We start from the raw sequence: 56,467 nt of genomic DNA, 5'->3' as shown, positions 1-56,467 counted from the left end.
TTCGGCGTACCGCAGGCTCGCCGCAGCAGCGTCCTGGTAGCCATGAAACCTGATGACCTCGGGCGATTTCACTGGCCCGAGACGCAAGGCCCAGCGTTGACCGTTGCCGTCGCGCTTCGGGAGTCGATGGGAAGCCGCGGATGGGCAGGTGTTGCAGAGTGGAGCCAGGTCGCGGATCAGGTGGCGCCGGCCATCGTTGGTGGATCTTCCACACACGGTGGGGGAGATTTGGGTCCTACGCGGACGAAGGCAGCGTGGGCCAGGTTAGGAGTCAACGGTCACAGCCTGGGAAACGATGTCCCTGGCCCGGACTTCGTCATGGAGTTCGGCCTTGGCAAGCACGGCAGGGATGGCCTCCCCAAACTGACGATTCCGCAGGTCGCCATACTCCAAGGCTTCCCGGAGGAGTGGCACTTCGCGGGCGGTAAGACCGCGCGCTATCGGCAGGTCGCCCAGGCGTTTCCCCCACCTCTGGCCGAAGCTGTCGGCAGGCAGATCGCGGCAGTCCTGAACGATCCCATATCGGTTCCCGTCAGTGGTGTGAAGATCGAATAGGAGCAACGGTAGTCTTGCCACTCATGACCGCCCGCAACACCAGTCCCATCAATGTGATTGACCTCTTCGCGGGCTGTGGTGGCTTCACCGAGGGGTTTCGCTCCTTTCGTACCGGTGCGGAGGCATCCTCCCCGTATCGGTCTGTTGCGGCAGTAGAGTTCGATCTTGCGGCAGCCTCTACCTACGCCGCTAACTTTGGAGAGTGGTCAGGTGGAGCGGATCATGTCTTCCCGGGTGACATCGAGGACTGGGATCCGAGGAACGTTGGGCACAACGTCGATGTGATTCTGGGTGGCCCCCCTTGTCAAGGATTCTCCGGCCTGGGGAAAGAGGACGCTGGTGATCCTCGGAATAAGTTATGGCGTCAGTACATGCGCGTCGTCAAAGCGGTCAATCCCAAGGTCTTCATCATTGAAAATGTGGACCGATTTTTTCGGTCCACAGAATATGAAGCGCTTTACGCTGCTACCGAAAAACCTGATGGTGAGTTGCGTGAATATCGCCTGGAGTCCATGACTCTCAACTCCGCCGATTATGGAGTTCCACAAAGCCGGCGCCGAGCTATCGTGATGGCCTCTCATCGGGACCTTCCTCCTTTGCGTCATCCGGAGCCCACACACAGAAAGAGGCAGAAGGGGGTCGATTTCATCACAGGAGTCGACGACCTCCCGGAGTGGGTCGCGGTGGGGACCGTCTTCAAGAGGACCTCAGAGGCAACTGCCACGACAGAGCTCCCCGAACGTGACTGCGTTCAACTCAAGGATCACCGGCTGCCTGGAACATTCCGTTCTCGTGAACTTCATATTGGACGCAAGCCAACCGGAAGGTCATTGAAACGATACCAGGCTATTCCGCCGGGAGGAAATCGTCATGATCTGCCCGTCCATCTTTCCACCGCCAGTTGGATAAAGCACCGCACTGGTTCGGGTGACGTCATGGGTAGGCTGGTGTGGGACAAGCCATCGGTCACTATTCGCACTGAGTTCTTCAAGCCGGAAAAGGGGCGTTATCTTCACCCCTTCGCCGACCGTCCACTCACGCACTATGAGGCTGCGTTGATTCAGGGCTTCCCCGATGATTTCCTCTGGTGTGGAAGTAAGACACAGATCGCCCGACAGATCGGCAACGCCGTACCAGTTGGGCTGGCGAAGGCCATCGCCGGGCAGGTTTACCGGCACTCTCGCGAGTGGTGACGCCTGCTTAACTAATGATTTGTACGGCCTCGCACGGGTGCTTCGGAGAAGAGCTTTTCGAAGAGTGGCAGCAGTGCGTTCACCGCCTGCCCAGATATCGTGCCGTCGTCGGGGCCGTCCGGTAGCCGATCGTATGAGATCACTGCGGTCTCCCCGTCGTCCATCCAGGCTCGGCGAGCCTCGCTGTCCAACTGGTCGTCCGGGGCCAGGACCTCGAAGAGCAGCGTGCTCGCGGTGGCGTTCACGGCGGCGGCCGCTGCGTTCACCTCGCGTCCGCCCTTGATAGTCCCCTGTCCCATGAGCTGGATCAGTGCTTGCGCGGTCGGTCGATGATGGATGATCTCCATCCGTAGGACCGTGTTGAACACGTCCTGATTTCCGCAGGCCAGTTCTACCGGACTGTAGTCGTCGCCGTCGCGGAAAAGCTCAGCTGCCCACCACAATCGAGCGAACGCCTGAGTGTGGAATGGGCCGCAGAACCGGTGCGAATTGACTGTCTGGGGATCGCCGCTTTTTTTCGCACGTCCGATGTGTCGCCAGAAGACGTAATCCGGTGCCAGTCTCATACTCAGGAAGTTCCAGAGGCCGGCGTCGGCAGCCTCTCTGCGGGTGATCCGTAGGATGGCGTGTAGGCGAGGAGCCAGCCAGGCGTCCGCAGCGGTGGACGGACCATCACCGAACCGCCGCATTGCCTCATCGATGAAATCTCGAAGGAGCCTCGTCTCCCATCGGGGAGAGTCGTCCAAAGGCTGGCATGCCTTGCTCATGAGGGCCTGGGGGAGCTGCTCCTTCCCGTCGAGGACGCCACTGGTCAGGAACCTGAGGGTCTCCGAGTCTGGAAGAAGGGCGATGCGTTGGGGGAAAGTCACCGGTTCCCCTCCTCGCCGGCAGCGGCCGTAGTGCGGTGAATTGTTCGGAACATGCTTCCGAGGGATCGAGGGAACTTGGATTGTTTCGAAGCCGCATGCAACACACGCATCTGAAGATCCCCGCCCCCATCCCCTCGTCGGCGGATTTCCATGAGCTCAAACAGGCCGTCGTCAGGGGAGCGATCCGGATATATGTCTGGCAGCATGCGTCGAAGCACCGAGTCGTACCACCCTCCAGGCCACTCCGGCTGGCCGCTTTCGAGCCGGACGGCATAAGCCGCCGCGTTGAAGAGAGTTATCCACATTTCCACGGCCAGCTGGGCGCGCATCAGATCCCGTAACTGCGGATCGACTCCCGAGGTTTTGCCGAGGAGCAGGCCTAGGCCTTCAAAGCTTGAGTTGAGATAAACGACGGGCTCATCGCCGACAGCATCCACGGCCCAGGGATCGGACTTGTAAGCGTTCAGATGAGGGTTGTCCTCGTCGGAGAAGTCGACCCACCTCTGTTTAATACTCTTCTGCGTGGTGGGAACACGACTCTGCAAGTCCACTGTCCAAGACGGGATCGTGGAACCGATCACCCTGCCGGGGATGCCGTCAACGGTAGCCACCACATGACCGGTCAGCATCGCGGTGTTGAGATGATCGTCGTGATGGAGCTCGATATTCCCCCCCCAGACTCCGTCGACCTCGTGTCGAAGCGGTGTGACCACCCGGGTGTTGGTCTTCTTCTCGTTGAGCACGGCTACGCAACTCACCTCCGACCATGGACCTGAGGTGAGCTCCTGCAGAGGCACTCGCATTCGAAGGGAAAGCCGGGCGTGTTCCCAGTTCTCCCTTTCGACCTGATGCAGCGCGATGACACGTTCTCCGGTGGAGATCAGTGTCAGTGACAGCGGCACGCTGTCCAGATGGGCCTCCCGGATCTCCAAGGACACCTCGCCCGCAAGCGTTGGGTAGGGGATCAGCCTTGTCACGTCGCGTTCTCCTTTGCCCTGGTCAGGCTGATCTCCACGGCGGACATCTGAGCGGCCACCGGGTGACTCGTTACGTCACTGACACCGTGAAACACTGCGGATCGAGCACCCGTCTTGAATGCCAGATTTCCTGCCGAGGTCACCTCGCAGTTGAGCTCAGCGGTTAGTTTCTGCCAGTCCGCGCTGGGATGTGGGCCTGATCTGGTCACAAATCTGAGTATGGGCGTCATGAGCCAGGGATCGACGCGGACGGGAAGCCTGACCTCGACGCGCACCTGCCATGCCCCATCCGCAGTGAGGGAGCCTTGAACATGCTTAACCGTGGGAAATCCAGGGTTGCGCGGCAGAGCTGGAGGATCAACCCGTAGTAGGTCGTCAAGCGGATCCGGACCGTTGTCGTCGCCCTCGGGTCGACGCACGATTCGGCGGATCTCCTCGTGCGTGTCTCTGCGGAACTCGGCGAGACGACTGGCTGCCCCGCGGGTGTAGGTGGCGATGAGGTCGTCGGTCGTCTTCCACGCGTCATGTTCCGGGGGCTCGGAGGCGCGAAGGAACTCCTCTGCGGCCAGGGCGTCCGGAAGATCTGAACCGGTGGCCTTCCCCGCCAGGAGCACCGCTTGAAACGGAAACGAACCGAGGGGAACGTCCGCGACGGTTCGCCTCGTCACCACCATCCGGTTTCCTCGCATGCAGACCAGTTGATTGAGCTTCTCGTCGTTGTCGTCCGTCTGGGTCACCAAGAGCACCGCGTTGTGCTCGGCGAACTGCTTCTCACCTTTCCGGGCGTTCTCCTTCAACGGTGGTACACCCAGGACCACGGAACTCTGCACCACGTGGTCGGTCCGGGTGGGCTGGGAGACGGTAGTCCCCTCCAGGAAGGCGCGTACGGCACGCGAACGTGCCGGTTCATGGACGTGAGGATCCACCCGCTCCTCTTCGATGACGACGACACCGTTACGCATCGAGGTGACTGATGCCTCCAGCAAGGGCTGGCTGTCCGTGGTCGAGATCATGGCGGCCCAGAAGTTTCGAGCTAGGTGCGTAACGAGCTTGCTGTGCATTCCGTCGAGATCGGTCGCGTCCCCGGTCGCGTCGTGGGCACCGACAATAAGGAATGACGTGCCGGGGTCAGGGCTCTCCCGCGTCAGGTAGAGGTCTTCGACGGTTTTCGGATCGGCCCACCAGGACCGCGCGACTCCATCACGTTGCGGATCTACCTCACCAAACCAGGCGGGTCCGGCGTAGTCGACGCCGTCCAGGTGGTGCCAGGGGAGATCGAGTCTTCCGATCATCCGGGACTCTCTGCGACCTTCGTGTGGTTCGGAGAGCGCACTATTGATCATCACCAACCCCAGTTGGCTGGATGCCCAGAGCGTGGCCTTGCCGAGTCCGTAGGATCCGCCAGCCGTACCAGCCTTGTGGCTGTCGAGCAGGCGCCGGACGACGGCCGCGAAACGGCCATCGTCGTAGTCCGGGCCGGTGAGGCCGTTGGCGTTGTAGTCGTCTACCCGCAGAAGTAGCAGCGTGTCGTTCTCCCGCATCTCATGGATACCGTTGGCCAGCACGCGACCGACCTTCTGGCGCTGCGAGGGGTCAGCCGCGGCCTCGAAGTGAGGCTCTAGCTCGTTCCAATGCAGTGCGTCGAGAAAGCGCCGACGGCGTTCGCCGGAGATCTCATGCAGGAGATAGCGAACTCGGACGGGTTGGTTCGGGTCATGTTGTTCGTCGAGGCTGTTCTGCGTGGCCTCGCGTGCGAGAACCGAAAGGTCTGCATCGAAGGCGAAGGTGGCGGCGTTACCGAGCTCTCGACCACCGTCGACATGGGCGGGACGGTGATACCAAGCCAGGCTCCCGGCTGAACTGGGGGAGTCTTCCCGGTTCATCACGGCGCCGGGATCGACACCGAGCACTTCGGCGATGGCCTCGATCTTGTCCATGCGGGGTTCGGCTCGTCCCGTTACCCAGGCGGACACCGCTGCACGGGTGACGTCGAGTCTTATGGCCAGGTCGGCTTGGCTCATGTTCTGTCGCCGCAACTGCCTGCTCAGCCACTCCCCGAAGGTGTATCTGTCCTCAACCACTTGGCCTCCTGGCTCGACTGCTGAGTTAGTCAGCCTACGAGGCCGTCTTTGACGAGACAAGGTACGTCAAATCAATTTGTCTCCGAGGCATGACCGGCGTCTTTGGGTCAGCGGTGGATTCTCTGCAAGACATACTCCTCGCGTTGGGTACGTGCCTGCCGAGAGCTCGAGGGGATTACGGGTGGTCCAAATTATCGATTTCGGCCATGCACTCCTGTTCGTCGAGTCTGGGCTGATAAGTGAAATGCTTTCACATTATGAAGTCTCCAAAAATCCGCCTTTGGTGGGGCTTGTAGAATCCGTCCGGATCGAGATAACCTGAATCTAGGTGTCGCGCCGAACGATGATTCCGGCCCGTCGTTTGATAACCGCATATTTGTCTACTCCTTTGGAGCTGGCTCCTCTCGGTTGTTGCTCAGGTGGAGCCTCATGCGGGGGCATGGGCTTTTTCGCGGTTTTGCACGCCGTATCTATCTATCCATGAGAGTGGATTAACTATGCCCTCGGAGGGGTTCATAGTATGGAAAGCTGTACGGGTCCTTCGGCTTCGCGACGGTTCACGTCTTTTTGTAAGGCGGTGATCGTCCTGGAGTATGTACTCGCCTCCCCGGAGGAGCGAGCTGAAATCCGTTATCAGGAGAGCCTTAGTTCGTCTGCGATTAGTCAGTGGCGCGAGGACCTCATCAAGATCCTTACTCGAGGCCGCGGGCCGAGTTCGAGTCGCGCATCGTCGAGGTCCGTACACCCTACCCGCGCTGGCCAGGCGTATCGGGGGCCGCGTCACGCCAAGCAGTCCGGACGGCGTCGGTTCACACCTTTTTGTAAGGCGATGATTGTCCTGGAGTATGTACTCGCCTCCCCGGAGAGGCGAGCTGAAATCCGTTATCAGGAGAGCCTTAGTTCGTCTGCCATCAGTCGGTGGCGTAAGGATCTCATCAAGATCCTTAGTCAGGGTAATGGGCCGAGTTCGAGTTGCGCGTCGTCGAGATCTGTACGTTACACTCGCGCCGCACTGGCGCATCGAGGACAACGTCGCGCCAAGCTCCACCAGCATGACGAGGCGCAGCTTTTCATTACGGTCCACGCAAGTTTCCGGTGGGGCCGACGTCGATTCGACTGATCTTCTATAGGTGAGCGGGAGCTAGCTTCCGCAGCCACGCGTTGCAGGTGGGGGCAGGCAGTGTATTGAAACGTGCCTTTTTTCTGGGCAACCGTTATGCTGCCTGCCTCCGTCTCTTTCTCCGATCTGGATGGTCAATTCCATCATCGAGCCTCGCCGGCGGGACTATGCCGGCTATCCCTGAGTCAAGCTATCCCTCGCGTCCGCACAGGAGCTGATCCAGCCGTGAGCTTTGAGGCATCTGATTCCCCCGTCCTGCAAGTCGTACTCGATCAATCCCGTCGTGTTCTGGAGACTTACAGAGTCGACCCTGGCCTTATCCAGGAGCATGCCAATAGTGAGCGTCGGATTACTCAGGGTGGCTACGGTGAGCGTCAACTCTACGAACTGGTGCAGAACGGTGCGGACGAGCTGCGCGATGATCCCGGCGGCGACATCCAGGTCGTGCTGACCGACACTCACCTGTACTGCGCGAACATGGGCAACCCGGTTACCCCTGCCGGCGCGGAGACAATTCTCCGCATGAGTGTCTCCCGCAAGCGCGGTGGACAGATCGGCCGTTTCGGTGTGGGGGTGAAGTCTGTCCTCAGCGTGTCGGACACACCTCAGTTCTTCAGCGTCAGCGGCAGTTTTGGCTTTGATAAGGAATGGTCTGCCGAGCAGATAAGAGTAGTTCATCCAGACGCTCTTGAAACTCCTGTACTTCGTACAGCCAAACCGCTCGACCTCAAGCAGACGGTCGCTGTTGATCCGGTGCTGGCTGAACTGATGAAGTGGGCGTCAACAGTGGTCCGCCTGCCGCTCAAGCCTGAAGCCGTTAATCGGCTTGGGGAAGACATCAAGAACTTCCCGAAGGAGTTCGGTCTGTTCTCCGCTCACGTCGGTGCGGTAATTTTAGAAGACCGTCGTACCGGTCGGCGGGTTCAGCGAAAGATTTTCCATAGTTTCTCAGGAAAAAAATGCACGGTCCAGGAGGAGAACGCCAACGGAAAGGATGTCACCGAAAAGTGGCGGGTGTTCACCAGGACACATGCCCCTAGCTCCACTGCCCTGGGGGCGGCTGGCGAGCTGCACGATCGTCCTGAGATAGACATCTCCTGGGCAGTCCCTGATCAGAGACGTGCGGAGCGCGGAACCTTCTGGGCTTACTTCCCGACGAACTACGACACCACATTGAGGGGCATCCTCAATGCGCCATGGAAAACGAGTGAGGACCGGCAGAACCTCTTCGATCACAATGCGTTCAACGACGAACTTCTCACAGCCGCGGCCGACCTTGTGGTCGACTCCATTCCCGAGCTGTCCTCCTCTGATGACCCCGGTTCTTACCTTGATTTTCTACCCGCGCGAGGTCGAGAGGCATCTCAGTGGGCTGATCGTCGACTAACGGCTGCGGTATGGGGCGCAACGGCAACCAAGCCGTCTCTCCCTGATCAGCGAGGAGAGTTTCGCACCCCTAAGGAGATCAGACTTCATCCTGAGGGATTGCGGGAGGAATGGCTTCAGCTGTGGGCGGAGCACCGGGGAGCTCCTAAAAACTGGTGTCACCGCTCTGTCGAGCAAAGAGATCGCCGGGCACGGGTCGGATACATTCTTGCTGCAGCGAACGTGTCGGTCGCGTCGCTTCGCGAGTGGCTTGAGGCGCTGGTCGAGGATGGCAGTGCGGAGGCATCCATCCGAGCGATTCGGATCGTCGCGGGGATCAAGCGGGATGAGCCGAAACTCGCTGAGGAGGCACTCAGGGCCAAGATCGTCCTCACCGAGTCGCACGGGTTGGTCGCGCCCGTCGAAGGTCGGGTGTTCCGTCGGAGCACAACCGATGCCCTTCACGATGACCTGGTCTATGTGGCGGAGCAGGTGACGCGGGACACTCATGCTCTTCAGGCGCTTGGATCGCTGGGGATTCACGAGGCCGACGGTGCCGGCCGGTTCGCGGCCATTGTGTCCCAGGGGTTTCATGGTTATGGCGAATCCCAGTGGGCCGACTTCTGGCAGTCGGCTCGCCGGGTGGACCCGACCAGGGCCGTCACCATTCTGAAGGAGAAGGTGGCAGACCCAGCCCGAACGCTACATGTCCGTACGATGAGCGGTCACTTCCGACTGATCCATGACTGCCTGCTTCCGGGAGCGGTCGTTTCCGGCGACGGGAGCCGGGATCAGGAGATCGCGGTCGACATGCGTTTCCATGCCGATGACCGCGTGGTGTTTCCAGATCTCGGGCTGACAGAGACGCCACTGATCAACCAGGATCCGCGAGGAGACTCCTGGTACGACGAGTACGCGGAGTCTGCGTGGAAAACCTACTGTGGGACTCTTCCGCCCAATGCCTCTCGACCACGCCAGACCACGATGAAACTGGAGGGCGCGAATCCCGCAGGTCCTCTTCACCTGTTGACGAAGCTCTCCGAGGAAGGGCGCGCGGCCTTCCTGCAGAATCTGCCCGATCGTGGAGTGGTCAGGAGTTGGACCATCCAGGTCGGAGCACACCAGTCGACACGCATAACCATCAACTCTCCGTTGGTGTGGATGCTCCGTAAATACGGACGGATGAAGACCTCCCGGGGAATCATGCCCGTGCACGCATCCGTGGGGCCGGAGTTGAGCTCCTACCAGGGACTTCTGCCCGTGGCGCGTCTATCCACCTCTCTGACGGCGGCATTGAATCTGCCGGTGGTCTTGGGTGATGTGTCGTCTCGGATCTGGGAGCGGCTTGCCTGGGAGGCAGCCAGGAGTGAGGACGACGAGTTCCCCGGCCAGGTCTATGCGCTAGTTCTTGAAGCGGCGATCGAATGGCCCGAAGGAGTGCCCACGCGCTGTCGGATCGGTGACAAGTGGACAACGCAGCCGGATGCGGAGATCGCTGTGACGGCGATCCGATCGGAGTACGAAGACCTCAAGCGCGAACTTGTCCCCGCTCTGCTGGCGCCCAACGCTCAGGCTGTCGAGTTGTTGGTCGAGATCTGGGGCATGCGCAGAGTGGCTGACGTCATCGCGAAGGAGATCAGGTACGTTCCCCAGTCGGATCCCACGCTGTTGACGGATGAGTTTCCGCACCTCAAGCTCAATTACCGGCAAAAGGTTATGGGCTGGTCGATGGTGCGGTGTAGCGAACTTGAGGAAATCACTCGAACACCTCACGGCATGCGGGCCGAGACCGTACCGGGGGCTGCTCAGGATCGTTCCGTTCTGATCCTGAACCCGGAAGACGACCTGGCCGCGCTCGTTCAGGTGGACCGGATTCTCAAACTCGGGTTGGGAGCGGCCGGATGTGCGTCGATTCTGGCCCGGCGTCAACAGCAGCGCGATCACGAGCGCGTTCAGCGAGCACGCAAGGCTGCGAGTCCGGTGGAGAAGATCCTGGAGCTGGTCGGCGAGGAACGGCTGAAGCGGGGCCTTCCCGAAGGACTCCTGGAGAGCGAGCAAACGGAGACCGGGAGTGTGATCGACGCTCAGCGCGTCGCTCAGCTGGCGATCAACGCTCACGGGGCTGGCATTCTCCGTCATCACAGCAAGGACTTGGCAGCGCGTATTCCGGAGGCACCCAGTAGCTTCCGAGGGGACATCGTCTCCCGGCGGTTTATTAGCGAACTTGGGCTTCCCGACGCATACGCGGGTGCGAAGACGGTCAGCAGACCCCCGGAGGAGGAAGTTGACGGGCCGACCAGTTTCCCGAGGTTGCACGCCTACCAAGAACAGTTGGCCGACAACATGTTCCAACTCCTGACACGGCCGACGCCGGGCCGAGCAATGCTCAGCCTCCCAACCGGGGCCGGCAAGACGCGCGTAGCGGCGGAGGGCGTGATCCGGGTCATCAAGGAGCGCGGGCTCACCGGACCCGTTCTCTGGATCGCACCCACAGAAGAGCTTTGTGAGCAGGCGGTGCAAAGCTGGCGGTTTGTCTGGTCGAAGGTGGGTCCCGACAAAAAGCTCACCATCAGCAGACTCTGGTCACACAACTCAGCGTCCGCTGTGCAGGACAACGCCCACCTGGTGGTGGCCACGGATGCCAAGTTGGCCCAATGCCTGGAAGGTGAGGAGTACGCATGGTTGCGGAAGGCCGCAGCCGTGATCGTCGACGAAGCACACACCTCGACGTCCCCGCGTTACACACAGATTCTGCGCCTGCTGGGGCTCACCTTCAGCCGAACGGAACGCCCGCTCATCGGACTGACCGCTACTCCGTACCGAAGCAACAACGAGGAGGAGACCAAGCGGCTTGTTGACCGCTTCGGCCGAGCACGCCTGGACGACGGGGTATTCCCGGGAGACCCTTACACCGCTCTACAAGAGTTCGAGATGTTGGCTCGTGTCGATCATCGTGAGCTGGCCGGCGCGACGATCAGCCTGGACGCGAACGAGCTGCGGATTGCGGACTTCCGCGGCCTTCCCGCTTCGGCGGAGCAGCGACTCGCGGGGAACGAGGAGCGGACCCGCATGCTGATTGACGAGATCATCAAGCTGCCCAAGGACTGGCCGATTCTGGTATTCGCCACATCGGTAAACCACGCCAAGGTGCTGGCAGCCAAACTGAACGGCCGGGGCATCACCGCCGCGGCCATCGACGCGGCCACGCCGATCTCAGAACGTCGCAGTAGGATCGACGATTTCCGTTCCGGCCGCATCCGTGTGCTTACCAACTTCGGAGTCCTTCACCAAGGGTTCGATGCCCCGGCAACGCGCGCCGTGGTCGTCGCGCGACCGACGTACAGTCCCAACGTCTACCAACAGATGATCGGACGTGGTTTGCGGGGGCCGAAGAACGGTGGAAAGGAACGCTGCTTGATCCTTGACGTTCGCGACAACATCGTGAACTTCGACGAGAGCCTGGCCTTCACTCAGTTCGAGCACCTGTGGAGCAACGGTGAGTGAGCCCTACCAGGGCGGTCATCTCCTGACCGCCGAGCAGGAGGCGGTGGTCCGTCAGCCGGCAGACGCCCTTCTGCTGGTCACCGCGGGAGCGGGATCGGGTAAGACGCACACGCTGGTTCGGCGACTGGACGTACTGGTCGCTCAGGAGGAACTGGGGGCGGGCGAAATCCTGGTGCTCAGTTTCTCCCGAGCTGCGGTACGGGAACTGCGGACCAGGCTGGCTCGCCACGGCGAGGCCGCCCGACATGTTCGGGCGCAGACCTTCGATTCCTGGGCACTCGATGTGCTCGTACAGGTCGCAGCGGATGAGGAGTGGCGAAGCAGGAGTTTCGAGGACCGGATCGTTGGAGCCACTGACGCGATCGCGGATGGCCGCGCGGATCACCTGTACGAAGAACTGCGTAACGTGGTGATCGACGAGGTGCAGGACCTCGTGGGTAGCCGGCGGGAACTGGTTGAGACGCTGTTGGAACGGTATGACTGCGGATTTACCGTGGTTGGCGATCCCGCTCAGGCGATCTACGGCTTTCAGGTTGAGGATCCCGAGGAACGAGCGGGAGAGACCAACCGGTTCTTCGACTGGCTTCGCATCACCTTTGGTGATGATCTTTTAGAGCTACGTCTTACGGAGAATTTCCGCGCTCGAACGGAGGAGTCGCGTACCGCGCTTCCCATTGGACCCGTTCTCCGGGCCGGCGCCGAGGCGCGGGATGCGCCACATCTCGGCCCGAAGACATTCAACGAGCTGCGAACCGCTCTGCTCGGAACCCTGAACATCGGGGAGCTGGATGACGAGTTCGTGCTCGCCGCACTTCGCGATCCGGTTGGGAGCACCGCGATCCTGAGCCGGACCAACGGACAGGCGTTGTTGGTCTCCGGACAGTTACACGCTGGCCAGGTCCCTCATCGGTTGCAGAGAGCTGCTCAAGACCGAGCTGTCCCCTCGTGGGTGGCGACGCTGTTCCGTTCCTCCATCGGTTCGGTGCTGACGAGGGACCGCTTCGACGAACTCATTCCAGATCTTCGTCTTTCACCCGGAGACGACCCGGACGCGCTGTGGGGGCTGCTGCTGCGGTCAACTACCCGTCGAGGTAACCGTCACTCGATCGACCTCGTCGACTTGCGATCGGCGCTTGCCGCAGGTCGTCTCCCCGATGAGATCACCGCACAACCGTCGTCGCCGCTCGTCGTCTCCTCTTTCCACCGTGCCAAAGGGCTGGAGTTCGACCGGGTGATCGTTGTCGATCCCGGACCGTTGCTCGACGGCCGGGAGAGCGATCCAGACGAGGAGGCTCGCATGCTCTATGTGGCGATGACCCGTCCGCGTGATGAGCTGATGTGGCTCAACACGCCGGACACCCGTCTTGTTCGTAAGGGCCGTGCCGCTCGTTGGGGTCGTTATGGATGGCAGCGTTGGCAGCGGATGGGATTGGAGTTTCTCGGTGAGGACGTCCACCGGGATGAGCCCGCAGGGGCGAGCGTTCTCTCTGGGAACCCTGTGGAAATCCAGGACTACCTGCGTACGGAGATCTCCGTCGGGGATGATCTTGTCCTGGAGCGGCTGTACGAGGTCTCCCTCGAAGAGGGGCAGAGCCCGCCCTATCTCGTACGGCACGCAGATCGTCCGATTGGGACGACCTCTCGATCCTTCCACCGTGATCTCCACGGTTTTCTGCGGTTGAGCCGTGACTACGTGCCGCGGAACTATCCCCGGGTGATTACCGGGGTCCACCTGGACACCGTCGAGACAGTCGCGGGAAGCGAGGCCGCGGGTTCGGTGGCCGGCCTCGGAGCTCACGGAGTGTGGTTGGTCCCACGTCTGACGGGACTGAGTTGGTTCGGCTACGACGCCAAGGATGAGGGCCAGGAGGCTACGGATGACTAACTCGGAAGCGCACTACCGATTTCGCCGAGAGCTGGCTGACCGGCTGCAGAAAGACATCCTCGGCCCGGTTGGAGGCGACGAGGAAATACTGATCGACGCTCCGGCGACGGCGTACATCGCCGGTGTGCTCTATCCGCGAGACGCAGATGAGGAGCGCTCCACCGCTGAGACCACCGAACAGGAACTTGACCTGGCTCCGACGGTGATGGCCGTGGATGAAAAACCCGATGCTGGGGCGGCCTTGGCAAACCGGCAGATGCCCTCCGCGATGGGGCTCACCTTCGCTGTGGACACGACCCAATGTTCGACGATCAACTTGGCGGTGAGCGTCGCCGTCTACGACGCGATCAACGAGGAGGGTCGCGTCGTCAAGGCTCAGCGCGCCGAGCGTCGAGCCACTCAGGATGACAAAATCCGGTGGCGGCGGCGTCCACTGGCCATCGAACCGGTCCAGGTGAAGGTCACGGAATCGGGCAACCCCGAGTACGAGCTCGTGCAAGGACTTCAGGTTCGACTGCGCGTACGTGAGATCGACGATCGAGGTGTCGTGGCTGTCACCGCCACGCTCATCAATCTGAACAGGGTTGGTCCAGTCGACATCAAGGACGCTCACTGTTTCTTTCAGCCGGTGTTGAAGGTGACCGCTGAGGGGGGGCGAGCAGCGTTCGTCGAGCGCCAGGTGATGAGTGGGAGTGGTGACGAGGAGGTGCTGGTGAGCCGGCTACTCCACCGGCACGCACCCATGTTCGCGACGGGGCATGGATGCGCCGCCGACTGGGAGTGGGAGCCGCCTTCTCCGCGTGGGCCGAGACCTCTCACGCCCGCCGCCACCGAGGCCGTCTGGACGGCAGTCGCTCCCATGGCCGAGGTACTACTCACAAGCTCCAACCCCGACATCGAAGAACTCGGGATGCAGTGGCTGGCGAATGCCGATGGCGACGAGGTATTCCAAAGCCTGCGACGTCTGACAGACGGGTACCTCTCCTGGATCAACGCCCGAGCCGAGGAAGCCGAGTGGCTGGGAGAGACCGACCTTGGTGAGACCGCTCAGCGGCAAATCGAGGCGTGTAAGGCTGTCTGCGCCCGTATTGAACGCGGAATCGAACTGCTGGAACGGGATCCTAATGCGTTGCGAGCGTTCCAGCTTGCGAATCAGGCGATGGCGAGGCAACGCGCTCGGACCGCCTGGATCAAAGGAGGCAGGGCAGGGAAGCCCAATCCAGAGATCGGCCGCTGGTATCCCTTCCAGATCGGTTTCGTACTGCTCTGTTTGGAAGGGATCGCCAACCCCAAACATAAAGATCGCCGAATCGCAGACCTGCTGTGGTTCCCGACCGGTGGTGGTAAGACCGAGGCATACCTTGGGCTCATCGCCTTCACCGTCTTTCTGCGGCGGATCCGCGGTGGCGCGCAGGGCGGTGGGGTAACCGTCCTGATGCGTTACACGCTGAGGTTGCTCACCTTGCAGCAGTTCGAGCGGGCGGCGACTCTCATGTGTGCCATGGAATTGATGCGAGAGAAAGATCGAACTCGCCTGGGCGAGGAGACGATCTCCCTAGGGATGTGGGTTGGAAAGGCTGCCACCCCGAACACACTGAAGGATGCCGAAGAGAGCATTGAAAAGCTACGCGGCGGCAAAAAGCTATCGGAAATGAACCCGGTGCAGCTGAGGTCTTGTCCGTGGTGCGGAACGGTGATGGATGCCTTCGACTATCACGCTTATCCCGACTCCGGAACAATGTCGATTCAGTGCCGAAACGCGGATTGCGACTTCCGGAATGGGCTTCCCGTACACGTGGTGGATCAGGCTATCTACAAGGCCCGACCGACGCTCATCATCGCGACGGCGGATAAGTTTGCCCAGATTACCTGGCGATCGGACGTCGCCAAGTTGTTCAACCGAGATGACGCGCCAGAGGGGACTCCTCCGCCAGAGCTCATCATCCAGGACGAGCTGCATCTGATCTCTGGACCGCTGGGCACTCTTGCCGGGCTTTACGAGACGGCGATTGACATCGCGTCAGATTTTCCCAAGGTGATCGCCTCGACCGCGACCATCCGCCGCGCGAAGGAACAGGGTGCGCGGTTGTTCGACCGGGATGTCAGTCAGTTCCCACCGGCTGGACTAGACGCCCGCGACTCATGGTTCGCGGTTGAGGCACCGCCGGATCGGAAGGCATCTCGGATGTACATCGGGTTGCTCACCGCCAGCACCAGCCAGGCGACCCTGTTGATTCGCGCGTACGCAGCGTTGTTGCACTATGCCGCGTTCATCAAGGGTGACGAAGCCCGAGACGCCTATTGGACCTTGGTGGGTTATTTCAATAGCCTGAGGTTGCTGGCCGCCGCCGAGCTGCAGATCCATGCCGATGTGGACGAGCGGCTCAAGCAGCTCGCGAACAGGGACGAAACGGCCGGGCGCATGGTCAAGGTGCTTGGAGAGCTGACCAGCCGCGTTGACTCCAGCGAAATCCCGAAAAACCTTGAAGATCTCTCCATCGCTTGGCCGGAGGAGGGAGTGACTGATGCGGTGCTCGCCACGAACATGATCTCCGTCGGTGTGGACGTGAACCGCCTTGGGCTCATGGCCGTCACCGGCCAACCGCAGACCACCGCGGAGTACATTCAGGCGACCAGCCGGGTCGGTCGGCAACACCCCGGCCTTGTGGTGGCACTGTTGAATTCGGCGCGATCTCGTGACCGTTCCCATTACGAGAACTTCACGACCTACCATTCGGCGCTCTACCGGCAGGTCGAGTCCACCAGTGTGACCCCCTTTGCGGCTCGTGCACGAGACCGAGCCTTACACGCGGTGCTTGTTGGGCTGGCACGCATGTGCGTGCCTGCGGCACGGATGAACGCCGACGCGAGTCAAATCGGAACCTTCCTGGATGAGGTCCTGAAACTCAAAAACGACATTTTGCAGCGGGTTAGGAAGATCTCCGAGGAGGAGTACGACAGCACCGCTGAGGAACTCGACGACTTCATCGAACACTGGCAGCAGTTGGCTGAGGACAACCCAGGCCTGCTCTATGAGGCTCCCCGAAGGGTATGGGCAGGTCAGATCCGGCATGGAGATACCGCGCTACTCAGTTCCTACGGATCAGACGAAGATCTGTTAGACGCCATCGAGACGATGTGGAGTCTGCGGGACGTCGACGTGGAATCCGATCTCTACCTGGAGAAGTGACATGGGACTGCGTGCTGGTAACAGTCGTAAGAAAAAGAGCCCTGAGCGGGAGGTGAAACGTACCCCTCTCGGTGCTGTTCGTCGGTCGCAACTGATTACCACATACGGAGTCGGTTCGCTGGTGGCTTTTGAGGACCAGTCGTTCATTGTGAGTGGACTGGACAGTTGGAAGGTTCCCGATCAGCCGGACCTGTTCGAGTTCCGCCTTGAACAGTGGTTAGGCGTAAACGGTTTCCATCTGCCCCCCGCATCGGACCCCCCGGCCGGGGATGGCGTGCGAATCAGGCGTTTCCCGGATATGTATGCCTGCCCTGGATGCACTCATGGCCCCTCTCCGGACAAGAGCAAGTGTGGCCCATGTTGTGAGGAAAACATTCGTCCCTTCCGGCACTTCAACTCGCCGCGGGGGAAAAGCGAGTGCGCCGCATGCGGAGGTGACCTCACACCGTCAAGGTTCGTTGTCGCCTGCGAGAACGGTCATCTGGATGACTTCCCCTACTGGGCGTGGGTTCACAACAGGACCGCATCGACGGAGCCGTCCACCAGTGGTGGGCATCAGCTGAGCTTGCGGACCACCGGGCGGACGGCGTCGTTGAGTTCCATCATCATCAGCTGCACCTGTGGCAAGCCGCCGGTATCCATGGAAGGTGCCTTCGGCCGGTGGGCCATGAAAGAGATCGGAGTCAGCTGTGCAGGCGCACGGCCATGGCTGGGGCGCGATGCTCGCGAACAGGGGTGCGGTCTGTTCCCCCGAGCGCTTCAGCGCGGTTCCTCGGCCGCATGGTTCCCTGTGGTGAGGTCCGCCCTGTCCATCCCACCTTTCTCGCAGGAACTGCACAAGCAGGTCCGCAAGCACTACGAGATATTGCGTGATGAGAGTGACGAAACGATCATGCGGCTGGCTGGCAAGACGGAACTGAAGGATCGTTACGATCCGGCAGACGTGGTGCAGGCCGTACGAGATTACGAAGCCTATGCGGCAGGCGAGCGGCCGGACCCGTCGACGATCACAGGTTTTGAGGCCTCTGACGTCCTCCGGGTCGAGGAGTACAGACAGCTCATTCGTCCTTCCCGCACTGAGGATTTTGAGAGTGAACGTCCTGTTCCCGATCCACAAGCACCTGTTCCACCAGGGATCGCGGAGACGATGTTGATCAAACGGCTTCGGGAGGTCCGGGTGTTGCAGACCTTCACCCGAGTCGAGGCACCGATGGAGGGCGACCAGAAAGATCGATACGCCGACCTGAGCGTGGGGGAGGTCAAATGGCTGCCGGCGGTCGAGGTGGTTGGCGAGGGGGTCTTCCTGCATCTGGACCAGGACAGACTCAAGGCATGGGAGTCTGCTGAACACCCAGCCGAACAGGCACAACGGGCACAGCAGATTCGAGAGCACCATGACGCCGTGCTGGAACGTCGGGCTGGCAACCGCTTACCGATTCCGAAGTCGAAGGTCACCGCGCGATTCGTACTGATTCATACTCTGGCTCATGCGCTGATCAACGAGTGGAGCCTCGACGCCGGGTACCCAGCATCTTCCCTGCGGGAGCGGTTGTACGTGTCAGGTGACATGGCGGGGATTCTCGTCTACACCGCGACCAGCGACTCGGCGGGCAGTCTTGGCGGACTGGTTGGTCAAGGTGAACCGCGTTACTTCAAGAAGACCCTGGAATCGGCCCTGGAACGCATCTCGTGGTGTTCGGCCGATCCGCTGTGCATGGAGGCGGAGGCGAACGGCGCGGACAGCCTCAACATGGCAGCCTGTCACGCCTGCATGCTGATCCCGGAGACGAGTTGCGAGACGAACAACAGCTTCTTGGATCGGGCCATGCTGATCGGAACACCTGACGGCCGAACCAAAGGATTTTTCCGAAACGAACGTTGAGTGCTTCGATGGTTGTCATGAGCGGGAGATCTGAGACGTGGGCGTCCAGCGACGCGGTTCGGGCAAGTATGCGGGCCAACAAGGGCCGTGACACCAAGCCAGAACTCGCTCTCCGTCGCGCTGCGCACGCGCTCGGGCTGCGCTATCGCGTCTCATACCGTCCGCTCAAGGCGGTTCGTCGGACCGCAGACCTCGTGTTCACCAAGGCAAAGGTCGCGGTCTTCATGGACGGCTGCTTCTGGCACGGCTGCCCGCAACATCACACCGTGGCGGCGACCAACGCAAGCTTTTGGGCGGAGAAGGTTCGACGAACGAAGGAGCGTGACGCGGAGACCGACCGTCTCCTGGAGGAGGCAGGTTGGTCGGTAGTCCGGGTTTGGGAGCACGAGGATCCAGTCGAGGGCGCTGTACGCGTTGCTGAAGCAGTAGCCGCCGGCCGCGAACATCCTGGTTGTTGACACCAAGTGATTTTCAATCACATGGAGTTTGATAAATGACGTAGTTGGCCACCCTGGAAGCGGTATCTGCAGGTCTGGCTGAATCAAGTAGCCCTTGTCTGAAATCTGACAGATGCAAACATGTCATTGCGTGTAAATGACCTCGAATGGTCTGCTACGTTTGCGAGCTTGGCTATCGTCTGCTTTTCATTTCATGATCTTCATGGGAGGTAACGACATCTTTGCCTTTGGCCAGCTCACCCGGGCAAACGGAATCGACCCTCGTGGTTTCACCTACGCCGTGATCGATCTGGAGACGACAGGGCTTAACCCCGCGCGAGGCTCGCGGATCTGCGAGGTAGGCATCGTTCGGATGCGCGGGGACGGCGTAGTCCTCGACGAATACTCCACACTCGTCGATCCCGGGATGCGAATCACCAACGACGAATATCACGGCATCACGAACGCCGACGTCAAAGGCGCCCCGACCTTCGAGCAGATCGCCGGCGACATACTTGCCTACATCGGCGGGGCGATCGTCGTCGGTCACAACCTAGAATTCGAAGACAAGTTCCTCACAGCCGAGTTCGGTCGCCTCGGGGTCAACCTTCCTGCGGTCCCCGGGTTGTGCACGCTGGTGATGTCTCGGATGCACCTCGACCGATACGGCTACCGCCTCGACGAGATTGCCAACCTGGTCACCGGTGAGTGGCCCCGCGCCGCACACTCCGCGCTCGGTGACGCCCGAACACTGGCGTTGACTCTGTCGAAGTTCATCTCTGAGGCACCGCAGCGTCTCGCCTGGGCCGGTGGGCCGCCGGTTCTCCTGCCGCCGTATCCTCGAACCGGATTTATCGCCCCTCGCGCCGCAGGACTACGAAAGGGCACCGATGGCTGGCTGGCCACGCTGACCGCTCGTCTGCCTCTCATGGCGCAGCCACCCATGCCTCGCACGCAGGGGGTAGCCGAGTACCAGGCCATGCTTGGTCACGCGCTCGCCGACGGCCGCATCGTGGGAGAAGAGGCCGGACAGCTTGCGGTGCTCGCGGCACGGGCGGGCCTGACCCAGACAACCGCACGTCAGGTACATGAACACTTCCTCGCCACCGTACGCGCCCGAGCCGAGGCAGACGGGATAGTGACCCCCGTTGAACTCAAGGAACTTCAGCGCGCGGCGAAGGAACTCGCAGCCTCTCACTTGATCAGTGACCTGGAGGAGGTCGCCAGAGCCGACCGGGCGAAGAAGAACGGACCTCTCAAGGGGTGGCGCCTTCTGCCGGTGGGGGATGCCTCCGGCGAGGTTATGGACTTCGCAGTCACCAACGGAGCCACGGCCGCGGTCAACGTGACCAAGACCGTTCGTTTGGTGATCGTTGCCGACGCGGCCGACGATCCGCGTGTGGTGAAGGCGCTGGCCGAGGGAATCCGGGTGGTCACCCCAGAACAGGCGCTGGAGATTCTGCAGGCTGAGATCAGTGCCAAGCACGGAGGGCTGTTCGCCAACTCCGAGGGACAGATGCTGTCGGAGCAGTTGGCAGCCGAACGTGAGCAGCAGGCCCGAGCAGGACGTCCGGAGTGGCATGAGGCTTGGCGTCGACGGGAGCTTAGCCCTGCCGAATACAGGAAGGAGTTCGTCGATCGCTACACCGCGTGGGACAGAACTCCGAGGAACGAGCATGTCGTTCATGTGTCTGTACAGCCACAGCCCTCCCCCCGCGCTCAGCGCGCGAGCGGGACGGCAGCTAAGCAGAGCGGCTGCGCAAGCGTCTTGCTTGTTGTTGGAGGAGTTGGTGCTGTGCTTGCCGAAGTCCTACATCAGATCATCGCCTAAACGAGGTGGCCCCTAGCCAGAGGCTGTGACGAGGGCCGAGCTCGATCGGGACGGCGAGTGGCTGGTCACCCAGCGCGGCCCGCTGCGACTCTGGGACGCCGTCGAGGATGCCCTGCTGGCCTGGTACGACACGGATTGCCCGGACCGGTCCGGGTACGGGCTCACCGTCACGGAGGGCCGTCAGTACATCTGGCTGGGCGCCCCTGGCGGACCGAGCCGGGACCCACTGGCGTAAAGCCCCCGGGGCGCATGCGCTAGTCCGGCCTGGTCTTCGTCCAGCAACCGGTCAGGGCGGTACTGGATGCCGGGCGTCGAGGAGGTCACATGGTCAGTCTTCGCTGGGCAGGCTGATGGTGAATGCCAGGCCGTCGTCGTAGTCGAGGTTCAGCTGCAGGCGGGTCTTCAATGCTTCGAGGTCGGTGCCATCGATGTCATCACGGCTATAGCGGAACAGTGAGAACGTCACAGGCCTGTCATACCGTGCGTCGCCGGCGACGCTGCGGGCCATGGCGAGCACGGCCAACAGGCGGCCGTCCTCATCCTGCGGGATGCCGGTGCGAGCGGTGTCCTCGTCGGTCCACGCCACGGTGTCGGCCCACGCGGCGGCGGTGAACGTGACGGGTAGGAAGCCGATCTCGGCGCGGAGCACCTGGGGGATTTCGATGAGGGTGCCGTCGGCGATGGCGTCGGCGCGGTTTCGGCGGCCGATGAGCCGCGGGTCATCTTGCGCAGGGGTGATGCACTCGATGCGGACGCCGGTCAAGACGACGTTCTGTGCGGCGTCCCGAGCGCGGCCGATGTTCCGGACGATCGTGTATGACGTCCCCCAAGAGCCCTGGACGGTGCTGCGGACAGTCCATCCGGGGCCACGGTGCCGAGTTTCCATGCCGTGGTAAGTGACGGTGCTGCCGGTCGGCGCGTACGCCTCATGGGCGGCAACCGAGACGACGATAGCGCTGCTGAAAGCAGCGCTGAGCAGCTCGCCTTCGGCACACATGCCGTCCTGACCGATGCGGCAGGAGTGGCAGACGCGAATGTGGTAATTCAGGTTGGACTGGGCGGCGTCTGCGGCGGTCCGGGCGGTGATGACTGCGGCGCGCGGGTCGGTTGTCGCGGGCCCCTCTGGGGTGGCCTGGATCTCGTTGTTGGTCACACAGCTCCCCCCTAACATCGTCTGGCTATACAGACGATGTTAGGGGGGAGGTAAGACTTTGTCTGAGGGAACGGGCCAAGAAAAAGGGTCTCGCTCAAAGACGAGGCCCAGCGACTACCTTTTCGGCTTCGGACCCCCGCCTGCCCCCCGCCCTGGCCGGCCTGCATTCCATGCGCGCCACTCCGCTTCCCGCTCCGGTAACCAGCCCTTCACCGCCGACCTACCCTCCTCGATCTCCGCGTCCGGCTTCGGATACGGATGCGTCTCCGCGTACCGGTCCAGCCACTTCGTTACCGTGCCCGGCGACACCTCGAACCACGCGGCGACACCGGCCACACCCACATAGCGGACCACCGCCGACCCCTCACTCCGTTGTCCACCCATGCGGACAAAGTAACCCAAGAGCGGCCCCCATCAACCGCCCCGCTTGGCGCTGGTGGGCGACACACCGGAACGAGGCGCATCTCAGGAGAAAACGCGGGTAGTGAACCAGGTTGCCTGGCTTGATGGGTGGTTCAGGTCGGACGAAGTGCCAGAGAGGCGCTTGTCAGGACCGAGGGTGCCTGCGTATCGGCCTTTGGCCCCGTTCGCCCACGCAATGATGAAGAAGATCCCCCTGCCGTCCACCGAGCCTTGCTCGATCGTCCCGACAGCGCCGGGGTAGGAGGCGGTCCCGAAAAATCTCCCGCTGCTGTCCTGAGTCAGGTTAAGCGTTACTACGAACCCGTTGCTCTGGTGGAGCCGCCATGTGCCACCAGCATGGAATCCAGGCGCCGTGACGGTCACCGTCCGCGGGGCGAAGGGCGTGGCGTCGGCGCCGGCGGCTCGGGACTGGGCGATGCCACCGATGCTCAGAGCGAGAGCGAGGCTGACTGCAGCAGGCTTGCTATTCACGGGTAGTCCATTCGTTTTCCCAGGTCAGGTGTGGAAAGCATCGCAGCTGAACTCGTCTGTAGCGCGCAGTACGCGCCGCACCGGCGGACGGAAGCCCGAGTCGACGAGATGGACCAGCTGTACGAGCGCCTAGTCCAGGATGGGCTGGACAACACCAACCCCCTCTGTGTCCCACTTGACGCTGATACAGAGGGTCCGCGGGGAGACTGCAATGGTCGCTGCCACAACGGTCCGGCTCGCCGCCGATGAGGGCGTGTTGCTGTGTTGCCGGAGAGGGCGTAGGTGACGCCGGTAAGGTGTTCGGGCGACTCACAACACTAGCCCTCGGTGCCGTCACCGGCCGGTGTGCCCCCGCTGACCGGTTCGAGCACGAAGACCGGGATCTGGCGGTCAGTCTTGCGCTGGTAGTCGGCATAGTCCGGGTACGCGTCCACCGCCCGGCGCCACCAGAGAGCCTTCTCGTCCCCGAACACCTCGCGCGCCCGGTAATCCCGGGTCACCGCGCCGTCCTGAAGCTCGATGACCGGCTCGGCGACCAGGCTGGCGTACCACTGCGGGTTGGTCGGCGCGCCCCCCTTGGACGCGACAGCCGCGTAGCGCCCCTCGTGCTCGACACGCATCAGGGGCGTCTTGCGAACCTTGCCGGTCTTGGCGCCCCGGTAGGTCATCAGCACGGTGGGCAGGCCATTGATCGTGACGCCGTCGGTCGTGCCGGTGCGCACGATCTGCTCGACGTGCTCGCGGACCCACCCCGACGCGCTCGGTTCGTAGTCACCAGTCAACGCCATGCCCTGATCAACGTGCCCGGTCCGTCGCGATTCCGTGACTAGACCGTGCCGGCGGCCGTGTGGGTGGCGGGGGCCTCTGGTGTCCACGTTGCTGGTCAAGGTTCTGAGGATGCCGGGTAGTTCTGCCACGGTCTGGGCGGGCAGGCCGGTCACGGTCTCCTCTGCCAGGGCGCACCATAGCTGCTTGACCTGGTCGACTAGAGCTTTACCGCTGTCGGTGAGTTCGACGATGCTGGCGCGCTTGTCGAAGGGGGCGGGCCTGCGGCGGATGTGGCCGCTGGCTTCGAGCTTGCGGGTCATGAGCGTGACGCTGGGCGGCTCGCAGCCGAGCGCCTCGCTGAGCTGGGCCTGGATCGTCGGGCCGGTGCGGGCGAGTTCGAGCAGGAGCGCCTCCTGTCCGGGGTGCAGGCCGAGTGGGGCCAGCAGCGTCGCGGCCCTGGCCCGGTGGCGCAGGCTCAACAGGCGGATGGCCTGGTTGAGGGCGTCGGCGTGCTCGAAGTCCATGGGCTCTCCTTGACAGATTAGTTATGCGAATAATATTTATTCGCATAACTAATCCTATCCGACATCGAGGAGCCGGACATGACCGTGAAGGTCGCCGTCATCTACTACAGCGCGACAGGCACTGTGCACGCACTCGCGCAGGCCGTCGCCGAGGGCGCCGCCTCGGCCGGGGCCGGAGTGCGGCTGCGGCGGGTCGCCGAGCTGGCGCCCGACAGCGCGATTGACCAGAACCCGCTGTGGCGGCGGCACGCCGATGCCACCAGTTCGATCGCCCAGGCCTCGGTTGAGGACCTGGCGTGGGCCGATGCGTTCGCGTTCGGGACGCCGACGCGGTTCGGCGCGCCGGCCGCGCAGCTCAAGCAGTTCATCGACCAGGCCGGCGGGCTGTGGCACGAAGGCGGACTGGCCGACAAACCGGTGACGGCCTTCACCTCGGCGTTCAACCGGCACGGCGGCAGCGAGGCCACGATCTTGTCGCTGGGCAATGTCTTCTACCACTGGGGGGCGCTGATCGTCCCGCCTGGATTCACCGATCCGGTCGTGTACGCAGCCGGCGGCAACCCCTACGGCACGTCGTTTGTGACCGGCCCGACCGGAGACGGCCCAGACGCCGCGGCGCTGGAAGCGGCCAGGTACCAGGGACGGCGGTTGGCCCAGATCACGACCCGGCTGCTGGGGGGTGGCCGCGTCACCGATGCCGCCGCGGATGACGGGAACGCCCGCGAAACCATGGCCGCAACAGCCTCCCACACCGCGTGAGCGGCGGGTTGGCAAGGAGGAAGTCATGACAAGCACCAGCACCGCATCTCAGCGGGCCAGGCCGCACGCCGGCCCCGCCTGGTTGGTCCTGTCGCTGGCGTGTGCCTGCCAGTTCATGGTCATCCTGGACGCGTCCATCATTAACGTCGCCCTGCCCTCGGTCCGTGAGGACCTCGGCTTTACACCCACCGGCCTGGCCTGGGTGGTGAACGGCTACCTGCTTACCTTCGCCGGCTTCATGCTGCTGGGTGGCCGCGCCGCTGACCTGTTCGGCCCGCGCCGGATGCTGGTCGCCGGGCTGCTGTTGTTCTCCGCGTCGAGTCTGGTCGGCGGCCTGGCAACCGCTCCGGAGGTCCTGGTGGCGGCCCGCGTCGCGCAGGGCATCGGAGCCGCCATGATGGCCCCGGCGACGCTGGCCGTGATCAACACCTCCTTCACCGAGCCGCACGCGCGTGCCAAGGCGTTCGGCGCATGGTCTGCCTCGGGCGGTGTGGGCGGGATGGTCGGCGCGGTCGCGGGCGGTGCCATCACCACCGGCCTGTCGTGGCGGTGGGTCTTCCTCATCAACGTGCCGATCGGCGCGGTGCTGATCGTAGTGGCCGTGATGTCGCTGGCCGGCATGCGAACCGGCCAACGGGAATCGCTCGACCTTACTGGCGCGGTCACGGGGACGGCGGGGCTGGCCGCGCTGATCTACGGGGTCATGCAGAGCGCCGATCATGGCTGGTCGTCCGGGCTGGTCGTCGGGCCAGCCGTGGCGGGCCTGCTCCTGCTCGTCGTCTTCACCGCGGTGGAGGCGCGTTTCGCCACCCAGCCGATGGTGCCCCTGCGACTGTTCAAGATCCGGGGTGTGGCCGTCGGCAACGGCATGCTGCTGCTGTTCGGCGGAATTGCCATCGCGATGTGGTACTTCACGTCGCTCTTCCTGCAGAACGTACTCGGCTTCAGTGCGCTTCAAGCCGGGCTCGGGCAGACACCCGCGGCGGTGATGTTCATGGTGATCGCGCGATGGGCCGCCGCCCTGCTGCCGCGAACCGGTGTGCGCCCCCTGGTGCTGGCCGGTAGCGCCTGTTTCCTGGCCGGTTTCGGCTGGCTCTCCCTGGCCCACGCCGACAGCGGCTACGTCACCAGCGTGCTCGGGCCTACGCTGCTCATCGCGGTCGGCATCGGGCTGACCTTCCCCACCCTCATGGCCGCGGCGACCGCCGACGGTCCCGAGGGCGACGTGGGGATCATCGGCGGCCTGGCCAACACCGCCAGTCAGGTAGGCGGGTCGATCGGCCTGGCGGTGCTCGCGACGGCCGCCGGCACCAGAGCCGCGTCGGAGGCCGGCGGGAGTTCCCCGGTTGACGCCCTCGCCGCCGGCTACGACCTGGTCTTCCTTATGGCGGCCGGGCTCGGCCTGGCCATCGCGGTGGTCAGCTTGTTGCTGCCGCGGCACAGGCGCGGCTGAGCGTCGGCGCCGGCACCGCCGGCGGGCGGTTCCTGGAAGACGACGTCTACTTCATGACCGCCCGCCCTCATGGCCCGCCTCCGATGTCTCCTCCCCTTCTCGGGATCGGCGACGGCAGGAGCAGCCGGGTGGATCCGCGTGTCCTGGACGATTCGGCCGGGCTGTTCGCAAGGCAGCTGGCCGCGTCGTCGGCGGTGAAACTGGGGGGGCGGTGCGGAGGTCGCCCTGGCCGAGGAGGCCGGACGCGTCCAAGCAGGCGGACATCGGCTGGCACGCCTTCCTGGCGTACACCCGTGACAACCAGGACTTCTGTACGAGGGTCGCCGGCCGGTTCATTCACCCCTCGGGAACGCTTTCTCGGTTCGGCGATCGCCGAGGTCACTGGGTACCGCGACCGGTGGAAGGTGATCCACCGCGAGGAGGTGGGCGAAGACGAGTGGCTGGAGTTGGCGTACCGCGACAGGACCTGGGTGACGCAGCTCGACGGCGACCTGGTCGAGAATGCGCGGGGTACCGTCTCTGGAACGCCCACCTCGTCCTCGATGTCGCCCGGTCTGGTCGTATGGATGCTGGAGATCGCGCGGATCTCCGAGGGGGACAGGGTGTTGGAGGTCGGCACCGGGACCGGCTACTCCACCGCGCTGCTCTGTCACCGGCTCGGTTCCGAGGCGGTGGCCTCGGTCGAGTGCGACCCGGTGGTGGCAGGCCGGGCCCGCGGCGCGCTCACCGGCGCCGGGTATGCGCCTGCGCTCGTGGTCGGTGACGGTCTGGGGCACTACGAGCGGAACGCCGGGTACGACAGGTTGATCGCATCCTGCTCGGTGCGCCACATCCCGATTCCGTGGGTGTGGCAGCTCCGTGACGGCGGCACGATCACTACGCCGATGTCCGGGTGGATGTGCGGTGACGCGTTCGTGCACCTCACGCTCGGCGCCGGTAGCACGGCGAGCGGGCGGTTCCTGGCGGAGGACATCCACTTCATGACCACTCGCTCTCATGGTCCGCCGCCGATGGCCCCGCCGTACCTCACGGGGGGAGAGGTACGGGAGAGCCGGGTGGATCCGTGGACGCTGCCGCAAAACGAGGTGTCCGCCGGCTTCCCGACCATCGACTGAGACCCAGAGCACGCGGACATGGCACTGGCCCGCCCCGGGGGAAACGGGAACGGGCCGGTGAGAACCAGCGATCGGCTACCTCACCTCTCGGCTTCCTGGGCCATGCGCTCCAGCTCGTCTGCCACCCGGAGGTGAGCGTCTTTCTTGGCGCCACTCGCGGTGGCCGCAGCGGTCCGGGACTCCTCGGCCCGGCGCCTGAGCTCCTCAGGGTTCTTCTTCGCGCTGCTTTTCACAGGGGTCTCCTGTCTCGTGCCGGGGCGGGATCTCGCGCCGGATCGGTGCAGGTGGGAGGCTCTACGCGCGTGCGGGGCCGGTTGGGATGGTCCCGCACGCGCTCACTTCTTCTTGCCGCCGAAGCTGCGGCCGATGCCGCCGTGATGGTCGCCGTTGACGATCACGGCGCCGTCCCCGCTCACGACCGTGGTGTTGACGTAGAGGGTCCCGGCGCCGAGATGGACGGGGCCGGTGTTCCCGCTGATGACGAATCCGACGTCGCCGCACACCTCGTCCTCGCTGGTGCCGACGACTCGCCCGCTGATGATGTTCATGCTGGGTGTCCTTACGACGCCTCCTGATCGGCCAAGTCGCCGTCTTCTGACGCCCGCTCTCAGTGGGACAGGGCGGTGAGGCGGTTGCTGAAGCGGGCGAGCATCCCGCTCTGGGACGTCTCGGAGAACATCCGGCCGATGAGCGGGGGGATTCGCCAGTTGGCGGGGCTGTGCCTGGCCAGCCTGGACACCAGGTTGACGTGCGGGTAGCGGGCCCGCTCGTAGGCGCGTAGCCGTTGCGCCGGGTCGCCGCCCTTGGCGAGCTCGCGCCCGAGCACCCACACGTCCTCCAGGGTCTGGTTGGCGCCCTGGCCGAGGGTGGGCGGCATGAGGTGGGCGGCGTCGCCGAGCAGGGTGACGCGGCCCTTGCCCCACTCCCGGCGCACCTTCTGCCAGTGGTGGCCGAAGAAGTCGAGGTCGTCCTCGGACGCCTGGGCGAGCAACTCGGGGACGGGGGACGCCCAGTGGCCGAAGCGGCGCCTCAGCTCGGCCAGGGGCGCGGCGGGGCGCGGCTCGCCGGGGGACCAGCGCACGTCGAACCACCACTGGAGGTTGCCGTCCCCGGCGGGGATGATCCCGCACGCACCCTCCCTTCCGGTGATCATGAGGTGGAGGTGGGTGCGGGTGAGGTCGATGTCGATCCGGCTCAGGGCCTGCCAGGTGCCGAAGGCGGCCGTCCGGATGGGGACGTCACCCCACAGCTCGCGCCGGACGACCGAGTGGTGGCCGTCGGCTCCGATGAGCAGGTCCCCTGTGATCGTCGAGCCGTCGTCGAAGGTCGCCATGACCCGGTCACCGTCCTGAGTCACTTTCCGGCAGCCCATGCTGTAGCTGATCAGGTCGCCGGGCAGCCCCTCGGACAGCCGCTCCAGCAGGAAGCGGCGGGAGATCGACTTGTTCGGGAAACCGTAGAGCGTGGCCGCGTGGGCCATGTCCGAGCTGAGCCGTAGCCGGCCGTCCGCCGTCAGCGCGTCGATCCGGTCGAACCGGCCGCCGACGCCGTCGAGGCTGACACCGAGATCGTGCAGCACGGCGGCGCCGTTGCTGAAGATGCTCAGTCCCGCGCCGCCCGTCCGCATGGTCGGCGCCTGCTCATAGATGCGCACCCGGTGCCCGGCGGCCAGCAGGCTCCGCGCGACGGCCAGGCCGCCCACGCCGGCGCCGATGACAAGAACGTCCATTTTATCTCCGAATCGAAGTAACTTCGATTTAAAGATACATCGATATGAAGTACATTGGGTCGAGTGACCGACAAGCACCCAGAAGAGGACGTCTTCCGCGAGTTCCTGATCGCGGTCATGCTGCACATCGAGGCGATCGCCGACCGGCTCGGCGTGCACCATGTGGACGTGGCCGCCCTCATCCTGCTGGAGATGCGCGGCCCGCTCCCGGTGGGGGTCATCTCCGAGGAGCTGGGGTTGCCGTCCGCCTCCGCGACCCGGCTCATCGACCGCCTGGAGAAGGCCGGCTATGTTCGGCGGGTGCGCGGCGAGCGCGACCGGCGCATGGTCACCGTGGAGCTGATAGAGGACGGCATGGCCGAATACCACGCCACCCGCATCACCTCCGAGCGGCACCTGGGAGAGATCCGCGGGCACTACACGCCGGAGCAGGTGCCGTTGATGCTGGGCATCCTCACCGGCGTCGCCCGGGCCTACCGCTCGGCGACCAGGGAACTGCGCGAGCACGGGGTCAAGGAACAAGGCCCCCCACTCGGGTCCGCGCGACCAGCCCCAAAGTAACTGTCCGTAATCACGACCATGGTCTGTGCTGCAAAGGGCTGTCGATGTTGGACGCCGAGCGGCTGACGGGGCTGCCCTGGCAGTGCGACGATGAATGAGGAAGCCCAGTACCCCCCCGGACGTCTGAAGGGCGGCACCGTGAGCAAGGGCAGCCGGCTGAGGGCACGCGAGAGGCCGTCCGCCGAGGAGCCGGCCAGGCCCTCAGCGGTGTGAGAGATCAAGACACGTCACGGGGCGATCCGCTGCAGGGTCCCCCCCTTCGCGCCGGTGAAGACAAGGCTCCGCACGTCGGCTCCAGTGGGATACTCGACGGCCCAAAGTCTGAGCCCTGGACTGACGCTCCGTGTGAGGGTGCCTGGAACCTTCCGCCCGTCCCTGGTGACAGCCGTCACTCCGTGTACGTCGTCCTTGGCCACACCAAACCAGACGTGCACGCCGCGAAGCTTGCCCTGCCTGCGGGCGAACTCCTTGGCGGCGAGGGGCGGAAATGAGGAGCAGGAGCTACCGTTCGGTCCGCTCTCGCAAAGGAAAAGCTCGTTCTTGCGGGGCGCGTCGCTCACCCACATCAGTAGCGGCGGTACGGAGGCGACCTTTCCCTTGGGGGGATACTTCTTCTTCAATTCCGCGAATCCCTTGTAGGTGGGTTGTGGCGTGGCCGTGACGGAGGGCGTGGCGGAGGGTGTGGCGGGCACGGCGACAGCGACGCCGTCCTGCCGCGGCCACGGGTGAACCGTTCCGACCGCGAGGACGGCCGCGACCGCCACCGCGGCCGTGGTCCCGGCGACGGCAGCACGATGACGTCTGCGCACGGCACGTCCTGCTGCCATGGCCTGGTTCACGTCAACCGCGGTAGGCGGCTGCTCGTGCGTCGCCAGCGAGTCGAACATCTGCTTGACATCCATCAGCGGTCCTCCATACGTGCGAGACGGGACTTCGGCGCGCCGAGCATCGAGCGCAGGGTGGCGAGGCCACGGGCGGTCTGGCTCTTGACGGTTCCGGTGGAGCAGTCGAGCGCGTGGGCGGTCTGCTCCACGCTCAGGTCGCAGTGAAAGCGGAGTACGAGGGTGGCGCGCTGGCGCGGCGGGACGGCGGCGAGGGCTCGGTTGACGTCCATGGCCATGTCCCGGTCGCCGGTTTCGAACGGCTGGTGGGATATCGCGGATGTCAGCCGTACCCGGGAAAACCAGCCCCCTCGCTGTTCGGCGAGGAAGACTCGGATCAGCATCACCCGTACGTAGGCGTCGAGGTCATCGGCGGCTCGCGCCTGGCGCCATTTGACGTAGAGCCGCGTTATCGCCGTCTGCACCAGGTCATCGGCGCGGTGCCAGTCCTGGCACAGCGGGTAAGCAATCTTCCGCAACCAGGACAGCCGGCCACTCACGTAGGCGGTGTACTCCTCGTCAAGGTTCATGGGTCTCCCAGATCGATGGCTTCACACCCCAGGAGATGCTTCCGGCCCGGGCGCCGGTTGCATGGGACGGGCGGGCTCAGCCGTGATGGGCTGGAGGGTTGACACCCTTCTCCACTACGACCTGCATTCCGGCAACTTCCGGATCGATGACGGCAGGCCGTACGTCATCGACTGGGCGTTCGCGGCGCGCGGCGCCGCGTGGGTGGACGCCGTCATGCTCGCCCCCCGTCTCGTCGAGGCGGGCCATATCCCGGAGCAGACCGAGGCGCTTTTGGCCCGGGTACCGGCCTGGCGGTCCGCACCCGCGAACGCGGTCACCGGCTTGGCCGCGCTGTGGACGCTGTTCCGCCTGTACAAGGCGCGGTTCGGCCCGGTGGAAGGGCGCGATTTCCGTGCGCGAGCCGCCGAGGCCGGGCGAGCATGGGTGCGGTATCGCTCCTGCTGACCTGCTCCTGGAGGACCTGACGTGACCGTGCATGAGGCTGTAGGGCTTCGCTCTGCTCTCGCCGATCAGCTCACCTGTGGCCCGGCCTGGCGGGAGGCGGTTGAGGCCGTACCTCGGGAACACTTTCTCGGTTCGGCGATCGCCAGGGCCACCGAGTACGGCGATCGGTGGGAGGTGGCGCGCCGCGAGGAGATGACCGGGGACGAATGGCTGAAGCTGGTCTACCGCGACGAGACGTGGGTGACGCAGGTCGACGGCGTGATGGTCGGGGAGGCGCGCGGTCTCGTCTGCGGGGCGCCCACGTCGTCGTCGACGATGCCCGGCCTGGTCGTGCGGATGCTGGAGGCCGCGAGGATCTCCGGTGGTGAGAAGGTGCTGGAGATCGGGACCGGAACCGGCTACTCCACGGCGCTGATGTGTCATCGGCTCGGCGACAAGGCCGTGACCTCGATCGAGTACGACCAGGTCGTGGCCGGGCGGGCTCGCGACGCGCTCGCCGCCGCCGGGTACGCGCCCACGCTCGTGGTCGGCGACGGCCTCGCGGGTTACGAGGGGAACGCCGAGTACGACCGGCTGATCGCCACCTGTTCGGTCCGCTACATCCCGATTCCCTGGATGTGGCAGGTCCGCGACGGAGGCACGATCACCGCCCCTCTTTCCGGGTGGATGGGCGGGGTCGCGTTCGCGCACCTCACCGTTGCCGACGACGGCACCGCCAGTGGGAGGTTCCTGGAGGACGACGTCTACTTCATGACCGCCCGCCCCCACGGCCCGCCTCCGATGTCCTCCCCCCTTCTCGGGATCGGGAACGGCAGAGGAAGCCGGGTGGATCCGCGTGTCCTGGACGATCCGGCCGGGCTGTTCGTGGGGCAGCTGGCCGCGCCGTCGGCGGTGAAACTGGGTGGCGGTGCGGAGGTCGCCCTGCTGGACGTGGCCACCGGCTCGCAGGCCACCACCCGGCCCGACCCGGCGGGTGGGTGGACGGTCCGCCAGCACGGTCCGCTGCGGCTGTGGGACGCGGTCGAGGACGCCGTCCTGGTCTGGCAGGACGCGGGATCTCCGCACCAGTCGGCGTATGGGCTCACCGTGAGCGGGGAGCGTCAGCGTGTCTGGCTGGGCGACCCCGGCGGGCCGAGCTGGGACCTGCCCGTCTGAGTTTCCCGGCCGCCGGTGCGGCCCCTCATGTCGGACCGGGCCTGCGGTGGAGCAGCGAGGTGGAGGGGTGGATCGTGCTGCTGCACGAGTACGTCGACGGCCGGGACGCCGATCTGTCGCCCGGTTCGCCGGATGTGCCGCTGGTGCTGGACACCCTGGTCGTCCTGAACGAGGCGCTCACCCCGTGCCCCGGCGAGGTTCCGGAGGTCGCGGTGAACATCGCGGGACTGCAGGCCAAGGCCGCGAGCCTGCTCGCCGGGGAGCTGCCGTACCGGGCCATGCTGGAGCAGGTCCGGAGGCGGTTCGGCCGGTGCTCCTACCCGGGATCACGGTGCTGACCCGGCTGGTGGAGGAGTCAGCTTGATGCTTACCGTGCTGTGCCGAAGACGAGCCGGACCAGCGAGCGGGCGATGATCTCCGGATCGTCGTGGGCGCTTTCGGGGAGAGCCCCGCTCATCCACAGGGCGGCGAAGCCGTGGGCGAGCGACCAGGCGGCGATCGTGGTCAACCGGTCTTGTTCCGGGTCCGGCGAGATCGTGCTGGCGCCGGTGACGAGCACATGGGCGGCGCGCTCACGTGCGGATTTCACGCTGGGGTCATTGGTGCGGTAGAGCTCGGGGCGGAACATCACCTCGAAGTAGGGCCGGTGGTCGATGGCGAAGCGGATGTAGGCGACGCCGGCCTCCAAAATGTCGTCGGCCGCTCGCTCCAGTACGTCGGCGAACACCTCGAAACCTTCAGCGGCTACGGCGGTCAGCAGTCCCGTCTTGTCGCCGAAGTGGTGAGCGGGGGCGGCGTGTGAGACCCCTGCGCGGCGGGCCAGTTCGCGCAGGCTCCATCCGGCCGGCCCGGATTCGTCGATGGCCTCAAGGGCGGCGTCGATGATGGCGCGCCGCAGATTGCCGTGGTGGTAGGTCGGCTGGTTGATCTGCCTCACCTCCGCACTTCAGTGATCTCCCGGTAACGGACTCACTTTATCTTGACATTGACAAGATGACGAACCTCCGCCAATCTTGCCGATGACAAGATCGGCGGATCGAGCCACTGCTGCCGGAAGGCGGGCGGTAACGCAACCACCGGCAAGTGATCAGCGATCAAGTGTTCGGATAACAGCACATCTAAAGAAGGTGAGTTCTATGATCGTGATCGTTCTCGTCGCGGCCACGCTGGGCTTCCGCCTGTTGGGCATGCTGCTCGGTCTGGCCCGCTTCACCACTTGGCGGGTGAGCGCCGCGCATGGCTTGGCTGTCATGCTCGTGATCACGGCCAGCGCTCACTTCGTCCCGCCAGACGTGACCTTCATGCCGAACCACGCCGACATGGTGGCCATGGTCCCCTCGTTCGTCCCGTTCCCCGTCCTCGTGGTCTACCTGACCGGCATCCTGGAGCTGGCCGGGGCGGTGGGCCTCGTACTTCCGGCCACCCGGCGGGCGGCCGGGATCTGCCTGGCCCTGCTGTTCGTGCTCATGCTCCCGGCCAACATCCACGCCGCGCTGGCCAGGGTGTCCTTTGCAGGAGAGGCGGCGACGCCGCTGTGGCAACGCATCCCCGAGCAGGTTCTCTACATCGGCGTAGCGCTCTGGGCGGCGGGAGTCATGGGGGGACTTTCAGGCCGTACGACCTCCGCGAGCAGCGCGTCCACCGGGCTTTAATCGGTGATGACGGCGTCTCGCGGGCCTCCGTAGACGGGGTTCTTGTCGTAGCGCTTTTCGGTGACGAGCAGGCGGATCCCCCCCTTGACGTTCTCCTCTGCCTCCCAGACGATCCAGTCGTCGCCGACGGGCTCTTCCTGTGTGCGCTCCTCGCTGAAACCTCCGGGGTTCCCCGGTGGGATGGCCATGATCAGGAAGATGACCTTCCTGCCACGCTTCTTGAGCTCCGGCAGGACCTCGCCGACGGTCTTCTCATCCACGCGGAATCCATCGAGCGAGCGCCCTTTGAGGGTCGCAACATGGAATTCCGCCTTGATCTCTTTCGGTGTGGGCGCGGGAACAGGTTCGCAGGGCGCCACCGGCCCCTCCATGAGATAGGTGCTGGTGCTGCTGCCTTCCCCGCGCTCAGGGGCGCTGATGGTCCAGACGAAGGTCTGGCCCGGCCTGAACAGCTTGGTGTCGATCCGCATCTGCCAGCCGTGCTTTTCGCCGGGGATGTTCTCCGGCAGGCTGTACAGGCCCTGGGGGATGTCCATCACGTGCTTGCCGCGCGGTTCGCGGCATCGCTGTCCCCAGGGAACGTAGTCGACGATGGCGGGAACATCGAGGTCCTTCAGCCGCTTCTCCAGCCCCGAAGCGTCACGGAAGTCGCGGACCTGGATGGTCACCATCCCGTTGGCGGCCTTGGTGACGGCCCAGGAGCTCGATCCCCCGGAACCGTTCTCCAGCAGGCTCGGGCCCACCACCGCACCTGCGGCGAGCACGACCGCGGCCGCCAGCCCCAGGGCAAGCCGTCGGGGAGCATATCTGCGGGTCTTCGTCACCGTGCCCGGCTCTTCCGAGGTGATCGCGGCCAGCAGCGCCCGCGCCCCCGCGCCGGACGGGCTGCCTCCTTGCTTGCCGGGCTCGACCCTGGCCAGCGGCTTCATCGCGTCGATCTCGTCGATGTTCTTCACAGCGGCCTTTCCGCCGGGACCAACCGGCTCTCTGACGTGAAGCGGACACCCGCCTCGGCGAGCGCGCGGGAAAAGCGCCTGCGGGCGCGGTGCAGTCTGATGCGTACGGCATTGCGCGACACCCCGAGTGCCGTTGCGATCTCCTCGCGGTCCAGGCCCTCCCAGGCGACCAGCGACAGCACCTCACGGTCATCGTCGGACAAGGTACGGAAGACCTGGCCGATCGCTTTGATCTCGACCCCGCTGTCCGGGGAATCTCCATACAGGTCGGCCATCTCGGCATCGAGCGCGACATTGCGTGCCCGCCGGCGGCTGTCACCTCGGTAGTGGTTGGCCAGCACCTTGCGCGCTACGCCGTACAGCCAGAGCGTGGCCTCCTCTCCCTCCGGCAGCTCGTCCACCCGCCGCCAGGCAGTGGTGAAGGTCTCCGCCACAACGTCCGCCGCGTCCTGTGGCGAATCACAGCGGCGCGCGGCATAGGCCGTGATCTGGCCATAGGCCTGGTTGTAGACAGCCTCGAATCTGACCAGCCGCTCGTCATCCACGGGCGGTCCCATGGCACCTCTCCTCATCAACTCACTTAACGGACAACCCTGCCTATGTGCGCGGATGACGCATCATTTCCAGTCACCACGAAAAAGTTGTCCCGTCTCACCTGGCCTTGCTCGACGCGAGGGGCGTGAACAGGTCAGATGCGATCTGACCGGGAGAGGCGAGGGGACAGTCCTGGTCGGTGTTGTCGTTGAGATGTGAAGCGAGGGCTCTGCCTCACCCGGTGTTGTCAGCCAGTCGCGTTTCGGAGATCCCGCCTAACCGCGGCGGATGTCGACTCCGGCACCCACGCGGCGCCGGACCGCCGGATCCGGCTGTCCGGGCATGCTTCAATGACCAGTCATGATCCCAAGGAAGCTAATGGCGGCCGCCTTGGCGGTCATGACGGTTCCTCTCCTCGGAGGACAGGCTCAGGCCCGGACGTCGTCCTCCGCGATCTCGGTGATGAGCTGGAACGTCTGCGTCAAGGCCAAGCTCGGCTGACCCCGGTGTCCCGAGAAGGACGGGACGTGGCCACCGGTGGACGGTCCGCCGCTGCGGCGCCGCCTTCGGTGAGGGGGTGGGCATGGATGGTGTGATTGATGCGCGTGCGTGTCAGCACAGCCTGACACGCACGCGCCTGTCAACCCAGCTTTTTCAGCCTGACAGCCTGATTGAGGAAGACGATGCCGTCGATCATGTCGAGCTGGGCCGGGTCCAGCGGGAAATAGGCGAAATCGTGGGAGGTACGCGGGGCGGGCTCCGTGATGGCCTCGGCCAGGCGGCGGGCGTCGATGAGAGAGTGGTCCCACGGGAGCGTGGACAGGAGGCCCTCGACGGTGTCCGGGGACGGAATGTCGTCGCCGACCGTGCCGAGGGCCGAGGCCAGAAAGGCGTACCGGTCGCCCAGGTGCGTTTCGGCGATCGCCCCCGCGCTCCACCACTCCAGCGTCTGGTCGCCGAACGGCATGAGGCTCTTGTTCCGCTGCAGGTGAAGGTTGCTGGCGAAAACCAGGGCCGGGCCTTGCTCGGCGACGGCACGCAGGTTGGCGGCCATCATCGCGGCCCGCAGGGCCGACAGCCGGGTCCACCGTCCCGGGGAGGCGTCGGCCAGCCAGTAGTGGTAGCGGAGCAGGCCGACGGCGGTGCGCCCGTACAGTGCCGCCCTCTCTCTGTCCTCCGCGCTCAGCCGCGGCGCCTGCGTGTCGAGCAGCGCCACCAGGTCGTCGGCGAGCAGCCGCAGCCGCTGGGCCTCGGCGGACTGGCCGATCGACTGGGACGGATCCATGGCCGTGGCCTCGTTCGACCACCGGTCGTCCGGGCCGAGCAGCGTGTCGAGGGTTTCCATCGTGCACGGGAGCGGGCCGTCGAGGAGGGCGTAGAGGGCGGTGAGCGCCTGGCGCGGGCTCGCCGCCCAATACTCCAGAGGGCCGTCGAAGCCGTAGAACCGGAGCTTTTCGTCATGCTCCTCGTTGTACGCGCGCATCCAGCGCACGAGCTCGCGGTTGGCCGGTGACGCGCCGAAGCCGTGGCTGAAACCGCGTTCCATGACGTCATCGAGCGTGCCCGCGCCCGTCGTGATGTGGTCGTCCACCATGAGGCCCATGAGACAGTCGCTCTCGATGGCGAACGACCGGTAGCCCTCGTGCTCGACCAGATGCCGGAAGATCTCGTTGCGCAACTCGCCCAGCTCCCCCACGAAGTGCCTGGCCTCGCCCAGGCCGAGCAGCAGGGGCTTGGCGGGAAGCGACCGGAGGAACGCCGAGACGCCCGTGCCATCGAGCGGCCGGGCCGTGCCCTTGATATCCATACCTTCAACGGTATCGTTGAACACTCGGTGTAAACTTTGCTACGAAAATCCCCGCTCTCATCGCGACGGACCTTCAATCGGTGATGCATTCATGAGGCCAGTGGACCTGGCGCGCGAGCACGGCCTGTCCACCCAGGCGATCAGGAACTACGAGGACGCCGGCATCCTGCCCGCCGCCGAACGCACCCTGCACGGCTATCGCACCTATACGTCGCTGCACGCGCAAGCCCTGCGCGCGTTCCTCGCCCTTGTGCCCGGGCACGGTCACCAGACGGCCACGTCGATCATGCAGGCGGTCAACCGGGGTGCCACCGAGGACGCGCTGCGGCTCATCGACGAGAGCCACGACCAACTCCTCGACGACCGCCGCACCCTCCAGACCGTCGGAGCCGCGCTCCGCGATCTGGCGCCCGTGCCGCAGGAGCGCGGCGACACGTTCATCGGCCCTCTGGCCAGCAGGCTCGGCATCCGCCCTGCCACCCTGCGCAAATGGGAGAACGCCGGGCTGGTCCGGCCGCGCCGCGATCCGCAGACGGGCTACCGGATCTACAGCGCGGCCGACGTACGGGACGTCCGGCTGGCCCACCAGCTCCGGCGGGGCGGCTACCTGCTGGAGCAGATCGCCCCGCTGATCGCTCAGGTCCACTCCGCCGGAGGCGTCGCCCCGCTGGAGTCGACCCTGCGCGACTGGCAGGCCCGCCTGTCCGCCCGGGGCCGCGCCATGCTCAAGGGCGCCGCCGACCTGGACGCGTACCTCGGCGCCCGCGAACCCTGAGGCCGAGTCAGAGAGTGTCAGTGCGCTGGCGTTCGGCTCGTCGTGCCTGATGCTCCTTAACGGCACCCCAAGAGGGCCGCGACTGCGCCGCGCGGCGTCGCTGACCTTGCTCCGGATCCGTCCCGTCCTCTTGCCAATACATCCCAGAATCCGGCTATCATCGCTATATGGCGATTGATGGCGAGGCGGGTCGCTGTGTGAACGCCGACATCGCCGCAGGCATCCCGCCGGCGGCGGCGCTGTTTCACTCCCTGGCCGATGAGACCCGGCTGAAGATCGTGCAGCGTCTGGCGCGCGGCGAGGCCCGCGTGGTCGACCTCGTGGGCGAGCTCGGGCTCGCCCAGTCCACCGTGTCCAAGCACCTGGCCTGCCTGCGCGACTGCGATCTAGTCGACTACCGTGCCGAGGGCCGCCAGTCGTTCTACGCGCTGACCCGGCCCGAGTTGATGGATCTGCTGGGCGCGGCCGAGCAGCTGCTGGCCGCCACCGGCCACGCGGTCACGCTCTGCCCCGTCTTCGGCATCGAGCCTGGCGACACGGAGCCGCCGGCTGACGAAGAACCGGTCGCATGACCGTGCTGAACCTGCCCGATCTCGGGCCGGCACCGGCCCGGCGCGCCGTCCTGCAGAGCCGGATCCGGCTGCTGGTCGCCGCGACCATCACCTACAACGTGATCGAAGCCATCGTCGCGATCACCGCCGGTACCATCGCCTCCTCGGCCGCCCTCATCGGCTTCGGCCTCGACTCGGTCGTCGAGGTCGCCTCAGCCGCCGCGGTGGCCTGGCAGTTCTCGGCCGCCGACCACGAGAAGCGGGAACGGGCCGCGCTGCGCATCATCGCGATCTCCTTCTTCGCGCTGGCCGCCTACGTCACCGTGGACGCCGCAGCTACCCTGCTCGGCGCCGGCGAAGCCACCCACTCCACCCCCGGCCTGATCCTGGCCGCGCTCTCGCTGATGATCATGCCGTTCCTGTCAGCCGCGCAACGGCGCGCCGGTCGCGAGCTCGGCTCCGCCTCCGTGGTCGCCGACTCCAAGCAGACACTGCTGTGCACCTACCTGTCAGCCGTCGTGCTGGCCGGGCTGGCGCTCAACAGCGCCTTCGGCTGGTCGTGGGCCGATCCGATCGCCGCCCTGGTCATCGCCGCCGTCGCGGTCACCGAAGGCCGCCAAGCCTGGCGCGGCGATGCCTGCTGCGCCGTCCCCGCTGCCACACCCACCAGTCCCGGCCCCGGCACCGCCGCCGACGTCGCCATCAACAGCGGCGGATGCTCGGATGGCTGCTGCTCGTCTGCTCAGCAGGAGACGTGATGATCGGCCGCCCAATGCCTGACCGCGCGGGCCGCCTACCACGGCGAAATGCGCGCCGCCCGCGCCGCCGGAAGATCTCATGCGTGAGCACGGGGTACTCAAGCGCATCCTGCTGATCTACCGCGAGGACACCGCCGTCTTCCCCGTCTTCCGTGATGTCGTGCCGGCCAAGGAGTTCCTCGAACTGGGCGAGATCTTCGAAGACGAGGAACACCGCCGCTTCGGCTCAAGCGGCTTCACCGGCATCGTCGGCCAGGTCGCCGACATCGAAAAGACCCTCGGCATCTACGACCTGTCCCAGTTCACCCCGCGGATGTGAATCCCTCCGCCCGTCGCCTGGACGACATCACCCCACACTCCCAGCAGGGCCATCGGCATGACACCGCCTGTTCCTGCCCTCACCTGGTGAGGCGGTGATGAGCGGGAAGAAGAACACCATGGCTGCTACGGGTGTCAACCATCCGGTCTTCGCCCGCTTTTATGCCCGCATCAGCCGAATCGTGGAAGAGCGGGGGCTGGCCGGGCTCACGTCCTAGGCATCGATGCATCTGCCTGAAGACCTCGGTAGCGTCCGGCTATGGCCGCTGATGAGGGGGAAACCCCAGCACCGCCAGAGAAGACCGATGACGGTCACCGTCCTTCATCTCGGCCATGGTCGGTTCTCCGGCGGTATCCCGACTTCCGCCGGCTCTTCGTCGGCAATTCCACATCGCTGCTCGGATCGAGCGTCACCATGGTGGCACTGCCGTTGACAGCCGTTGTCTACCTGAACGCCTCACCCGCCCAGATGGGACTTCTCGGTGCGGCGGCGTTGCTTCCGCACCTCGTTCTGGGGCTGCCCGCCGGAGTGTGGGTGGACCGCATGCCCTACCGGCGAATACTCGTTCTGGCAGACCTGGCGCAGACCCTGCTGCTGGGCTCGGTCCCGGTCGCGGCCGTGCTCGGACTGCTGCAGATCTGGCATCTGTACGCCGTGATGGTTCTCGCCGGCATCTGCAGCCTCTTCGAGACCGTGACCGCTCAGTCATTCACCCCCGTCCTGGTGCCACGTGAGCAGTTGTTGCCGGCCAACAGCGCGCTCATGCTGAGCAACGCGACCGTCACCACGACCGGCTCAGCGTTGGGCGGCGTGCTGGTTTCGCTGCTCACCGCACCGATCGCCATCGCCGTCGACGCCGTCTCCTTCCTGCTCGCCGGACTGTGCAAGGCGCGCATCCGCACCCCCGGACCGGCCGTCGTCTCCACCGAACGACATCAGCGTCACCTGTGGGCCGACATCCTCGACGGAGTGCGCGCGGTCTTCGCCCATCGGATCATTCGCGCCACGACGCTGGCGGCCACCCTCGGCGCGCTCGGCGGACAGATCCAGAACGTCGTCCTGGTGCTCTATCTGGTCAAAGATCTCAACCTGTCTCCGGCTTTGATCGGCGTGGTCATCGCGATCGGCGGCGTGGCGGGGATCCTCGGCGCTCTGGTCGTGGCCCAGATCAGCCAACGTATCGGCCCGGGCCGATCCTTCATCACGGGGATGTTCCTCGCGGCCATCGCCGGCCTGGTACTCGCAGCCGCAGGCAGCCCTCTGTCGCTCACGCTCGCCATTCTGGCCGTGGCGCAGGTGCTGCGGGGAACCGGGCCATCGCTCTACAGCGTCAACCAGCAGACTCTCCGACAGGCTTTGATCACCCCCGCCTTACTCTCTCGGGCCAACGCCACCTGGAGATTCCTCGTCTACGGAACGCAGCCCCTCGGCGCGCTTCTCGGTGGGTTGCTCGGATCGGTGCTCAGCCTCCGAGCCACCCTCGTCATCGGCAGCGGCGTGATGCTTCTCGGCACCGCGATCGCCTATGCCTCACCCCTGCGCTCATTGCGAGAGTTACCTGCTCAAGCGCGCGGCAACGAATCGACACCGTCCGAAGTGACAACATGACCGGGACCCACTGACACTCTCATGTCGCTTGGCAAACCGACCGGCCGCGAGGCCGCGTCGTCCGGCGGCGTCAAGATATCTGTGCGGGCATGTAGAGATCCGGTCCGCGGCTCCGACTCTCTACTGAGCGGGTCCCATCCGGGGGCCGCCGGAACAGGAGCGAAGCGACATGACAAAGGTGACGGCACAGATGTCGGTGTCACTCGACGGTTACTACGCCGGCCCGCGACACAGTGGCGAGGCGGGGGACTGGATGGAGTCGGCGGAGGCCGCGGGCTTCTTCCGGGTCACCCGGTGGGTGATCGGCGCCATGGCCTGGCGCGAACGGCAGGGCTTCGCGGGCGGCGAACAGGACGTCAACTCCGACGTCATCGCCGAGTCGTTCGAGGCCGCCGGGGCCTACGTCATGGGGCGACGCATGGCAGACGGAGGCGAGGTTCCCTGGGGTGACGAGCCGCCGTTTCGCGCGCCGGTGTTCGTCGTGACCCACCGCCCCCGCGAGACCGTGGTGCGTCAGGGCGGGACGAGCTTCACCTACGTGACCGACGGTATCGCCAGCGCCGTGGAACAGGCACGCGCCGCCGCGGGGGGTAAGAATGTGGCGGTCGCCGGAGGGGGCAGCGTGCTACGCCAGGTGCTCCAGGCCGGCCTGCTGGACGAGCTGGAACTGCATATCGTCCCGGCCGTACTCGGCACGGGGATGCGCCTGCTCGACGCCGACCTCGACCTCGCCGAGAAGGAGGCGATCGAGCTCACGCCCACCAGAGTGATCCACACCCCTGAGGTCACGCACATCCGCTACGCCGTCAATGGACGGGCCGCCCTCGTCCTCGACGACCGTGGTAGCGGCAGCGGAGCGGACGCCCCGTAGCCCCGCTGTTGTACATGCCCGCAGGATGGGCGCACCCTCTTGGAGGCCACTTGTGCCCGGACGCACTCCCTGATCAGCAGGCGAGAACGGGACTGGAGGCGGCCGCGAGGGACCGGCGAGGGCGGTTCGGCTCGCTCGCCCTCGCTCGGGGCGCCGCCGCCCGGTCGGTCGTGCTTCTCGCCGAGATGGCGGCCTCAAGATTTTTGATCAAGCATTGGCATGATCACGAGGAGCCTGTAGCGTCGCCTGCGACAGGTTCCCACGATCTTGGAGAGGCCATGAGAAGCCGGGCACAGGCCACTCTCCGAGTCGCCCAGGGCTAGAGCCGACTGGCAAGCCGAGCGAGTGCCTGCTCAGCAGGCTCACTCCTCGCCTCGCGGTGTCCCGTTCCGGCCCACAGGTGGATCAGCCGGGTGTCTCCGGCCGCGGTGGCCGCCTTGCGCAGCGGGCCGGTGAGGTGGTGCAGGGCGGGGTAGCCGGCGGGGGCGATCGCGTCGAAGCGGTCGGTGAAGTGGTTGCGCAGGGCGCGGGCGGGCCGCCCCGTGAAGGCGCGCGTGACGATGGTCGTCTCGAAGGCGGGGTCCACGAGAGCCGCCTTGTGCGGCGCCGATGCTCCGCTCTCGTCCGTACGCAGTAGGAGGGTGCCGACCATAACGGCTTCCGCACCGGCATGCAGCGCGGCCGCCACATCGGCCGGGGTGGCGATTCCGCCGGTGGCGATGACCGGCAAGGTGACGGCGTCACGCACTTGGCCTACCAGCTCGGGCAGCGGCACGGGCGTGAGCGGTCGCTCGGGGGTGAGCGTGGCCGAGTGCCCGCCGGCCGTGGACGCCTGCACGATCAGTGCGTCGACTCCGATCTCCGCCGCCCGGCGTGCCTCGTCGGTCGAGGTGACGTTCTGCAGGACGGTGGTGCCGGCCCGGCGCAGGGCACTGACGACCGCGCGGTCGGGGATACCGAAGGTGAAGGACACCCAGGGGACGGGACTCGCGGTCAGCAGGTCGACCTTGTCCGTCCACTGATCGTCGTCCTCCACCGGGTCCCCGTCGGTGAGCTTCAGCCCGTACAGCTCGGCCTCGGGCTGCACCGCCTGGGCGTAACCCCGGTACGCCTCGGCGGAGACGGGGACTGGGTTGGGGACGAACAGGTTGACGCCGAACGGCACTCCGTCCGCCCGTACGGTGTGGATCTGCCCGGCCAACGCCTGCACGGTCTTGTACCCGCCGGCGAGAAAGCCCAGGCCGCCGACGCGCGCGGCCGCCGTGACGAGTGCGGGTGTGCTCGGTCCGCCAGCCATCGGTGCGGCGAGGACCGGGAGGTCGATTCCGAGATCGGACAGCAGTCTGCTCATGACAACTCCTCCTGGGGTACGGGTGTCAGGCCAGGGTGACTCCCTGCGCGGGCGGGTGGGGGCTGTTGGTCGTGCTACTTCTGGCGTCATGATCACTTTCTCTCGGCGTTCAGCGGCCACTACCCACGCTAGACAGCCCGCGAACGCTTGTGAAATGCCGGTTAAGCTGCTGCTATGCACGGCAGGCATAGATCCGGGGAGAAGGCAGATGAGCATGGACGTCGAACTCCGTCACCTGCGGGCCTTCACGTCTGTGGCACGACACCGGTCCTTCTCCCGGGCAGCCGAGGAACTGCTGATCACACAGCCGGCTCTGAGCCGTACGATCGCGCAGTTGGAGGGCAACCTGAACGTCCGCCTCCTCGACCGCTCCTCCCGGCACGTCGAGCTGACGGCCACCGGCGCCGAGTTCCTCCTCCACGTCGAGCGTGTCCTCTCCACCCTCGACCAGGCCCTGGCCGTCGTGCGCCACAAGGTCACCCTCCGGCTCGGCTTCAGCTGGCTGCTGCCCGACCCCTGGGCCCAGCAGGCGGTGAGCCACTTCGAGCAGGACACCGGAGCCTCGGTCACCCTGACCCGCACCGACGATCCCCTTCAGGCTCTGCGGCAGCGCGCCGTCGACATCGCCCTGGTCCGCGGCGACTTCGACCCGCCGAGGGCAGCGCGCACCGTGCACCTGTACGACGAACCGCGCATCGCCGTCTGCTCCGAGCACTGCGATCTGGTCCGTCTCGGCCACCTGGGCTGGGCGGACGTCCAGCACTGGCCCCTGGTCGTCAACACGGTCAGCGGCACCACCGGCCCCTGGTCCTGGTCCGTGGACCAGCGCCCGGAGCAGATCATCGAGACGGCCAACTACGACGAATGGCTTGAGACGGTGGCCGCCAACCGTGGCATCGGCATCGTCCCCGAGGTGGCGCAGCGCCGCACCCAGCACCCCGCCCTCCGTTTCATTCCGCTCACCGAGGCGCCGCCCAGCCCGGTCAGCCTTGTCTATCTGCCCGACGCTCAACGGGCCCTGGTCCGCCGGTTCCTGGACGCCGCCGTAAGGGCGGAGCACGAGTGAGCCGACGTCCCGGGTGGGATGATCAGCATCCATGTCTGCCAAGGCCCCGGCTCAGGTGTGGGCCACCTTGCTGGACGAGGCCGCCGTTGGCGCGAATGGCATCTTCGATGAACTGCCTGGCCAGCTCGGCGGCCTCGTCCCCCATACGGTCCACGCTGACCGAGGCACCTCGATGACCTCCAAGCCGGTCGCGGCACTGCTGGCGGACCTGACCATCACCCAGTCGCACAGCCGCCCAAGAGTCAGCAACGGCAACCCGTTCAGCGAGGCGCAGTTTCGCACCCTGAAGTACTGCCCGGCCTTCCCCTGGCTGGGCGGCGTCGGCGGAAAGGACAGCGGCGTCAGCCGCAGCGCCCGAACATCTGCACGTAGGTCGCGGCCGGGGTGATGGACCCGGCAGCCGGATCCGCGCTTCCCCAGGCTGCCGTGGTGTACAGCTCGGTGAAAGTCGGGTTGAGGATGGTGTCGCGGTGTGGCTTGCTGTTCATCCACCACGTGACAGCCGCCCGCGGCGTGACAGAAGAGGTTCCCCATCCCGCGTAGGTGTTCTCGGCGATGGAGAACGAGGTGCAGCGGCGGCCGTAGCCCACCGCCTGGGCACGGCTCAGCGGGGTCGAGCCGGTCTGCGGATTGATGTGCGGGTCGCACTGGCCGGGGTTGCCCGTCACGGGGCGGCAGTTCTTACCCGGCTCGACCTTTCCCCACCAGCGCAGTCTGACGGCTTCCGCGGCGTGCCCGGCCGCGGCGGCGCCGAGTGTGGGGGCGCCCTTTTTGCCCAGCGAGAGGTATCTCTTCAGCGGGTTCAGGTTGGTCCGTTCGGCGTTGACGAGACACAGAACCGCCGTCTCGATGGTCGTCGCCTGCGCCCTGAAGTCGTAACGTCCCCGACTGGTGTCGGGGAATGCGGACTGGGGCCGGTAGACGATGTCGATGTTCGCGCAGGTTCCGGTGCCTTTCAACGGCGGGGCCGCGGCGGCTGCCGGCTGTGCCGGCGAAACGGCGCCGGTCAGGCCCAACAGGAGGGTGCCGGTCACGACGGCAGCCTGCCGGCGGCGTGACATAGGGCTGTCGGGCACGGCTCGCTGCTGCTTGCGGGAGAGCTGTAAGAGGTTGCTCATGGAGGGGCTCCTCGGCGTCGGCGTCCCTCAGTGATAAGTCGGGAACCTTACAGATGCCTTGCGGCGCCCTTAAAGACCCTGAAACCCCTTTTCGCGGTATTTCAGGGCCGCACTCCTACTACGGCGGGTCGAACAGAACGAGGCCGGTCCCGGCCATGAATCCAGCCACTGAAACGCCGCCTCCTTGAAACTTTTGCGACGGGGACAGGTGAGCGTGCGGTAGATCAGCAAAGCCGGGTGGCGCGCCGCTGAGAGCGCCACCCGGCCAGGACTCGGGGGTCGTCACACCCAGACGAAGTCCGGGGCGTTCCAGATGAAGTCCTTGCACATGCCGATCACCTCCTCCGCGATCTCGTCCTTGGTCACAGCATGAAACAAGGGGGTATACGAGCCGTATAACCGATCTTGTGGATCCCGTCCCGGCCGTATACGTTCTGCACCGACGCCTTCGAAGCGCAGGGAGTCCGCTGTGGAGTTCGGAGTTCTCGGCCCGCTCGTCGTGCGAAACGGCGGCGAGGCGATGCGCCTGACCTCCGCCAAGCAGCAGACCCTGCTCGCGGTGTTGCTCTGCCACGCCAACACGCCGGTCTCCCCGAAGCGCCTCATGGAGGCGCTGTGGGAGGATCCTCCGGCGTCCGCCGCGGAGAACCTGCGCCTGTACGTGCACCGGCTGCGCCGCGTGCTCCAAGCACCACAGCGCATCACCAGCCACGGCTCCGGCTACCTACTGACCATCCATCCCGGCGAGCTGGACGCGGACCGGTTCGGCGAGCTCACCGCCGAGGCGGGCCGGGCCCGGGAGACCGGAGACCTGAACCGCGCAGGCGAGCTGCTGACCAAGGCGCTGGCACTCTGGCGGGGGAAGGCGTACGACGGCATCGCCCAGACCCCGCTGATCCGCGAGACCGCGACCCGCCTGGAGGAGGAGCGCCTGCGCGCCGTCGAAGAGCGGGTCGGCATCGACCTCGTGCTCGGCCGGCACGCCGAAGTGGTGCCGGAACTGACCCTGTCGGTGGACGAGCACCCCTATCGGGAGGTCCTGCGCCGCCACCTGATGCTCGCGCTCTACCGATCTGGCCGGCAGAGCGAGGCGCTGGAGGTCTTCCGGCGGACCCGCTCCCTGCTCGTCGAGGAGCTGGGCGTCGAACCGGGCCCCGAGCTGCGGCTGCTGCACGAGGCGATGCTGCGTGGCGAAGAGGATCTCTGGTCACCGCCGTCGCCGTCGCCGTCGCCCGTCCCCCGGGAGCTCCCGGTCGGCGCGTACGGATTCACCGGCCGGGTGGATGCGATCGAGACGCTCGACGAGACGCTGCCCGGCGATCACGGAGGCGCAGCCGCGCCGGTCGTCCTCGCGGTCATCACCGGACCCGCCGGCGTCGGCAAGACCGCCCTCGCGGTGCATTGGGCCCAGCGGATCACGCACCGGTTTCCGGACGGGCAGCTCTACCTGAACCTGCGCGGGTACTCCGCGGAGCCGCCGCTGCGTCCGATGGAGGCGCTGACAGCACTGCTGCGCGCGCTGGGCACGCCCCCGCAGCGGATGCCGTCCGACCCGGCGCAGGCCGCGGCCCACTACCGTTCGCTCCTGGCCGGCCGACGCATGCTCGTGTTGCTGGACAACGCGGCGTCCGCCGAACAGGTCCGCCCCCTGCTGCCGGGCGCCCTCGGCTGCCTCGTGGTCGTCACCAGTCGCGACCGCCTCAGCGGGCTGATCGCCCGGGAGGGCGCGCGGCGGATCACGCTCGACGTCCTCACGCCGGCGGAGGCCCGGGAGCTGCTCGCCTCGTTGCTCGGTGAGCAGCGGATCGCGTCGGAGCCGGAGGCCGTGGCGGAAATCGCCGAACTGTGCGGGCGGCTGCCGTTGGCGTTGCGGATCGCGGCCGCCCACCTGGCCGATCGCCCGCTGCGGCGGATCGCGGACTACGCCGCGGAACTCGCCGAGGGCAACCCGCTGGCCGCACTGGAGATCGCCGCAGACAGCGGCACAGCCGTACGCGCCGCCCTGGACGGGTCGTACGAGACACTGTCGTCGGAGGAGCGACGGATGTTCCGCCTCCTCGGCATCGCGCCTGGCATGGACTTCACCGTGGAGGCAGCCGCCGCCGCTTCGGACCGGAGCCTGGACCAGACGGTGCGGCTGCTCGATCGGCTGGCGGCCGCGCATCTCCTCGAGGAGCGGGTGGCGGGCCGCTTCGCCTTCCACGACCTCGTCCGGCTGTACGCACAGGCCCAGGCGCACGCGGAGGACAGCGCCGAGGAGCGGATGGTAGCCGTCCGGCGGGTGTACCGGTGGTACCTGTCCGCCGCGGACAGCGCGGCCGACCTGCTCTACCCGCATCTGCTGCGCATGCCTCCCCTTCCCGCGCCCGCCGTTCGGTTCGAGGGAGCCCGCGACGCCCGCAGATGGCTGGACGCCGAGTCGGTCAACCTGGTGGTCGCGACAGTGGAGGCCGCCGAAGGCGACGCACCACGCGAGGCATGGCATCTGGCCATGGCGCTGCGCGGCTACTTCTGGCTGTCCGGCGATGCGGACGCGGCCATGACCACGGCGGATGCGGGTCTCGCCGCCGCGCTGGTCTCCCGGGACCTGCGGGGCGAGACCGGCGCCCGGCTCACCCTCGCCCAGACCCTCAGCCAGCTCGGACGGATCGAGGAGGCGTTCAGCCAACTCGATCAGGTCACCGCGCTGACGGACCGGCTCGACTGGCCGGAGTGCCGGGCATCCGCGCTCACCGTGCGCGGCAACCTGCACCTCGAACAGGGCCGCCCTGAGCGTTCGGCCGACTGCTACCGCCAAGCCCTGAGGCTGAACCTGGAACGCGGAAACGTGACGCGACAGGCGGTCGACCTGACCAACCTCGCACTCGTGGCGCTGCATGCGGGAAACCTGGAGCAGGCCGTGGCGTACTGCGAACACGTGCTGACGCGGTACCGCGTGGCCGGTTCGGGTGACGGGCATCCGGCCGTCCTCAACACCCTCGGTCACGCCTGCCATCTCCTCGGCAGGTTCGAGGAGTCGCTCGGCCATTTCGAGCACGCTCTGGAGATCTACCGAAAGATCGGGAACTCCGTTGAGCAGCCTCTCGTGCTGGCCGCCTGCGCGGCCGTGCACCGTGACGCCGGACGCCGGGAGCAAGCTCTGCGGCAGGCCGAGTCGGCCGTCCACGCCGCGAGCGGCGCAGGGGGACGGATCAAGGCCGGCGTCCTGGCCGATCTCGGCTCGGTGCACCGGCACCTCGGGCGCCTGCCGTCCGCGCTCCGGCATCTCCAGCAGGCCCAGGCTGCGGCCGAGGTCGTCGCCGACCGGTTGCTGGGCACGTGGATCCGGGTCGAGCTCGCCGCGACCCGTCTCGCGGCAGGCGACGCCGCCGCGGCCACGGCCGATGCGGAGCATGCTCTGGCCCTGGCGAAGGACGCGGGATATCGCGTATGGGAAGGCCGGGCGCTGCTCGTCCTCGCCGAGGCCGACCTCATTCTCGGAAGGGTCGAACGAGCCGCGGAACGCGCCGCACTGGCGCTCGCCCTGCACCGCGAGACCGGCCACAGCCTCGGCCAGGGACAGGCTCTGCTCCTGCTGGCCGACGCCGCCCGCCGGGGGCGGGCCGATTCCTGCCCGGCTGATTCCTGTCGGGCCGATTCCTACCGGGCCGAGGCGGAACGCATCCTCACCGAGATCGGGTACGTTCCCGCTTGAACCTCTTGTCACCGACGGCTACAGCATCCCTCCGACATCCGAGCCAGCCGGGTCTCCTGGAGGACGTCTCCGGCGTCGGCCGCCGATCACGATCACGAGGGGCGGCGGTCAGCTCTTTGCGCAGCAGCTCGACCTGTTCGGCCAGCGACGTCTCGCGCTCGGCGATCCGATCCAGTAGTGACAACCCCGCCCTCACCAACGATGATTACACACCGAAATCGTTCAAATACCGATACGCACGTCGAGACCGACCACCTCGTGCCCAGCCGCCTCCAGCGCCTGCGCCACATGACTCCCGATGAACCCGGCCGCGCCGGTGAGCAGTGTCTTCACCCTGCCGAGAGTGGGCTGTGACCCCGACGGCCAGGGCCGTACGGCACGCACCCGTTCGCAGACGGTAAGAATCCGTCGGCGCCTTTCTCCCGCCGGTGCTACCGTCCGCCCCCGGGCGGAGAGGCCGGGTCCGGTGGTGCGGCCGGGGGGTGTGGCAGGACGGAGACGGCGCCTTTGGACTCGAAGATCGCGAGGTGGATGCCGTCCGGGCTGTGGTGTCCGTGCTGGCGGAGCACGGCGGCGAGGTCGGCTTCGGTGAGTCCGCAACGGCGCAGGTTGCGCCGGTTGACGTGCCCGTCGTGGATCAGGACTCGCAGTGGCGGGTCGACCAGGCGGCTGATGGCCGGTAGAAACCGAAGCCTGGTGATGGCCGAGTGGGCGGCGAGCAAGGCCAGCAGCGCCGCGGCGCCGGTCAGCCATGAGGCGTCGGTCGCGGTGGCGGTACGTCCCACGATGGCGCCGACCGCGACGGCGGCGACCCAGTCGAACGGGGCGAATTCCGCCATGGTGCGGCGTTCGGTGATCCGGAACGCCACCGCGGCGGTCAGGAACAACGCCAGCGCCTTGAGCGCGGCATGGGCCGCACGGTGCCAGTCGCCGATCAGGGCGTCGCCGAAGCCGTCCACGACGGGGCCGCCCTCAGCCGACGCCGTCGAGAGCGAGCAGGACCCGGCGGCGCCCCGGACCGGCGATGCCGACGTTTTGGCTGGTCACGGCCCGAGGCGGTGCGGATTCCGATGGCTGTCTCATACGACCAGGCTAAACCTGTCTCGCTTCTCGCGACGGGACGGCGACGCCTCTGGGCGACCGTGGGCGGCTGGAACGCCCCCTCGTTCCGAGTGCTTGAGAAAGCTGAAGGAAGCCACAACCCACCCAGAGATTCAACACGCATACTTGACAGGGAACATCATCGAGACGGGCACCCAGTCCTACCGGCTGGCCCAAACTCAAGCCCGCGCCCAGCGCGAAACCACGTCGTCAACCGGGTGATCCGGGAGGCGGTCTACTCCTTCCGCCCGCCTCAGGAACTAAAGCCGACGCCGATTCCGAGCACTGGCCGACACTCAGCAACGCCGACGAGCTCGATATCGTCACGGCGAGCCGCTGCCCAGCGCTCCCTGGTAAGCCTCCATCGGTTAATGACCGCGGCCTCACCTCGACGAGTATCCCAATCGACGCCGTTCGGCTCGTAACCCATCGTCTGCGAGACACGGTTCGAGGCGAGGTTGTCGTGGAATGCGTCGCTAGCGGCCTCCCGTGCTCCGAAGCCCTCGAAAGCCAAGTGCAGCACGGCCTGGCGGATCTCCTTGCCCAATCCGCGGCCACGCACCTCGGGATCCAGCCAGGAGAAGGTGCTTACGGTGCCAAATTTCGTGAAGTTCATGCCAATCAGATCCTGCATCCCGACGGGCTCCCCATCCACAACGACGACGAGGTACACCCGCCAGAAGTCTTCGCTTACTCGTGCCCGGCCAGCCCAGATCCCACGCAGCCAACCCCACTCTCGTCCGGGGCTTTCCTCGTAGAGGGACATCGGGTCGTCGAATGGCCAAGGCTCAGAGTCGACGACACCCTTACGAACCACCGGGACAAGGCGTTCAAGCAGTTCGTCACTCGCTCCGGCCAACGTGACGCGGGGAGTGTGCACCTGCAGGTTAAGTGGAGGATAGGAGGACACAGCTGACGAAGGCATCGGCATGGTGCAGCACCCTAGACGGAGCCCTGGTGTCACGCATCCGAATAAGCCGGCCGCTAACGCCCCGTACTGGGATCCAGGGTATCCCGTCTCATGATCAAGGATCTGGGTCAGAACCAGGCTCTCAGCGCTTGTTCACATTCTGTAATCGCCAGACGAGCTGATCAATGCTGTCGTGGTGCTCAAACTCATCGGCATCCTCGGCAGCCAAGATCCTTAAGCGGTGCTCGTTCTCCCACGCACGTGGTGCTCCCAGACATCGTCATAGCCACACACCCCTTCAGGGCAGGTCATGGTTGCCGCCAAGGTTCGCGACGATGCGGCGCAGGACGTTGATCGTCGTCACGAAGCCGGCGGTCTCGGTGTCCTCGAGAATGCGCTCGTGGGCCTGCAGGTCGTGGAGAACTGGAACAGCGCCATCGGATGCGACAGAGCCCATGGGTAAGCAGAAGAAGGGCATTGCCATTTCGGCGGTACCCGGCTTTTGAACAGGCATTTCACGCCCGAGGTGCACTCGTTCTGTTGGGGCGGCGCACTTACTCGGCGAGCGCGGTGCTCCTCCGGACTCTGCCCGAGCGGAGCGTTCGGGGAAAATGGCCGGTGTGAGGATCCGTGGAATGGTTGGTCCGCTGGTCAGTGGTACGACCTACCGGCGCGGTATCTACCTGTTGCTCGGCGGTGTCCTGCTCTTGCCGTACATCCTGGTGGGCTCCGCCTTCGCCCAGATGTTCGCCGTGCCTGAGACGCAGCGCGTGCTGATCCTGCCGGCCCTGGTCCTGGCCGTGCTCATTGCTTCCGTGCCGCCGTTCCTGCGCGGCACCAGGGCGCTGGAGATCGTGGGTGTGCGGTCGCTGCTCGGCGTCCCGCTCCCGGACCCGCCCCCGACGGCCGAGTCCGGGCGGGAGACGCGGGAGACGAGGTTGCGCGCGGCCCTGTGGTTCATCGTCCACCTCGCGATCGGCGGTGTGGTGGCGTTGCTGCTGCTCATCCCCCTGATGATGGGTGTGGTCCTAATCGCCCAGTGGTTCGACATCGACGGAGGGGCGCTCACGGGGCTCCGGCTCGGACCGCTGAACGAGCATGACACCGGCTGGCTGTCACTGCTCGGCGTCGTCATGCTCATCGGTGTGCTGTACGCCGTCGCCGGGCTCGGCGCGCTCGCCGCAGTGATGGCTCCGGTGCTGCTCGGGCCGTCGCCCGCGGAGCGGATCGCGGCATTGGAGGCTCAGGCCGCTCAGCTTGCCGAGCGCAACCGCCTGGCCCGTGAGCTGCACGATTCCATCGGGCACGTGCTGACGGTAACCACGCTGCAAGCGGCTGCCGCGCTGGAACTACTCGACAGGGATCCGGCGTTCGCGCGCCGTGCCCTCGCCGCCATCGAGGACATCGGGCGGGCGGCGACGGAAGACCTCGACCGCGTGCTCGGCATGCTGCGCGAAGGAGAGCCCGTCGATCACTCGCCCCACCACAGCCTGGTCGATCTCAACCGGCTGGTGGCTCACTCGCGCGGCACCGGCGTCGAGGTGCGCATCGAGACCGAGGGGGCCGTGAGCGACCTGTCCGCTCCGGTGTCGCGGGAGGGGTACCGCATCATCCAGGAGAGTCTCACGAACGTGCTCCGCCATGCGGGCCCGGTGCCGGTCGCGCTGCGCGTCGCCGTCGACGGCTGCACGCTTACCATCGACGTGGCCAACCCGGTCACGGGCCCGTACCCGCGGCGTGAAGGCGGCCGAGGGCTGGACGGCATGCGCGAACGGGTCAAGCTGCTCGGCGGAGCCATGACGGCCGGGCTGGAGGACGGACGGTGGAAGGTATCCGTGCAGCTGCCGACAGAGGAGCCGTCATGACGATCCGGGTGGCGATCGTCGACGACGAGGAGCTGATCCGGACCGGTCTGCGGGTGATCATCGACGCGCAGCCCGACCTCGAGGTGGTGGACGAGGCCGCCGACGGTGCGGAGGTGATGGCGATGGTCGCCCGCACCAGGCCTGACGTGCTCCTCATGGACGTGCGGATGCCCGCGATCGACGGCATCGAGGCCACCCGCCGACTGCTCGCCGCGTCGACCCAACCGCCACGGGTGCTGGTCATCACCACCTTCGAGAACGACGACTACGTGTACGAGGCGCTGCGCGCGGGTGCGAGCGGGTTCCTGCTGAAGCGCGCCCGGCCACCCGAGGTGGTCGAGACGGTCCGGGTGGTGGCACGCGGGGAGTCTCTTGTGTTTCCGGCGGCGATTCGCCGTATGGCCGGCGCGTACGGCTCCTCGACCGGTGGGCCGGTCGGCGACCGGCTCTGCGACGCCCGGCTGACCGAGCGTGAGGCCGAGGTGCTGCGTCTCATGGCCACCGGCCTGTCCAACGCCGAGATCGCCGCGAGACTCGTGGTGGGGGCGGAGACGGTCAAGACACACGTCGGCAACGTGCTCACCAAGCTCGGCGTCCGCGATCGCACCCAGGCAGTGATAGCCGCCTACGAGTCGGGATTCATCAGCCCGGTCCGATAGCTGTCAAATTTCTGTCGGCGCCGGATGTGAGAATGGGCCGCGACCCGTTGACCTGGAGGAGAGCTGCCATGGCCAAAGTGGAGGCGAACATCTCGATGTCGCTGGACGGCTTCGTCACCGGCCCGAACCTCAACCGGTACCCCGGACTGGGCGAGGGCGGCGACATCCTCCACGCCTGGGTCGACGAGAGCCGGGGTATGGACTTCGCCATCGGGGAGGAGCGCCATATCGCCGGGTCGGTCATCACCAGCCGGAAGGTGTACGACGAGACCGGAGGCTGGGGCGATGACGGGTTCTACCGGATGCCGGTGTTCGTGGTCACCCACCGCCCGCACGACGTGGTCGTGAAGGGTGAGACCACGTTCACGTTCGTCACCGAGGGCATCGAGCACGCCATCGAGCAGGCGATCGTGGCCGCTGGGGACAGGCTGGTGCACATCATGGGTGGCGCCGGCATCATCCAGCAGGCGCTGGCGGCAGGGCTGGTCGACGAGCTGTTCCTGCACGTCGCCCCGGTGATCCTGGGCAGCGGTACCCGGCTGTTCGAGCACCTCGGCGGTCCGATCCAACTGGAGCGGGCCGAGGTGATCGAGTCCCGCCACGCCACTCACCTGCGGTACCGGATCCCGAATTCCCGGCCCCGTGGCCGTGGCGGATTAGCGATGTGACCGGGCCACCGAACCTGGCCGGACGCATCCTGGCGCCCGTCTACGCGGCCTACGCCGAGTGCGACCAGAATGGCAGCCGCGACGGACGGTGGACCGAGAAGCACGTCCGCGAGGACGGCAGCGTCTCGGAGCGCAAGCTCGACTACCTCTTCGCCCCCAGGGGAAGCGTGACCCGGTGCCACGTGGCGCAGGGTGTCTCCTCCTCAGACCACAGACCCATCTACGTCAAGGTCGGCCTCGGCTGACACCGGCGCTCTGGGGATGGAGATGAGGTCACCTTGTGGGACGCGGCCACCGGTTCGCGGGCGGTCACCGGGATCGACCCCGGTCGCCACCTGGACTCTGCCCGCCACCGGCAGCGACCATCTGCCGGTCGTGGCCCGCATCAAGCTCTGATGCCCGCGGGCGCCCTGTTGCCGGACGTTCCTCGTCGGGTGGTGGCTGTACGGTCCCTTGCTCACCTGGTCGTGCTGATGCCGGAGGCCGCGCAGATCTCCGCTGGTGCCCGCCGTCCGGCCGGGCGAAAAGCGTTGGCGGGCTCGAAGCCCCTACTGACACCATGTGCGCATGTTGATCAGGGAAGCAACCGTGGAGGACTGGTCCGCCATCTGGCCGTTCTTCCATGAGGTCGTCGCCGCCGGCGAGACCTTCACCTACCCGACCGACCTCGGGGAGGAGGTTGGGCGCGACTGGTGGTTACTGCCGCCGCCGAACCGTACGGTCGTCGCCGTCGACGACGCGGGGAAGGTCCTGGGCACGGCGAAGATGAACAACAACCAGTCGGGCAACGGTTCGCATGTGGCGAGCGCCAGCTACATGGTCGATCCGGCGCACTCCGGGCGAGGCGTGGGCCGGGCGCTGTGTGAGTACACGCTGGAGTGGGCGCGGGCGGCGGGCTTTCGCGCGATGCAGTTCAATGCGGTCGTGGAGACCAACGTGCATGCGGTGAACCTGTACAGGTCGCTCGGCTTCGAGGTGCTGGGCACGCTGCCGGAGGGCTTTCTGCACCCGGCGCAGGGTTATGTCGGATTGCACATCATGCACCGGGCGCTCTGAGGCGGCCGGATGCCAGAGCCGCAGAGCGTGCCCGGGATGGGCAGGATGGCGGTGTTCACCGATCCCGACGGCAACCTCGTCGGCCTGCTGAGCCCCTGACATCCATGACCGACTACGCACGACCGACTACGGAGGACAGGCTGACATGGTCGAAACGGAACTTAAAGCCGATCTGCACCGCTACCTGAAGCAGGCCCGCGAGGCGCTCCTGTGGAAGCTCGACGGGCTCTCGGAGTACGACATCCGCCGCCCGATGACGCCGACCGGCACCAACCTGCTGGGGTTGGTCAAA

52 protein-coding genes and 1 pseudogene (2 of these 53 only partly in view) are annotated in these 56,467 nt (G+C 65.8%); 32 read left to right on the top strand and 21 right to left on the bottom strand.

The annotated features are described in order from the left end of the window. Together ACIN94_RS14135 and ACIN94_RS14130 are read left to right on the top strand one after the other, a co-directional pair. A protein-coding gene (locus ACIN94_RS14135) for a DNA cytosine methyltransferase (protein ID WP_400704717.1) crosses the window boundary here: on the top strand, positions 1-555 show its 3' portion. 471 nt of this gene lie to the left of the window's left edge; 555 of the gene's 1,026 nt are visible here — the last part of the coding sequence; the start codon falls outside the window, past its left edge; its stop codon occupies positions 553-555. Between the two features lie 23 nt (positions 556-578). Continuing rightward, positions 579-1,748, top strand: coding sequence for a DNA cytosine methyltransferase (locus ACIN94_RS14130; RefSeq protein ID WP_400704714.1), 1,170 nt, complete (start codon positions 579-581; stop codon positions 1,746-1,748). Positions 1,749-1,759: 11 nt separating this feature from the next. Here ACIN94_RS14130 and ACIN94_RS14125 read toward each other — a convergent pair whose 3' ends face one another. Genes ACIN94_RS14125 through ACIN94_RS14115 form a run of 3 tightly spaced genes read right to left on the bottom strand, consistent with a single transcriptional unit; the run spans position 1,760 to position 5,675 of the window. After that, positions 1,760-2,617: a DUF6339 family protein gene (locus ACIN94_RS14125; RefSeq protein WP_400704711.1), complete on the bottom strand. Its 858-nt coding sequence runs from the start codon at positions 2,615-2,617 to the stop codon at positions 1,760-1,762. Continuing rightward, the gene (locus tag ACIN94_RS14120) at positions 2,614-3,594 is read right to left on the bottom strand and encodes a hypothetical protein (protein ID WP_400704708.1); all 981 of its coding nucleotides are present in this window, start codon (positions 3,592-3,594) and stop codon (positions 2,614-2,616) included. The genes ACIN94_RS14125 and ACIN94_RS14120 overlap by 4 nt, the downstream gene beginning before the upstream one ends. Then, on the bottom strand, positions 3,591-5,675 hold the full coding sequence (locus ACIN94_RS14115) for a helix-turn-helix domain-containing protein (protein ID WP_400704705.1): 2,085 nt from the start codon (positions 5,673-5,675) through the stop codon (positions 3,591-3,593). Before ACIN94_RS14115 ends, ACIN94_RS14120 begins: the two co-directional genes overlap by 4 nt. Positions 5,676-7,020: 1,345 nt before the next feature. Between ACIN94_RS14115 and ACIN94_RS14110 the strand changes: the two genes are divergently transcribed. From ACIN94_RS14110 to ACIN94_RS14080, 7 genes are all read left to right on the top strand, one after another. Continuing rightward, positions 7,021-11,664, top strand: coding sequence for a DEAD/DEAH box helicase family protein (locus tag ACIN94_RS14110; RefSeq protein ID WP_400704702.1), 4,644 nt, complete (start codon positions 7,021-7,023; stop codon positions 11,662-11,664). Further along, the gene (locus ACIN94_RS14105) at positions 11,657-13,549 is read left to right on the top strand and encodes a UvrD-helicase domain-containing protein (protein ID WP_400704699.1); all 1,893 of its coding nucleotides are present in this window, start codon (positions 11,657-11,659) and stop codon (positions 13,547-13,549) included. The genes ACIN94_RS14110 and ACIN94_RS14105 overlap by 8 nt, the downstream gene beginning before the upstream one ends. Further along, the gene (locus tag ACIN94_RS14100; RefSeq protein ID WP_400704696.1) at positions 13,542-16,739 is read left to right on the top strand and encodes a helicase-related protein; all 3,198 of its coding nucleotides are present in this window, start codon (positions 13,542-13,544) and stop codon (positions 16,737-16,739) included. Before ACIN94_RS14105 ends, ACIN94_RS14100 begins: the two co-directional genes overlap by 8 nt. 1 nt (position 16,740) lies before the next feature. After that, the gene (drmB, locus tag ACIN94_RS14095; protein WP_400704693.1) at positions 16,741-18,621 is read left to right on the top strand and encodes a DrmB family protein; all 1,881 of its coding nucleotides are present in this window, start codon (positions 16,741-16,743) and stop codon (positions 18,619-18,621) included. A gap of 17 nt (positions 18,622-18,638) precedes the next feature. Continuing rightward, entirely contained in the window at positions 18,639-19,079 is a 441-nt protein-coding gene (locus ACIN94_RS14090; protein WP_400705088.1) for a very short patch repair endonuclease, read from the top strand. Between the two features lie 193 nt (positions 19,080-19,272). Then, positions 19,273-20,889 (top strand): PolC-type DNA polymerase III, encoded by a 1,617-nt coding sequence (locus ACIN94_RS14085; RefSeq protein WP_400704690.1) that lies wholly within the window; start codon positions 19,273-19,275, stop codon positions 20,887-20,889. A gap of 25 nt (positions 20,890-20,914) precedes the next feature. Continuing rightward, the gene (locus tag ACIN94_RS14080) at positions 20,915-21,124 is read left to right on the top strand and encodes a hypothetical protein (protein WP_400704687.1); all 210 of its coding nucleotides are present in this window, start codon (positions 20,915-20,917) and stop codon (positions 21,122-21,124) included. A 93-nt stretch (positions 21,125-21,217) separates the two neighbouring features. Here the strand turns inward: ACIN94_RS14080 and ACIN94_RS14075 are convergent, their stop codons facing one another. Continuing rightward, positions 21,218-22,042, bottom strand: coding sequence for a hypothetical protein (locus ACIN94_RS14075; protein ID WP_400704684.1), 825 nt, complete (start codon positions 22,040-22,042; stop codon positions 21,218-21,220). A gap of 1,211 nt (positions 22,043-23,253) precedes the next feature. Next, positions 23,254-24,228: a nitroreductase/quinone reductase family protein gene (locus tag ACIN94_RS14070; RefSeq protein WP_400704681.1), complete on the bottom strand. Its 975-nt coding sequence runs from the start codon at positions 24,226-24,228 to the stop codon at positions 23,254-23,256. Between the two features lie 78 nt (positions 24,229-24,306). Between ACIN94_RS14070 and wrbA the strand changes: the two genes are divergently transcribed. The 3 genes from wrbA to ACIN94_RS14055 all read left to right on the top strand — a co-directional run bounded on the left by wrbA (position 24,307) and on the right by ACIN94_RS14055 (position 27,555). Continuing rightward, positions 24,307-24,987 carry an NAD(P)H:quinone oxidoreductase gene (gene wrbA, locus ACIN94_RS14065; RefSeq protein ID WP_400704678.1) on the top strand — a complete coding sequence of 227 codons (681 nt, stop codon included), beginning with the start codon at positions 24,307-24,309 and terminating at the stop codon, positions 24,985-24,987. A 25-nt stretch (positions 24,988-25,012) separates the two neighbouring features. Then, positions 25,013-26,440: an MFS transporter gene (locus ACIN94_RS14060; protein ID WP_400704675.1), complete on the top strand. Its 1,428-nt coding sequence runs from the start codon at positions 25,013-25,015 to the stop codon at positions 26,438-26,440. A gap of 422 nt (positions 26,441-26,862) precedes the next feature. Further along, the gene (locus ACIN94_RS14055) at positions 26,863-27,555 is read left to right on the top strand and encodes a hypothetical protein (RefSeq protein ID WP_400704672.1); all 693 of its coding nucleotides are present in this window, start codon (positions 26,863-26,865) and stop codon (positions 27,553-27,555) included. An 80-nt stretch (positions 27,556-27,635) separates the two neighbouring features. On the opposite strand, the gene ACIN94_RS14050 is transcribed toward ACIN94_RS14055, so the two are convergent. From ACIN94_RS14050 to ACIN94_RS14040, 3 genes are all read right to left on the bottom strand, one after another. Continuing rightward, positions 27,636-27,788, bottom strand: coding sequence for a hypothetical protein (locus tag ACIN94_RS14050; protein ID WP_400704669.1), 153 nt, complete (start codon positions 27,786-27,788; stop codon positions 27,636-27,638). Between the two features lie 102 nt (positions 27,789-27,890). Further along, positions 27,891-28,103, bottom strand: a complete 213-nt coding sequence (locus tag ACIN94_RS14045) for a hypothetical protein (protein ID WP_400704666.1) — start codon at positions 28,101-28,103, stop codon at positions 27,891-27,893. A 59-nt stretch (positions 28,104-28,162) separates the two neighbouring features. Further along, a complete protein-coding gene (locus tag ACIN94_RS14040; RefSeq protein ID WP_400704664.1) occupies positions 28,163-29,284 on the bottom strand; it encodes an FAD-dependent oxidoreductase in 1,122 nt (373 codons plus the stop codon). Positions 29,285-29,347: 63 nt separating this feature from the next. Here ACIN94_RS14040 and ACIN94_RS14035 point away from each other — a divergent pair, with 63 nt between their 5' ends. After that, complete coding sequence (locus ACIN94_RS14035) at positions 29,348-29,845, top strand: MarR family winged helix-turn-helix transcriptional regulator (protein ID WP_400704661.1); 498 nt, start codon at positions 29,348-29,350, stop codon at positions 29,843-29,845. Positions 29,846-30,072: 227 nt separating this feature from the next. On the opposite strand, the gene ACIN94_RS14030 is transcribed toward ACIN94_RS14035, so the two are convergent. Beyond that, positions 30,073-30,747 (bottom strand): hypothetical protein, encoded by a 675-nt coding sequence (locus tag ACIN94_RS14030; protein WP_400704658.1) that lies wholly within the window; start codon positions 30,745-30,747, stop codon positions 30,073-30,075. Beyond that, positions 30,747-31,256, bottom strand: coding sequence for a SigE family RNA polymerase sigma factor (locus tag ACIN94_RS14025; RefSeq protein ID WP_400704655.1), 510 nt, complete (start codon positions 31,254-31,256; stop codon positions 30,747-30,749). The genes ACIN94_RS14030 and ACIN94_RS14025 overlap by 1 nt, the downstream gene beginning before the upstream one ends. An 85-nt stretch (positions 31,257-31,341) precedes the next feature. Between ACIN94_RS14025 and ACIN94_RS14020 the strand changes: the two genes are divergently transcribed. Genes ACIN94_RS14020 through ACIN94_RS14010 form a run of 3 tightly spaced genes read left to right on the top strand, consistent with a single transcriptional unit; the run spans position 31,342 to position 33,194 of the window. Next, a complete protein-coding gene (locus tag ACIN94_RS14020) occupies positions 31,342-31,701 on the top strand; it encodes a phosphotransferase family protein (RefSeq protein WP_400704652.1) in 360 nt (119 codons plus the stop codon). A gap of 21 nt (positions 31,702-31,722) precedes the next feature. Beyond that, positions 31,723-32,856 (top strand): ATP-grasp peptide maturase system methyltransferase, encoded by a 1,134-nt coding sequence (tgmC, locus tag ACIN94_RS14015; protein WP_400704649.1) that lies wholly within the window; start codon positions 31,723-31,725, stop codon positions 32,854-32,856. 59 nt (positions 32,857-32,915) lie between these two features. After that, positions 32,916-33,194: a hypothetical protein gene (locus tag ACIN94_RS14010; protein WP_400704646.1), complete on the top strand. Its 279-nt coding sequence runs from the start codon at positions 32,916-32,918 to the stop codon at positions 33,192-33,194. 29 nt (positions 33,195-33,223) lie between these two features. On the opposite strand, the gene ACIN94_RS14005 is transcribed toward ACIN94_RS14010, so the two are convergent. The 5 genes from ACIN94_RS14005 to ACIN94_RS13985 form a co-directional block, all read right to left on the bottom strand. After that, the gene (locus tag ACIN94_RS14005) at positions 33,224-33,793 is read right to left on the bottom strand and encodes a TetR/AcrR family transcriptional regulator (protein ID WP_400704643.1); all 570 of its coding nucleotides are present in this window, start codon (positions 33,791-33,793) and stop codon (positions 33,224-33,226) included. Between the two features lie 429 nt (positions 33,794-34,222). After that, a complete protein-coding gene (locus ACIN94_RS14000) occupies positions 34,223-34,402 on the bottom strand; it encodes a hypothetical protein (RefSeq protein ID WP_400704640.1) in 180 nt (59 codons plus the stop codon). 102 nt (positions 34,403-34,504) lie between these two features. Continuing rightward, entirely contained in the window at positions 34,505-35,464 is a 960-nt protein-coding gene (locus ACIN94_RS13995; protein ID WP_400704638.1) for a hypothetical protein, read from the bottom strand. Further along, a complete protein-coding gene (locus ACIN94_RS13990) occupies positions 35,461-36,021 on the bottom strand; it encodes an RNA polymerase sigma factor (protein WP_400704635.1) in 561 nt (186 codons plus the stop codon). Before ACIN94_RS13990 ends, ACIN94_RS13995 begins: the two co-directional genes overlap by 4 nt. Before the next feature lie 617 nt (positions 36,022-36,638). After that, entirely contained in the window at positions 36,639-37,805 is a 1,167-nt protein-coding gene (locus ACIN94_RS13985) for an erythromycin esterase family protein (protein WP_400704632.1), read from the bottom strand. 91 nt (positions 37,806-37,896) lie between these two features. On the opposite strand from ACIN94_RS13985, the gene ACIN94_RS13980 reads away from it, so the two are divergent. The 6 genes from ACIN94_RS13980 (at position 37,897) to ACIN94_RS13955 (ending at position 42,687) form a co-directional block, all read left to right on the top strand. Further along, positions 37,897-38,580, top strand: coding sequence for a TioE family transcriptional regulator (locus ACIN94_RS13980; protein ID WP_400704629.1), 684 nt, complete (start codon positions 37,897-37,899; stop codon positions 38,578-38,580). A 167-nt stretch (positions 38,581-38,747) separates the two neighbouring features. After that, positions 38,748-39,152, top strand: a complete 405-nt coding sequence (locus ACIN94_RS13975) for an ArsR/SmtB family transcription factor (protein ID WP_400704626.1) — start codon at positions 38,748-38,750, stop codon at positions 39,150-39,152. Continuing rightward, positions 39,149-39,889, top strand: a complete 741-nt coding sequence (locus ACIN94_RS13970; RefSeq protein ID WP_400704623.1) for a cation transporter — start codon at positions 39,149-39,151, stop codon at positions 39,887-39,889. The genes ACIN94_RS13975 and ACIN94_RS13970 overlap by 4 nt, the downstream gene beginning before the upstream one ends. A gap of 79 nt (positions 39,890-39,968) precedes the next feature. After that, a complete protein-coding gene (locus ACIN94_RS13965; RefSeq protein WP_400704620.1) occupies positions 39,969-40,208 on the top strand; it encodes a hypothetical protein in 240 nt (79 codons plus the stop codon). A gap of 258 nt (positions 40,209-40,466) precedes the next feature. Continuing rightward, the gene (locus ACIN94_RS13960) at positions 40,467-41,816 is read left to right on the top strand and encodes an MFS transporter (RefSeq protein ID WP_400704617.1); all 1,350 of its coding nucleotides are present in this window, start codon (positions 40,467-40,469) and stop codon (positions 41,814-41,816) included. Positions 41,817-41,985: 169 nt separating this feature from the next. Beyond that, positions 41,986-42,687, top strand: coding sequence for a dihydrofolate reductase family protein (locus ACIN94_RS13955; protein WP_400704614.1), 702 nt, complete (start codon positions 41,986-41,988; stop codon positions 42,685-42,687). A 319-nt stretch (positions 42,688-43,006) separates the two neighbouring features. On the opposite strand, the gene ACIN94_RS13950 is transcribed toward ACIN94_RS13955, so the two are convergent. After that, positions 43,007-44,038 carry an NAD(P)H-dependent flavin oxidoreductase gene (locus ACIN94_RS13950; RefSeq protein WP_400704611.1) on the bottom strand — a complete coding sequence of 344 codons (1,032 nt, stop codon included), beginning with the start codon at positions 44,036-44,038 and terminating at the stop codon, positions 43,007-43,009. A 208-nt stretch (positions 44,039-44,246) separates the two neighbouring features. Here ACIN94_RS13950 and ACIN94_RS13945 point away from each other — a divergent pair, with 208 nt between their 5' ends. Together ACIN94_RS13945 and ACIN94_RS13940 are read left to right on the top strand one after the other, a co-directional pair. Beyond that, a complete protein-coding gene (locus ACIN94_RS13945; protein WP_400704608.1) occupies positions 44,247-45,104 on the top strand; it encodes a LysR family transcriptional regulator in 858 nt (285 codons plus the stop codon). A gap of 136 nt (positions 45,105-45,240) precedes the next feature. Next, positions 45,241-45,411 (top strand): annotated as a pseudogene (locus ACIN94_RS13940) (IS3 family transposase); the annotation flags it as partial. A gap of 34 nt (positions 45,412-45,445) precedes the next feature. Here the strand turns inward: ACIN94_RS13940 and ACIN94_RS13935 are convergent. Then, entirely contained in the window at positions 45,446-46,222 is a 777-nt protein-coding gene (locus ACIN94_RS13935) for a CAP domain-containing protein (protein WP_400704605.1), read from the bottom strand. Positions 46,223-46,691: 469 nt separating this feature from the next. On the opposite strand from ACIN94_RS13935, the gene ACIN94_RS13930 reads away from it, so the two are divergent. Continuing rightward, a complete protein-coding gene (locus ACIN94_RS13930) occupies positions 46,692-49,916 on the top strand; it encodes a BTAD domain-containing putative transcriptional regulator (RefSeq protein WP_400704602.1) in 3,225 nt (1,074 codons plus the stop codon). Between the two features lie 222 nt (positions 49,917-50,138). On the opposite strand, the gene ACIN94_RS13925 is transcribed toward ACIN94_RS13930, so the two are convergent. The 4 genes from ACIN94_RS13925 to ACIN94_RS13910 all read right to left on the bottom strand — a co-directional run bounded on the left by ACIN94_RS13925 (position 50,139) and on the right by ACIN94_RS13910 (position 52,384). After that, entirely contained in the window at positions 50,139-50,249 is a 111-nt protein-coding gene (locus tag ACIN94_RS13925) for an NAD-dependent epimerase/dehydratase family protein (protein ID WP_400704600.1), read from the bottom strand. A gap of 98 nt (positions 50,250-50,347) precedes the next feature. Then, on the bottom strand, positions 50,348-50,875 hold the full coding sequence (locus ACIN94_RS13920) for a YetF domain-containing protein (protein ID WP_400704597.1): 528 nt from the start codon (positions 50,873-50,875) through the stop codon (positions 50,348-50,350). 395 nt (positions 50,876-51,270) lie between these two features. Continuing rightward, entirely contained in the window at positions 51,271-51,783 is a 513-nt protein-coding gene (locus ACIN94_RS13915; protein ID WP_400705085.1) for a GNAT family N-acetyltransferase, read from the bottom strand. 442 nt (positions 51,784-52,225) lie between these two features. Next, entirely contained in the window at positions 52,226-52,384 is a 159-nt protein-coding gene (locus ACIN94_RS13910; RefSeq protein WP_400704594.1) for a hypothetical protein, read from the bottom strand. Positions 52,385-52,562: 178 nt separating this feature from the next. Between ACIN94_RS13910 and ACIN94_RS13905 the strand changes: the two genes are divergently transcribed. The 7 genes from ACIN94_RS13905 to ACIN94_RS13875 all read left to right on the top strand — a co-directional run. Further along, positions 52,563-53,792, top strand: coding sequence for a sensor histidine kinase (locus ACIN94_RS13905; protein ID WP_400704591.1), 1,230 nt, complete (start codon positions 52,563-52,565; stop codon positions 53,790-53,792). After that, positions 53,789-54,451, top strand: coding sequence for a response regulator (locus ACIN94_RS13900; protein WP_400704588.1), 663 nt, complete (start codon positions 53,789-53,791; stop codon positions 54,449-54,451). Before ACIN94_RS13905 ends, ACIN94_RS13900 begins: the two co-directional genes overlap by 4 nt. Positions 54,452-54,519: 68 nt before the next feature. Then, positions 54,520-55,119, top strand: a complete 600-nt coding sequence (locus ACIN94_RS13895) for a dihydrofolate reductase family protein (RefSeq protein ID WP_400704585.1) — start codon at positions 54,520-54,522, stop codon at positions 55,117-55,119. After that, complete coding sequence (locus tag ACIN94_RS13890; RefSeq protein ID WP_400704582.1) at positions 55,116-55,364, top strand: hypothetical protein; 249 nt, start codon at positions 55,116-55,118, stop codon at positions 55,362-55,364. Before ACIN94_RS13895 ends, ACIN94_RS13890 begins: the two co-directional genes overlap by 4 nt. A gap of 322 nt (positions 55,365-55,686) precedes the next feature. Then, entirely contained in the window at positions 55,687-56,175 is a 489-nt protein-coding gene (locus ACIN94_RS13885; RefSeq protein ID WP_400704579.1) for a GNAT family N-acetyltransferase, read from the top strand. Between the two features lie 9 nt (positions 56,176-56,184). Next, positions 56,185-56,274: a VOC family protein gene (locus ACIN94_RS13880; protein ID WP_400704576.1), complete on the top strand. Its 90-nt coding sequence runs from the start codon at positions 56,185-56,187 to the stop codon at positions 56,272-56,274. A gap of 46 nt (positions 56,275-56,320) precedes the next feature. After that, positions 56,321-56,467 carry the start of a DinB family protein gene (locus ACIN94_RS13875; RefSeq protein ID WP_400704573.1) on the top strand. It continues 486 nt past the right edge of the window, so 147 of the gene's 633 nt are visible here — the first part of the coding sequence; it begins with the start codon at positions 56,321-56,323; the stop codon falls past the right edge of the window.

Origin of the sequence: Streptosporangium sp. NPDC087985, assembly GCF_044741965.1 — a bacterium.
Taxonomy (GTDB): domain Bacteria; phylum Actinomycetota; class Actinomycetes; order Streptosporangiales; family Streptosporangiaceae; genus Streptosporangium.
Note: the sequence above shows the minus strand (reverse complement) of the source record. Positions and strands in the feature narration are given on the sequence as shown.

What these genes read in the sequence shown, in the direction of transcription:
- ACIN94_RS13980 (WP_400704629.1), top strand. Translation starts at nt 37,897, where the DNA reads ATGAGGCCAGTGGACCTGGCGCGCGAGCACGGCCTGTCCACCCAGGCG.
- ACIN94_RS13965 (WP_400704620.1), top strand. Translation starts at nt 39,969, where the DNA reads ATGCGTGAGCACGGGGTACTCAAGCGCATCCTGCTGATCTACCGCGAG.
- ACIN94_RS13990 (WP_400704635.1), bottom strand. Translation starts at nt 36,021, where the DNA reads ATGGGACCGCCCGTGGATGACGAGCGGCTGGTCAGATTCGAGGCTGTC.
- ACIN94_RS14040 (WP_400704664.1), bottom strand. Translation starts at nt 29,284, where the DNA reads ATGGACGTTCTTGTCATCGGCGCCGGCGTGGGCGGCCTGGCCGTCGCG.
- ACIN94_RS14085 (WP_400704690.1), top strand. Translation starts at nt 19,273, where the DNA reads ATGATCTTCATGGGAGGTAACGACATCTTTGCCTTTGGCCAGCTCACC.
- ACIN94_RS13915 (WP_400705085.1), bottom strand. Translation starts at nt 51,783, where the DNA reads ATGTCCCTCTACGAGGAAAGCCCCGGACGAGAGTGGGGTTGGCTGCGT.
- ACIN94_RS14070 (WP_400704681.1), bottom strand. Translation starts at nt 24,228, where the DNA reads ATGGACTTCGAGCACGCCGACGCCCTCAACCAGGCCATCCGCCTGTTG.
- ACIN94_RS13900 (WP_400704588.1), top strand. Translation starts at nt 53,789, where the DNA reads ATGACGATCCGGGTGGCGATCGTCGACGACGAGGAGCTGATCCGGACC.
- ACIN94_RS14100 (WP_400704696.1), top strand. Translation starts at nt 13,542, where the DNA reads ATGACTAACTCGGAAGCGCACTACCGATTTCGCCGAGAGCTGGCTGAC.
- ACIN94_RS13970 (WP_400704623.1), top strand. Translation starts at nt 39,149, where the DNA reads ATGACCGTGCTGAACCTGCCCGATCTCGGGCCGGCACCGGCCCGGCGC.
- ACIN94_RS13975 (WP_400704626.1), top strand. Translation starts at nt 38,748, where the DNA reads ATGGCGATTGATGGCGAGGCGGGTCGCTGTGTGAACGCCGACATCGCC.
- ACIN94_RS13960 (WP_400704617.1), top strand. Translation starts at nt 40,467, where the DNA reads ATGGCCGCTGATGAGGGGGAAACCCCAGCACCGCCAGAGAAGACCGAT.
- wrbA (WP_400704678.1), top strand. Translation starts at nt 24,307, where the DNA reads ATGACCGTGAAGGTCGCCGTCATCTACTACAGCGCGACAGGCACTGTG.
- ACIN94_RS13945 (WP_400704608.1), top strand. Translation starts at nt 44,247, where the DNA reads ATGAGCATGGACGTCGAACTCCGTCACCTGCGGGCCTTCACGTCTGTG.
- ACIN94_RS14000 (WP_400704640.1), bottom strand. Translation starts at nt 34,402, where the DNA reads ATGCGTTGCCACAGCGGCGTCGCCGCCTCTCCTGCAAAGGACACCCTG.
- drmB (WP_400704693.1), top strand. Translation starts at nt 16,741, where the DNA reads ATGGGACTGCGTGCTGGTAACAGTCGTAAGAAAAAGAGCCCTGAGCGG.
- ACIN94_RS13985 (WP_400704632.1), bottom strand. Translation starts at nt 37,805, where the DNA reads ATGGATATCAAGGGCACGGCCCGGCCGCTCGATGGCACGGGCGTCTCG.
- ACIN94_RS13895 (WP_400704585.1), top strand. Translation starts at nt 54,520, where the DNA reads ATGGCCAAAGTGGAGGCGAACATCTCGATGTCGCTGGACGGCTTCGTC.
- ACIN94_RS13935 (WP_400704605.1), bottom strand. Translation starts at nt 46,222, where the DNA reads ATGAGCAACCTCTTACAGCTCTCCCGCAAGCAGCAGCGAGCCGTGCCC.
- ACIN94_RS13885 (WP_400704579.1), top strand. Translation starts at nt 55,687, where the DNA reads ATGTTGATCAGGGAAGCAACCGTGGAGGACTGGTCCGCCATCTGGCCG.
- ACIN94_RS14025 (WP_400704655.1), bottom strand. Translation starts at nt 31,256, where the DNA reads ATGAACCTTGACGAGGAGTACACCGCCTACGTGAGTGGCCGGCTGTCC.
- ACIN94_RS13955 (WP_400704614.1), top strand. Translation starts at nt 41,986, where the DNA reads ATGACAAAGGTGACGGCACAGATGTCGGTGTCACTCGACGGTTACTAC.
- ACIN94_RS14130 (WP_400704714.1), top strand. Translation starts at nt 579, where the DNA reads ATGACCGCCCGCAACACCAGTCCCATCAATGTGATTGACCTCTTCGCG.
- ACIN94_RS14060 (WP_400704675.1), top strand. Translation starts at nt 25,013, where the DNA reads ATGACAAGCACCAGCACCGCATCTCAGCGGGCCAGGCCGCACGCCGGC.
- ACIN94_RS13950 (WP_400704611.1), bottom strand. Translation starts at nt 44,038, where the DNA reads ATGAGCAGACTGCTGTCCGATCTCGGAATCGACCTCCCGGTCCTCGCC.
- ACIN94_RS13905 (WP_400704591.1), top strand. Translation starts at nt 52,563, where the DNA reads ATGGTTGGTCCGCTGGTCAGTGGTACGACCTACCGGCGCGGTATCTAC.
- ACIN94_RS13880 (WP_400704576.1), top strand. Translation starts at nt 56,185, where the DNA reads ATGCCAGAGCCGCAGAGCGTGCCCGGGATGGGCAGGATGGCGGTGTTC.
- ACIN94_RS14090 (WP_400705088.1), top strand. Translation starts at nt 18,639, where the DNA reads ATGAGCGGGAGATCTGAGACGTGGGCGTCCAGCGACGCGGTTCGGGCA.
- ACIN94_RS14030 (WP_400704658.1), bottom strand. Translation starts at nt 30,747, where the DNA reads ATGGATGTCAAGCAGATGTTCGACTCGCTGGCGACGCACGAGCAGCCG.
- ACIN94_RS14020 (WP_400704652.1), top strand. Translation starts at nt 31,342, where the DNA reads ATGGGCTGGAGGGTTGACACCCTTCTCCACTACGACCTGCATTCCGGC.
- ACIN94_RS13910 (WP_400704594.1), bottom strand. Translation starts at nt 52,384, where the DNA reads ATGGGCTCTGTCGCATCCGATGGCGCTGTTCCAGTTCTCCACGACCTG.
- ACIN94_RS14045 (WP_400704666.1), bottom strand. Translation starts at nt 28,103, where the DNA reads ATGAACATCATCAGCGGGCGAGTCGTCGGCACCAGCGAGGACGAGGTG.